A 57671-nucleotide genomic window follows, 5' to 3' on the forward strand; every position below is an offset into this window, starting at 1 on the left:
AGCGGCCGACCCGAAGCGGAAACCCACCACTCCATCGCTGATCGCCTGAACCCCAAATGATGCGCACCCCGACAGCCAGTAGACCGCCACCGCACCAGGCAGACCTCCGCTGTCGCTGATCCGTCTGAAGACCGACTCCCACGCACCTCGACGGCCGGGAAGTCTAGGCCAAGTCGAGCAGGCCAATTCCGTCACGTCCGCGACGACGAACGCCTCAGCACTCGCTCGGAGTCATTCACACGCTCGCTCCGCATCGTCACCATGACCCGCCGACTATCCATAAGCGAACAACGGACAGCTTCCAAGAAGCAGTGGCGCCAAACGGAATCGCCTGGGATCGCGCGGTGACGCGCCTTCATCCACCGTGTCCGAAGTCGCGCCGAATACATTGGGGCCAAAGTTTTTCGCGGCAAGATTCTTGGGACATAAACTTGTCCGCCGTTGCACTATGGAGATGTCCGGTGACTATGGGATTCTGGGTAACTCGACGACGGGTCCCCGGAGTTCAACCTCTCCACCACCGACTTCCAGGCCCTCCTCCACGCCGCCGGATAGCCGCACCCCACCACCGCCCTGAAACCGGTCGTTGCAGACGGCCGGAAATTGCGCCCTGCGTCAGCGGAAGTCAGCGGCGCGGTCGGCGGCCCAATCGGCGAACGTGCGGGGCGGACGGCCGGTGATCGCCTCGATGTCGGCGGCCTCGGCGGCCAGGCGCTCCTCGTTGTCCTGGTCGGAGTTCCACCCGACGATGAAGTCGATCGTCTCCTCGCTCATTCCCATGCCGCGCATGCGGTCCTTGGCCTGGGCCTCGGTCAGCTCCTCGTAGCGGATCGCGCGGTCCAGTTCCCGCGACAGGATCTCCACCTGCTGCGGAACGGTCAGACCCTCCGGGCCGACCAGCAGGTAATCCTTCCCGGCGTGGCCCTGTCCGGTGAGGGCGGCGGCCGCGACCGCGGCGATGTCGGCCTCGTGAATGACGTAGTGAGCGACGTTCGCGAACGGTTCGCGCACTACGCCTTCGCTGCGGATCTCCTCGGCCCAGAACATGGTGTTCGACATGAAGTTGCCCGGCTGGACGATCGTCCAGTCCAGGCCGCTCTGCCTCGCGGCGTCCTCGACCGGGCCATTGAAGCCGTTCTACAGCACCGTCACCCGCTCGACTCCGGCCTTCGCCGCCATTGCCAGCAGCTCCTCGGGCCGCTCCAGGGCATCGAAGGAAGCGCCTTGGGAGGCAAGGAGATGAAGTGCGGTGACGCCGTCGAACGCGGTTCGCAGACTCGCGTGGTCGCTGAGGTCGCCCTTCACGGCTTCGACGCCGTCGGGGAACTCGGCGGCGTTCGGGTCGCGGGTGAGCGCCCGAACGGAGTGGCCGGCCTCGGTGAGTTGCCGGACCAGGTGGCGGCCGACGTTCCCGGTCGCGCCTGTGACCAGAATGGACATTGCATTGCCTCCTGAGCGTTGTGAAGCGTCCTTTCGGTGCAACGGTGCGGGCAACCGCGGCATTCCATGATCGCGGGCGAAGAGTCGGTGTCGTCGGGCCTGGTTCTGCGCTTAGGCTGCTGGCGTGATTGAGTTCGAGGAACTGCGCGGCCTGAATCACCGCGATACCGCCGTCCGGCTGCTGGCCGACGGATGGAACGTCTGCGGGATGGGGGACTGGGCGACCGTCTGGCGCTCGCCCGATGGGACCCGAGTGGCCCGAGTAAGTGCGTTCGAGCCCGCATACGGCGTGTTCGTTCGCTTGTGCCGCAACCTGGACCGGCATCCCATGCTGCCCCGGATCGACTTCGACGCCGAGCTGTTCGGCGGCGGGCGGATCACGGTGATGGAGTTCTTGCGGCCCGCGTCGGCTGCGGAGCGGTCGGCGGTCCTGGCGCGGTGGGACGAGGCGGCCACTGATGATCCCGTCTCCGCCTTGCGGCGCGAGGCGGAGCGGTTGAACGCGGAGGCGGCGGCGACGATCCCGTTCTGGGGCGCGCTGGACCGCAATCCGAGCAATGTCATGAGGCGCCCGACAGGGGACCCGGTGCTCGTCGACCTGTTCTACGCGGACGGCCCGGAGATCTACCGGGTGCTGCTCGAGGACCCCGCGAAGATCTCTTCGGCGTTCCCCGCCGAGCGGCGCGCGTTCATCGATGAGATCGCGGTGATCGCCCGCGAGTCCACACCGGAGGAGATCGCCGCCCTGCGCGCGGCGGCCGCCTCGATCCGCTGAACGAAACCGGGCCCGAGCGCTGATGCGCTTGGGCCCGTTCGACATTGACGCGGACTACGCGACCGGCGGCTGGGCGACCGGTGGCTGTGCGGCCGGCGGTTCGGTGACCTGCGGCTGGGTGGCCTGTGCCTGCTGTTGCTGTTGGACCGCCACGAGCACCTGGGCCAGCCGGCCGACGTCCTCCTTGTTGACGCCGAAGCCGGGGAGCTTGCGCTGCTTGCCGTTCGGCAGTGAACGCATCACCTGGACGCCGTTGAAGTAGACCTGCTCGCCCTTCGGTGAGCCGTACGTCTTATTGAACTTCCCGATCAGCGCGTACATGACCAGGGTCCCGGTGGCGGGATCGTAGGAGTAGTACGGCCTGCTAAAGGAGAGGATGCCGAAGATCAGGAGCAGCGTCCCCGTGAGGAGGTAGAACGAGAGCACGCCTCCGAGGAGCGCCACCACGCCGACGATGAGGAGCACGCTGCTGACCACGGTCATGGTGATGGAGTAGCCGGTGGCGTATCGGACACGGATGATCTGAGGGTGGTCTTGTGGGGTCACACTATTCTCCTGTGGTGCGTGGGCAAGCGGGGCAATGCAGAGATATTAGCGTGCCTCACGACCACTTGCGAGAGTGTATAACCCGGACGACCTGGGGCAAGTCAGTAGTTTCGCCATTCCGATTGGACCTGGTCGAGAATGATCGGTTCCATCAGTGTCGACGGCGGCATGTCCATCTCGGCCCGATCGGGGGCGAAGACCTGCGCCGCCTCGAGTAGCTCGGGAGTCAATGATTTGAATGGTCCCACCGACTCGTCAAGGGACAGTTCGGGTTCGGTGCCGGAGGCCTGGACGAGGTGGAAGCCCCAGTCGCCGAAGGAGGGGACCGAGACCTGGTACGGGGCCGGCTCGTAACCGGCCGCGCGCAGCGTCGAGGCGATGGTCCAGTACGTCTTCGGGGCGAAGTACGGCGAGCCGCCCTGCACGGCCATCCGGCCCGACTCGTTCAGGTGGGACGTGACGATCTCGTAGAACTCCAGCGAGTACAACTTGGCCGTCTCGGTCGCGTCCGGGTCGGGCATGTCGACCACGATCACGTCGTAGGACTCCTGATGCTCGCGCATCCAGTTGAAGGCGTCGTCATTGATCACGTTCATGCGCGGGTCGCGGAACGCGTCGCCATTGAGGTCGACTAGGTCTGGGAAGTCCTTCGCCAGATCGGTGACGGCGGAGTCGAGGTCGACCAGGGTCACCGACTCGACGTCGGGGTAGCGCAGGATCTCGCGCGCGGCGAGCCCGTCGCCGCCGCCGAGGACCAGCACGTTCCGCCTGGGGCCGTCCATGGCCGGGTGCACCAGCGCCTCGTGGTACCGATATTCGTCCACTGAGGAGAATTGAAGGTCGCCATTGAGGTACATGCGCAGGTCCGGTTCGCCGCTCAGTGCGACCGACTCGGTGAGCACGACCTGCTGGTACTGGCTGTCCTCGCTGTAGACGATGGGGGCGGCGTACAGGGCCTGCCGCGCCGAGGTCTCGAACCGGTCGGTGTAGGCGAACGCGGCCGCCAGGAGGAGCGCGGTCCCGGCGGCGCCGACCGTCAAGAGCTGCTTCTGGATCTTCGTCAGGTCGGCGCGGAACAGGATCAGGATCAGGACCACGCCGGCGATGGCGTTGACCGCGCCGACCAGGAGGGCGCCGCGGATCTGCCCGAAGAGCGGGAGCAGCAGGAACGGGAAGGCCAGGCCGCCGAGGAGGCCGCCGAGGTAGTCGGCGGCGTTGAGGTCGGCCACGGCCGCTCCGGCCGCCTGCCTGCGGATGCGCTGCAACAGCTCCATGAGCAGCGGGATCTCGGCGCCGACGAGCAGTCCGATGGCGAACGCGACGATCACCAGCGGTATGGAGTACATCGTCGTCCACGCGAAGGCCGCGTACAGCAGCAGGACGCTGAAGCCCCCGAGGACGGCCAGAGCCAGCTCGATGACCGCGAAGGTCAGGGCCGGGCGCTTCTGGAAGGGCTTGGCGGCCAGGGCGCCGAGGCCCATCGCGAACACCATGACGGACAGGACGATCGCCGCCTGCGTCGCGGTATTGCCGACCAGGTAGGAGCCGAGCGTGATGAGCGCGAGCTCGTAGACGAGCCCGCAGGCGGAGACGGTGAACGCCGCGGCCAGCAGCCCGAAGCGGGCCAGCCGGACGCGGCGGGAAGGGGCGGCCGGGGCCTCCCGAGAGGCCCCGCGGGTGTCCGTCGCCGTCAAGACAGGGCCATCGCGATGACCCCGCCCAGGGCGAGGTGCATCGCCGCGTTGACCCAGACGGCGGGCTGGATCTCCTCGGAGACGACGATCTCGCCGAGCTTGCCCGGGGTCAGCCAGTCCATGACGAGGAAGGCGACGGTCATTGCGGCCAGGCCGATGAGCCCGTAGATCGCGGTGGAGACCACGCCCTCGAGCAGGTCGCCCTCGGAGGCCCAGATGGCGCCGACGACGATGAGGCCGACTCCGATGGTGTTGGAGGCCAGCAGGATCGCCGCGTTGGTATTGCGATCGGACCAGATCTGCTTCCCGAGCTTGCCGGGCGTGAGCCAGTCGACGATGAAGTATCCGAACACCATGAGCGCGATGCCGATGGCGCTGTAGGCGAAGGCGCCGACCGCGCCGGTGACGAGGTCTTCGACCATCATGAAAATTGCCTTTCGGTTGGGCTGGTGGGACCGGGTGCGCTGCCTGGCGGCTACTTGCCGGAGCCGGGGCCGCCGCCCCGGAACGGCCCGGGCGGCGAGGACGGCCATCCCCACAGCAGGAACACGCCCGAGTAGTGGTTGTACCCGCTCTTGTAGTCGTGCAGGAGGATCTTCGAGCCGCCGGACGTGCCGTTCGGCGAGACCGCCACGATGTGCTTGGAGTACTGGAGGTAGTACGTGCCGTTGTCGCTGCGCTCTTCCCGCGGGTCCGCGTCGTCGGCGATCTCCGAGGCGACGGTGGCCGGGCTCGACGCGGACGTGTAGGCGGTGCCGCCGCCCTCGTCCAGGGTCGCCTCGCGGGTGTAGTGCGACTTGATGGTGTCGGTGGGGTCGTTGAAGTCGGTGTTCGCCAGGATCACGCCGCCGCAGCACAGCGCGATGACGACCACGATCGCGGTCCAGTGCTTCCAGTTCAGGCCGCTCAGCGGGGAGGGAGCCGGCTCGTCACCGGAGTCGTAGCGTCGGGGCCGATCGTCGTCGTACATGCGGGCTCGTCCTTCTCAGGATGGGGGATCGGTTCAGCCTACTGCGGTGACCGTGCTGGAAGTGGTCACGATCTGGCCGTACTGCGGGTAGGTGTGGACGGTGCGCCAGGCCAGCGGCGCGGTGCCCGTGACCTCGAGGGCCGTCACCGCGTCGGGCTCGTCGCCGAAGACGCCGAGCAGGAAGTCCGGCTCCTCGGCCCGCTCCCTCAGTTCCCGGACCCGGCTGCGCAGCACTTGAACCGTCACCGACTTGACTTCGCATTCGTAGCGGTGCTGCCAGGCGCCGACCCGCTGACTGAACTGGTCGGGCAGATCGGGCTGGAGCCCGGAGCGGTAGGCGAGGGTTTCGGCGATGAGGCCGCCGGGCGTGGCGACGACGGCCTGGTGGCTGGCGCCGAGGAGTCGCAGCGACAGCCGCAGCGGCCCGGCGTCGCGCTCCATCCGATCGAGCACCGGCATCGAGGGGGCGTCGGGGCGGAAGGTCAAGGACCCTGCCGAGACGTCGATGTACGGGATCTCGAGAGACGTAATCAGCGTTTACTCCGGTTCGGGTGGTGGTGGGCGACGGGCGGGCAATCACGATTCGTTCTGGTGGTAGATCGTGATCTGGTTGCGGTCCAAGGTGAGTCCCTTGGCGACCTCCCACTTGGCGCCGTCGCCGTAGGCCTCGAACGACAGCTTCTGCCCGCCCGGCCCGGCGTAGTCGTGGTAGCGCAGCGACCCGGTCGGGGCCAGCCCGGTGGTGGCCTCGCTGTTGTAGCGGGCGGTACCCTGCTCGTCGGAGCGGTACGAGACGCCCTCGTGGCTCAGCTCCCGCGGGCCCGGCTTGAGGTCGGAGTCGGTGATCTCCTCCCACAGCACCAGCTCCAGGTCGGGATCGGCCTCGACCGACAGCCACCGCTTGACGCCGGTGCCGGTGTCCAGGAAGTGCTCGGCCCAGGCGTAGTCGCCCTCGGTCAGGCGCAGTGTTCCGCGCACGGCGAGGGTCTTGCCGTAGGCCTCGACGAGGTCCCCGGCCTTGACGCGCTTGGGGTCCCCGCGCAGGACATCGGAGTCGGTGTCGGCGAACGGGTCGAACGGCCCGGGCACTTCGGCCTCGGCCTCACGCCGGCGGGTGTTCCGCCGCCACAGCCACCAGATGAGGACGGCAAGCGCGGCGAGCACGAGAATGACGGCGATTTCCATCGATCTGCCTCTGGGTTTGGGGGACTGACTCGTTGATCACTCTACAGTCGTTGCGGACACCTTGTGTAACCCCAGACGGGCCGAAGGCGCCTAGGATCTTAGCCTGTAGGCGGTTCACAATGAAGTGGGCTGAGTCGATTCGACCTGGAGACTGACGACGTGCTGGCGTTCATCGGAGACGAAGAGTTCCGCGAGACCCTCCCAGACCGGGAACAGCTGTTGACCGAGGCCGCGAGCCTCGCCGGTTCGGACGGATCGCTTGCCCGCCTGGTCAATCTGTATTGGAGCCTGGTCGCCGACGATGACATCGTCGGCCGCAGTGCCCAGCAGTTGTTCGAGACCACCGCGCATCACCGCCGCCTCGCCACTCGGCGGGTCCCCGGCGAGGTGTGCATGGAGCTGGACTGCCCCGAGGATTCGGACGGGCCCGACGCGGCCGCCTCGACGCGCGTGGACATCGTCTGCGACGACATGCCGTTCCTCGTGGACTCGCTGACCGGCCTGTTCAACAAGCACGGCATCGACATCACCGTGTTCGTCCACCCCATCGTCCCGGTCGTGCGCGACGAGAGCGGGGAGCTCGTCGAGGCCGCCGTCGAGCGGAGCGCTGTCGAACCGGCCGCCTCGAACGCAAAGCCGGACTCGGTCAGCAGCGAGTCCTGGATGCATATCGAGCTCCAGCGCGTGGCCGACCCCGACTTCCTCTCCGGTCTGGAGGTCGAGATCCGCTCGGTCCTGTCCGACGTGGCCGCCTGCGTCGGCGACTGGCAGGCCATGCGCGCCAAGGCCATCTCCATCGCCGCCGAACTGTCCAGCACCCCGCTCCCGGTGCCCGACAAGGACATCGACGACACCATCGAGCTGCTGCAGTGGCTGGCCGACGACAAGTTCACGTTCCTGGGCTTCCGGCAGTACAAGCTCACCGGCGAAGGCGACGAGCGCGCCCTGACCCCGCTCGCCGAGACCGGCCTGGGCCTGCTGTCGCGCGCCCCCGTCGCGCCGCGGCCGCTGTCGTCTTTCAACGCCGACGCGCTCAATCAGATCAGCGCCAAACGCCTGCTGGTCATCACCAAGTCAAATGCCCGCTCCACGGTCCACCGCACGTCCTTCATGGACTACATCGGCGTCAAGACCTTCGACGCCAGCGGCGAACCGGACGGGGAGCTGCGCTTCCTCGGCCTGTTCACCTCGGCCGCCTACCTGTCCTCGGTCACCGAGCTGCCGGTGGTGCGCCGCAAGGTCGAGGAGGTCCTGGCCCGCTCCAACGTGACCCTGTCCTCCCACTCCGGCAAGGACTTCGTCAACGCCCTGGAGACCTACCCGCGGGACGAGCTGTTCCAGGCCCGCACTGAGGACCTGTACACGACCGCGATGGGCGTGCTGCGCCTGGCCGGGCGGCGCCGGCTGCGCCTGTTCGCGCGCCGGGACGTCTACGGCCGCTTCTACTCCTGCCTGGTCTACCTGCCGCGAGACCGGTACAACACCGAGAACCGGCTGAAGATCCAGCAGATCCTGCGCCGCCGCCTCAACGGCGCCGCCGTCGACTACGACGCGCGCGTCACCGAGTCGGTCCTGGCCCGCCTCCACTTCGTGGTCCGCATCGACCCCTACGCCGAGGTCGGCCCGATCGACTTCGACTCGATCCAGTCCGAACTGGCCGACGCGACCCGCTCCTGGGACGCCGACCTCGCCCTCCAGCTCGACCACCACGTCGGTGAGGGCCAGGCGAGGACCCTGTTCCGCGCCTACGCCGAGGCCTACCCGGCCGCCTACAAGGCCGAGCACACGCCCATCGACGCCGCCAAGGACATCGCGAAGCTGGAGATGCTGCGCGAGCCCGGCGATATGGAACTGCAGCTGTTCCGCCTCGGCGGCGACGACGCCAACATCCACTTCAAGATCTACTCCTTCGAGAGCCCCGTCGGTCTCTCCGAGGCCCTGCCGGTGCTGAGCCACCTGGGCGTCGGCGTCTCCGAGGAGCGGCCGTACCACATCGCCCGCTCCGACGGGAAGATCTACCTCCACGACTTCGGGCTCACGATGCGCGGCAAGGCCGCCGAGCCGGTGCCGCAGATGCGCATCCGATTCGAGAACGCCTTCCGCGCCGTCTGGGCCGGCGAGGCCGAGTCCGACCGGTTCAACGAGCTCATCGTCGCCGCCGGGCTCACCTGGCGGCAGGTCGTCATCCTGCGCGCGCTGGCGAAGTACATGCGCCAGTGCGGGTTCGTGTTCTCGCAGGACTTCATCGCCTCGACCCTGTGCGCCAACCCGGCCATCAGCGCCGGCCTGGTCGCGCTGTTCGAGGCCCGCTTCGATCCGCGCGTCGGCGACGACCGCGACACCGCGGTGGAGCGCATCGACGAGTCCCTGGCCGACGAGCTCGCCAAGGTCCCGAACCTCGACGCCGACCGGATCCTGCGCGCCTTCCTGACGCTCATCCGCGCGACGCTTCGCACGTCCTACTTCCAGAAGGCCGCCGGCGGCAGGCCCAAGGAGTACGTGTCGTTCAAGTTCAACGCCCGCGACATCGGCTTCCTGCCCAGGCCCCGCCCCATGTTCGAGGTGTTCGTGTACTCCCCGAACTTCGAGGGCGTCCACATGCGATACGGGCAGGTCGCGCGCGGCGGGCTGCGCTGGTCCGACCGCCGCGAGGACTTCCGCACCGAGATCCTCGGCCTGGTCAAGGCCCAGGAGGTCAAGAACACCGTCATCACCCCCTCGGGGGCGAAGGGCGGCTTCGTCCTCAAGCGCGTCGGCTTCGCCGACCGCGCCGATTTCCAGGCCGAGGGTGTCAAGCGCTACCGCGAGTTCATCTCCTCGCTGCTGGACATCACCGACAACCGCGACGCCGACAACAATGTCGTGCCGCCGCCGAACGTGGTCCGCCACGACGGCGACGATCCGTACCTGGTCGTCGCCGCCGACAAGGGCACTGCCACGTTCTCCGACATCGCCAACGCGGTGGCCGCGTCCTACGGCTTCTGGCTCGGCGACGCCTTCGCCTCCGGCGGCTCGGTCGGCTACGACCACAAGAAGATGGGCATCACCGCGCGCGGCGCCTGGGAGTCCGTCAAGCGGCACTTCAGAGCGGAGAACGTCGACACGCAGTCGACCGACTTCACCGTCGTCGGCATCGGCGACATGTCCGGCGACGTCTTCGGCAACGGGATGCTCCTGGCGGAGCACATCCGCCTGGTCGCGGCGTTCAACCACATGCACATCTTCATCGATCCCAACCCGGACGCGGCCAGCTCGTTCGCCGAACGGCAGCGCCTGTTCGAGATGCCGCGGTCGTCGTGGGCCGACTACGACCCGGCGCTCATCTCCGCCGGCGGCGGCGTGTGGGACCGGGCGTCGAAGTCCATTCCGATCAGCGCCGAGGTCAGGGCCGCGCTCGGCATCGACCCGGACATCAAGGACCTCACCCCGCCCGAGCTCATACGCGCGATTCTCACCTCGCCGGTCGACCTGCTGTGGAACGGCGGCATCGGCACCTACGTCAAGGCCTCGACCGAGACCGACGCCGACGCGGGGGACAAGGCCAACGACTCCGTCCGCGTCAACGGCGAGAGCCTGCGCTGCCGGGTCGTCGGCGAGGGCGGCAACCTCGGGCTGACCCAGCTGGCCCGTATCGAGTTCGCCCAGCGCGGCGGCCCCGGCTCCGTCGGCGGTCGCTGCAATACCGACTTCATCGACAACTCGGCCGGCGTCGACACCTCCGACCACGAGGTGAACATCAAGATCCTGCTGCGCTCGGCCACGCTGAACGGCCAGATCAACCCCGAGAGCCGCGACCGGCTGTTCATGGGCATGGCGGACACGGTCGCCGACATGGTCCTGGCCGACAACTACGGCCAGAACCTGGCCCTGGCCAACGCCAGGAAGCTCGCCAAACGCCTCTTCCCCGTCCATATCAGACTGATGAAGTCGCTGGAGAAGACCGTCGGGCTCGACCGCGAGATCGAGGGGCTTCCCAGCGACAAGCAGCTCAAGGAGCGCACCGCCGCCGGCCAGGGACTCACCGAGCCCGAGCTGTCCGTCCTGCTCTCCTACGTCAAGATCTGGGCCTCGCGCGCCGTTCTCGACTCGAAGCTGCCCGACGAGGACTGGACCATGCCCGTCCTCCACAGCTATTTCCCCGCGGCGCTGCGCCAGACCTGCGGCGACCACATGGCCGAGCACCCGCTGCGCCGAGAGATCGTCACCACCGCCGTCGTCAACGAGGCCGTCAACCGCTGCGGCACCACGTTCCTGTTCCGCATCGCCGACGAGACCGGCGCTGACGTGGTCGACGTGGTGCGCGCCTACGTCATCATCCGAGACGCCTTCGGGCTGCGCGAACTGTGGCACCGCATCGAAGCGCTGGACAATAAGGTCCCGCAGGACGCCCAGGTCGAAGGCCTGCTGGTGATCCGGCGACTGCTCGACCGCGGCGTCCGCTGGCTCGTCCAGCACCGGCGTGGACCGCTCAACGTGGCCGGCGAGATCGGACGCCTCCGCCCCGGCCTGGCCGTGCTCCAGCCAGAGCTGCCCGAGCTCTTGATCGCCTCCGAGGCCGTCGGCTTCGAGGCCTTCTGCACCCAGCTGGCCGAGAAGGGGATGCCGGCCGCGCTGGCGGTGGACGCGTCCTCGCCGATCTTCGGATTCGGCCTGGTCGACGTGGTCGAGTGCGCACGGCTGCTCGGCTCCGACCTCAAGGCGACCGCGAAGGTCTACTACGGGATCGCCGCGCGGGTGCACCTAGACGACGTGCTGAACCAGATCTCGGCGCTGCCGCGGCGCAACCGCTGGCAGACGCTGGCGCGTTCGGCGCTGCGCTACGACCTGTACGGGGCGATGGCGGCGCTGACGACGAGCGTGCTCCAGGCGCTGCCCGACACCGAGCCGTCCGATGCGGTCGACTTGTGGGCCAAGCGGAACGAGGCCGAGATCGCGCGCATCCACGAGGCACTGGAGGAGGCCGAGCACTCCGACGAGAAGCTCGCGGTGCTGTCGGTGGCGCTGCGCCAGATCCGGGCGCTGGTGGAGACCGAGGTCGACTAGACGGGTGGTCGCAAGCGGCCGACAGGGGCCGGGGGCGAGTAGCGCCCTCGGATCGCTGAGAGGCGGCGCGCGCAAGCGTTAGGGGTGGTGAAGGACCCCCTTACAGCGGGTGAAGTCGAGTGGGCGCCCTGTGGATAATGTGTGCTCGGAGGAGAAACGAATGCCGAAGAGCCACACCCCAGGGGTCCCGAAACTGCTGCGCGTCCTCAACGACCAGGCGGCGCTGAAGCTCCTGCTCGATGACGGGCCGCAGACCCGCGCCCAACTCGCCGAGCGGACTTCGATGTCGAAGGTCACCGCCTCGCAGATGATGGAGCGCCTGCAGACCCGCGGACTGGTCGAGGTCATCGGCTCCAAGTCGGGCGGTCGCGGGCCCAACGCGTCGCTGTACGCCGCGGTCCCGACCTTCACCTATGTGGTAGGCATCGAGGTGGGCCTGACCAGCGCCAAGGGCGCCTGCGCCGATTTCACCGGCCATATCGTCGGCCGCGCCGAGATCCCCGTGGAGGGCTCGACCGACCCGGTGTCGGTGGTGCGGCGGGTCGTCACCGACTCCGTCGCTGACGCCGGCATCGAGATGTCGAAAGTGGAGCGCGTGGTGCTGGGCACACCCGGCGTCATCGACCCCGGCAGCGGCGATATCGGGTTCTCCTGGAACCTTCCGGCCTGGCACCGGGGTCTGCGCACGGCCCTGAACGAGCAGTTCGGCGCCGAGGTCGCGATCGAGAACGACGTCAACCTGGCCACGATCGCCGAGCAGCGCTCGGGCGGGGCAGGGGGAGCGTCGGACTTCGTGTACGCCTGGTACGGCGGCGGTCTGGGCCTGGGCGTCATGCTCAATGGACGTCTGTACCGGGGTGCGACGGGCGCGGCCGGGGAGATCGGCTTCCTGCCGGTGCCCGGCGGCGAGCTGCCGACCGGCGGGGTCGTCACCCGCCTGTCGAAGGGCTCCTACCAGCGCGTCATCGGCGGCGACGCGGTCATTGACATCGGTGCGAAGCACGGTTTCCCGGGCGCCGAACCGGAGGACGTCGTCCGCGCCGCCATCGAGGCGGGGGAGGAGGGCGCGGCCTGCCTCGACGAGATCGGCAAGGCCATGGCCCTGGGCATCGTGGCGGTGTGCGTCCTGCTCGACCCGACCGTGGTGGTCCTGGGCGGACCGGTCGGGTACGCGGGCGGCCTCGTGCTGGCCGGGCGGGTCGCGGCCCACACGACGCAGCTCGCGCCCGTCAATCCCTCGGTCGTCCCCGGCACGGTGATCGAGGAGCCGGTGATGCGCGGGGCGATCCTGCACGGCCTCGACGCGGTGCGCGAGGGCCTCTTCGCCTGAGCTGAAAGCAAGAGGGCCGGACCGATACCGGTCCGGCCCTTACTACTTGCTGTCCTACGTCACGTCGCGCTTGGCGAACGCCCAGGTGGCCAGCACCGCGAATCCGGCGATGACGAGCCCGATCAGGATCCCGGCGTCGGTCGAGGTGATCACCATCGTCTCCTCGCGGCCCGCGGCCGTCCATTGGAAGAGTTCCTTGCGGCCCAGCAGCCAGGCCTCGACCCAGGTGTAGAGCGACAGCCGCTCGGGGAACTCGATCCGGAGCGCGATGCTCGCGAAGCGCACCAGCAGGTCGCCGATGATGAGGTAGCCGGCGATGATGCCGCCCGCGATCGCGGTGTGGCGGCCCAGCATCGCCAGGGACGCCCCGAGCACGCTCATGCCCAGGCCGAGCGCCACGGTCCGGGAGATGATCTCCAGGGAGTCCTCCCACCAGACGGCGTTGAGGTTCCCCACCTCGCCGCGGACGGAGGCGGTCAGATACAGGAGCCCGAACGCCACGATCGCGGTGGCCACCAGGCTGGCGGCGGTGATGGTGAGCGCGGCGCCGAGCTTGGCGCCCCAGACCCGCAGCCGGTTCGGGTGCCACACCAGCAGGTTGGCCATGCCGCCGCTGGTCCACTCGGCACCGATCGCGGAGGCGGACAGGAGCATGGCGAGCAGTCCGACGACCAGGACGGCGCCCATGATGATGTACACGCCCTCGCGGTCGAGGTGGAAGGTGTACGTGTAGATGAAGTCCTCGGCGACCCACTCGGAGCCGGTCGTGAAGAACTCAGCGCACATCTCCTCGTGCGAGTAGTCCTCGTAGTACTCGTCTTCGAGGGCCCACGACCAGTCGGGGCTGTCCTCGAAGAAGTTCTCGTCGGAGGCGCACTCCTCGTACTCGCCGTTCATCTCGTCGGCGATTTCCTGTGCGTCGGCCAGCTGCGCCTCGGTGGGACCGGTGCTGGAGTTGAACCACATGATGACGGTCAGGGCCAGGAGGCCGACCCCGGCCATGATCGCGAAGATCAGGGTCAGGACACGGCGCCGGGTGCGGTGGATTTCGGATTGGTAGAGGTTCACTGCTGTCCGCCTTCGGCGCTGTCGGCGCCGACCGGGGCGGCCACCGGGATCTGGATCCCGGCGGCGTCCGGGTCGGTCGCGGTCTGGATCGGCTGTCCGACCTGGACGGCCTGGCCGTTCTGGGGTGCGGTGCCGGTCAGTTCCAGGAACACCGATTCGAGGTTCTTGGTCTCGGTGATGAGTTCGGAGAGGTAGATCCCGCTGTCGGCGAGGGTCTTGGTGATCCAGGCGGCCTCGGGGGCGCCGGTGACGACCAGGCGGTTCGGCTCGGCGGTCACCGAGACCTGCTCCTCGGCCTTGGTCAGGACGTCCTTCGCCTCGGTGAGCTGGGCCGGGTCGGCGAACTTGACCGACAGCAGCGAGCCGGAGTGGCCGGCGATGATGTCGTCCACCGCGCCGTCCACGATCCGTCGTCCATTGGAGACGATGGTCATGGAGTCGCACAGCTGCTGGACTTCGGACAGCAGGTGGGACGAAACCACGACGGTCACGCCCTGTTCGTGGGCGAGCCACTGGAGCAACGCCCGCATGTGGTGGATGCCGGCCGGGTCGAGGCCGTTGGCCGGCTCGTCCAGGATGAGCAGTTCGGGCTGCTTGAGCAGGGCCTGAGCCACGGCCAGGCGCTGGCGCATGCCCAGCGAGTAGCCCTTGATCTTGCGATTGGCCTGGTCGCGCAGGCCGACCTGCTCCAGTACCTCGTCGGCGCGGGTCTTGGCCAGGCCCGCGCTCTCGGCGAGCAGTTGCAGCGTCAAGCGGCCGGAGAAGTGCTTGAAGAACTGCGGGGACTCCACCACCGCGCCGACCCGCGAGATGACGTGCGGTAGGCGGGCGGGCGCCTCTTCCCCGAAGATCTTCATCGAGCCGCCGTCGGCGCTGATGAGGCCGAGCAGCGCCCGGAGCGTGGTCGTCTTGCCGGAACCGTTGGGGCCCAGGAAGCCGTGGACCTGGCCGGCCGCGACCTCCAGGTCGAGTCCGTCCAGGGCTTGATGGGGCTTGCGCGAACGTTTGCGATACGTCTTGCGCAGCCCCGAGATCTCAATGACGGGGGGCATTGGCTCATTCCAGTTAGGAGGTGATGGGAACTCTGGATTCGTGCGATTTCAGGTTATACGTCGCCGGCGGGCCGGAAGGTTGCAGTAAATACGCAGTATAGTGTCGCGCCACCAGCCGGGCGGGTTGCGGACGTGACGCTTTGAGTCGCCCGTGGTTTCATTGACCCGTGGCACAGTCAGAACGCGTCCTCGACCTGTCCGGCGTCACCGTCAGGCGCGGCGGCAACCAACTCCTTGACGGCATCGACTGGCAAGTCGAATCCGACCAGCGCTGGGTCGTCCTCGGCCCCAACGGAGCCGGCAAGACGACGCTGCTCAACCTAGCCGCGGCCCGCAATCACCCCACCTCGGGTACCGTGCAGGTCCTGGGCGAACGTCTCGGCGCGGTCGACGTGTTCGAACTGCGGCCCCTCATCGGCCTGTCCACCACCGCCGTCGCCGAGTCGATCCCGAACGGCGAGAAGGCATTCGACGTCGTCCGCACCGCCGCCTGGGGCATGATGGGCCGCTGGCGCGAGGAATACGACCCGCTCGACGACGAACGCGCCGCCTCCCTGCTGCGCTGGCTCGGCGTCTCGCAGCTCGCCGACCGCCCCTACGGCACCCTCTCGGAGGGCGAGCGCAAGCGCGTCCTCATCGCCCGCGCCCTCATGACCGACCCCGAGCTGCTGCTGCTCGACGAGCCCGCCGCCGGACTCGACCTCGGCGCCCGCGAAGCCCTCGTCGCCACCCTCTCCGGGCTCGCCCGCGACGCCGCCGCCCCCTCGATGGTCCTGGTCACCCACCACGTCGAAGAGATCCCGCCGGGCTTCACCCACGCCCTGGTCCTCTCCGCCGGCGCCGTGGTCGCCGCCGGACCCATCGAAGAGGCCCTGACCTCCGAAAGCCTGTCCAAGGCCTTCGGACTGCCGCTCACGCTTACCGCGAACGGCAACCGCTATACCGCGATCGCGACTTAACCTTTGTTCCACTCCTGACCTGGTGCCGCACCGATCTCACACCCACAGCGTGCAGCACCACTCGCTCGCCTCGGTTAGGCTGGCCCGGTGAGATTTCGGTGGTGGCGCGCCTCGGCCCTGGCCCTGACCGCGTGCCTTGCCCTCGTCTACCTCGCCGGCGTAACCCGCCTGGGCGAGGCCGAAGCCGGACAGGCCACGGCCGTCCCGGTCCTCGCCGGTGACGCGACCCAAGCGGTGTCCGCGCTCCGGGCGGACGCCCCCATCGCCGCAGCCGACCCCGCCACCGCCCTCGACGCCGCCATCGCCGACCCCGAGCTGGCTACCCAACTCGTCGCCGCCACACCCGACGCGGCCTCCGGCGAACTGCCCGCCGCGCTGGCCACCCTCCAGGCCGCCGAAGGCGATCTCGACCCCCTCGCGGTCAGCGAATTCTTCACCGACCTGGGCGAAGAGAACACCCAGTGGCTGTCGGTGCTCTACCCGTCGGTCATCGCCGAGCTGCCCGGCGCCCCCTTCGACGCCCGCGCCGACGCCAACGAGCTCATCCTCGAAGCCACCGCGATGGCCTCCACCGCCTACGACAGCCCCGAACGGCCCTGGACGACCGATGCCGAGCGTCCCGTCCGCGAAGACCTGGCGAAAATCCAGGGCTCGGGCCGCGAGTTCCTCTACCTCGACCCGTACAACAATGCCGGCAACGGCTCCTGGATCGAGGTCGTCGGCGACCTCGACACCGCCTCGGCGGTCACCGTCCTGGTCCCCGGAGGCTCGGCCGAACTCTCCAACGAGAACTTCGACCTCTACTACAACCGGGCCAAGTCGTTCGTGGACGCCGCCGACGGCGAGCTCGCCATCGTGGTGTGGGCCGGCGCCTCCTGGCCGGCGGGCTGGATCGAGGAATCGTGGGCGTCCTGGTCCCAGGTCGCCGCCCAATCCCTGGCCTCCTTCACCGTCGACCTGCGCAACCAGATCGGTGACGTGCCGCTGACGCTGGCCGGGCACTCTTACGGCGGGGCCGTCATCGGCTACGCCGAGACCTACGAGCTCGAGGCCGACCAGATCATTCACATCGCCTCCGCCGGCATGGGCAACGATGTCTACTCGCCTGAGGACTACACCGAGCCCTGCCGCACCAGGTACTCGATCACCGCGACCGGCGACCCCATCAGCTACGTCCAGGGCATGCCGTACGTCCCGCTGCTCGGTCACGGCGCCGACCCCGACGACTTCCCCGGCAATATCAACTTGACCACCGGCTATCTCACCGACGACCCTGAGGCGCTGGACGACGAGGGCGTCAGCCTCGCCGCGCAGGGCATCCTCGGCAAGGAGATCGAAGGCGTGCACTCGCACTCTGAGGTGTTCTTCCCCGGCGGCGACTCGTGGAACAACATCCTCGACGTCATGCTCTGGCAGGAACCGACCGTCGCCGACGAGCAGCCCGCCGCGATCGAAGGCTGCTGACCCCCACTCGCACGGCGAAGGGGCGGACCGACCGGCCCGCCCCTGCCGAAATCCCCGCTAGTCCTGCTCGAGCAGCAGCGGCAGGTGCTTCTCCACCACCGGCATCGCCTCGGCGACGGTGACCTCGCGGCCCAATTCCTGCGACAGGCTCGTGACGTCGGCGTCGGTGATCGCGCAAGGCGAGATCCGATCCCAGGCGGTCATGTCCGGATTGCAGTTCAGCGCGAATCCGTGCATTGTCGTCGCCCACCGCACCCGCACCCCGATCGCGCAGATCTTGCGCTCGGGACCCTTGTCGTCGGCGGGGAGCCACACGCCGGTCCGGTCCCGTAGCCGCCCGCGAGCCGAGGTCACGCCGAACTCGTGGCACACCGCCGTGATCATGTCCTCGACGCGGCGCACGTAGCCGACCACGTCGACCTTGTTGCGCATCTTCATGATCGGATAGCCCACCAGCTGTCCCGGGCCGTGCCAGGTGATCTGGCCGCCCCGGTCGACCGTGACCACCGGAGTGCCGTCCTGCGGCAGCGCCCACGCCTCGGTGCGCTTGCCCGCCGTGTACACGCTCGGATGCTCCAGCAGCACGACCGTGTCGCCGACCTCGTCATCGATGCGCCGCTGCTGCAACGCCTTCTGATAGTCCCAAGCCTGCTGGTACTCGACCAGTCCCGGCTTCTCGACCGTGATCCCCACGGTGTCGGATGACGCGCTCATGACCTCGACACTAATCCGCTCCGGGCCGGTGTACAACGGCTGCCGTGCAACTCACCTGTGTCCGATTCGAGTCGGACGAGCGACGAAGATAACGGTTCGGCGACTTTGCGGCCTCATCACAGCGTGTATGACGGTCAGTGTGGATCAAGCACCGTAAAGTGCTTTCCAACCCTTGTACCGATTGTGCCCGCTGCCCTGCGGGGCTTGCACGTTTGAATGAACGGAGAACGAGATGCTGAGAAAAGCCGCGCGCTTCATCGCACCACTCGCGATAGGAGCACTGCTGGTCACCGCAGGCTGCAATGCCGGGTCGGAGGATACCTCCGGGGACAACGGTGAAATCGGTGAGCTCTCTGCCATGACCATGGGCACCGGTTCGGTCGGCGGCACCTATTACCCGCTCGGCGGCGCCATCGCCCAAATGTGGAATAACAACATCGAAGGCCTGACGGTATCGACCATCGCCACGGGCGCCTCGGTCGAGAACCTGACGCAGATGGCCGCCGGCGACATCCAGCTCGCGATGTCGGTCAACGGCACCGCCACCCAGGCCGTCAACGGCCAAGGCGACTTCGAGGAGACCGGCGCCCTGGAGGGTGTCACCTTCCTCGGCAACATCTACCCCGAGGTCATGCAGATCGTCGCCACCGACGACTCCGGCATCGAGACCGTGGCCGACCTGGACGGCAAGCGCGTCGCCATCGGTCCCGACGGCTCGGCCACTCAGGGGCTGACCATGGCGATCCTCGAGGCCGCCGGCGTCGAGCCCGCCGAGACCTTCCCCGACGGCTTCGGCGACGCCGCCTCGAAGCTGCGCGACGGCCAGGTCGATGCGGCCTTCGGCATCCTCGCGGTGCCGGATTCCTCGATCTCCGAGGTCGCCCAGAACGCCGACGTGCACTTGGTGACCATCGACGACGAGATCCGCCAGACCCTGGCGGCCGACGACCCGACGCTCGGTGACATGGAGATCCCGGCCGGTTCCTACGAGGGCATCGAAGAGGGCGCCACCACCGTCACCTCCTGGGCGGCGCTGTACGCTCCGGCCGGTCTCGACGAGGACCAGGTCTACGACTTGGTGAAGTTCATGTACGAGAACACCGACGAGGTCGACAACGCGGTGGCCTCGCAGATCTCGATCGAAACCGCCATCGACGGTCTGGTCGACGTCGAGTACCACCCGGGTGCCCAGAAGTACTACGAGGAGCAGGGCCTCCTGTAAGCCGGATCCCGCCCCGTGGGATTCTGAATCCGCACAGCGGCGAGTCGGCCACGCGCCGGCTCGCCGCTCGTGCAGTCCCGTACCGCTGTCACCGATTACCCCCAAGGTAGACACTCGAAAGGCATAAGACGAAGATGAGCGACGAGACCGGCGGCAAGACAACAGCCGTCGCTTACGACGCCGAAGAGGCGGCCAAGGACATCAAGGAGATGACCGAGGCCGAACCCGTCACGGTCGTCGGCCCACTCCGCACCGAACTGCATCCCTTCTGGAAGTGGCTGGTCTGGTCCCTCGGCGTGGGGATGAGCTGCTTCCACCTGTGGACCGCTTGGCAGGGCACCCTGCCGACCATCGAGCAGGGAGCCATCCACCTCGCCTTCGGCTTGGCACTGATCTTCCTGGTCTACCGCCCGACTCGCAATGTCGAGAAGGAGAAGCGCCGCGGCCTGTACTGGACCGTCGGCGGCATCGCCGTCGCCGCGTACCTCTACTACGCGACCGGCATGGAGATGACCATCCTGCTGCCGAGCGTGGCGGTGCTGGTCCTGGTTCAGATCACCCGGTACCTGCCGTTCAATGTCGGTGGCATGCCGGTGGCCGACGTGCTCCTGGCCGCGGGCGGCGCGTGGGCGGCCCTGTGGGCCTTCCAGAACGCCGCCGACTTCTCGCGCTACATCATCCAGGGATTCCCCGCGAGCGGCTACGCCGCCGCCACGATCGGCACCCTGCTGGTACTGGTGGCCGCCACCCGCGCGGTGGGCCTGGCGATCACCATTGTGTGCACCGCCATGCTCGCGTACGCCCTGTTCGGGCGGGACATGCCCGGATTCCTGCTCCACTCGGGCAAGAACCCCGACCAGATCCTCGACTACTCCTTCCTGGGCTCCGAGGGCATCTTCGGCATCCCCTTGCAGGTGTCCTCGACGTTCGTGTTCCTCTACATGGTCTTCGCGGCGCTGCTCCAGCGCACCGGCATGGAGCGGTTCTTCACCAACCTCGCCCTCGGCATCGCGGGCGGGCGCGTCGGCGGTACCGCCAAGGTCGGCGTCATCACCTCGGTCTTCTCCGGAACCATCACCGGCTCCTCGGTCGCCAATACGGTCTCCAACGGTGCCTTCACCATTCCGATGATGAAGAAGGCCGGCTACAACAAGGAGTTCGCCGGGGCCGTCGAGGCGGCCTCGTCCACCGGCGGGCAGATCATGCCGCCGGTCATGGGCTCGGCTGCGTTCATCATGCTGGCGATGGTCGGCCAGGGCGTCACGTACGCGGACATCATGCTGGTGGCGATCGTGCCGGCGGTACTGTTCTTCGTCGCCCAGTACATCGTCGTCCACTTCGTCTCGCGGCGCGAGGGCATCCTGGGCCTGCCCAAGGACAAGCTGCCAAAGCTCATTCCGCTGCTGGTCAGCAAGGGCTACCTGATTCTGCCCCTGATCCTGATCTTCGTGATCCTCTCGCTCGGCTTCACCCCGATGCGGGCGGCCTTCCTCGCCATCCTCGCCACCGTCGGTCTCAACATTGTGGTCCAACTGCTGATCTTGGCCTTCAAGGGTGTCCAGGGCTGGAAGTCGTACGAGGAGAAGCTCACCCCGATGGGCCTGCTCAACGGCCTCGCCGACGCCGCGAAGATGGCGCTGCCGATCGTGGCCGCCACGGCTGCGGCCGGTCTGATCTCGGGGACGATCAACACCACCGCGCTGGGGCTGAAGATCGGCGACGGCCTGATCGACCTCGGCGCGACGCTCTCGCAGTACGTTCCGATCCCGGACTCCCAGTTGTACCTGGTCATGTTCTTCACCATGATCGCCTGCCTCATTCTCGGCATGGGCCTGCCGACCACCGCGAACTACGTGGTCATGGCCGTGGTCGCGGTCCCGGCGTTGCTGCCGCTGGTCGAGACCCGATACGCCGAGTGGGGTCTGGAGCCCTTCCAGCTCGCGCTGATCGTCCACATGTTCGTGTTCTACTTCGGCGTCATGGCCGACATCACTCCGCCGGTCTGCCTGGCATCCTTCGCGGCCGCGGGCATCTCGGGCGGCAGTCCGGTCAAGACGGGCGTCCAGTCGATGCGGATCGCGATCTCCGGCTTCATCGTGCCGTTCGCGTTCGTGATCGCGCCGGGGGTGATGTTGCTGGGCGACAGCTGGGTCACGACTACGACTGCGGTCATCAGCGCCGTGATCGGCGTCTGCTTCCTAGGCGTTGCGGTCGCAGGGTACATGAGCGTCCCACTCAAGTGGTGGGAGCGGATTCTGATGATCCTGGCCGCGCTCATGCTCCTCTACGGCGGAATCACGGTGAGCCTCATCGGCCTGGCCGTGGCCGTGGCCGCGTTCCTGATCCAATACCGGCGGCGCGACGGCGGCGACGCGGACGCGGCTCCGACGGACCGACCGGAGCCGGCGGTCACCGCCGAGTAGCACTTCCGCACTACTAAGGGCCCTATTGCAACACGGTTGCGATGGGGCCCTTGCTGTATGAGAGACGGTCACTTTCCGCTGCTGCTAACCTCAATTGAAATCAACAACCATTTTCAATTGGTGGGGGAACACCGCTATGAAACTCGCCTTCGTCGGCAAGGGCGGTTCGGGCAAGACCACGATGGCGTCGCTGTTCGCGCGCCGCGCGGCCTCGCTCGGTCACGACGTCATGGCCATCGACGCAGATATCAACCAGCACCTCGCCGCGGCTCTCGGGCGCGACGCCGAGGCCGCCGCGATGGGCCCGGTCCTCGGGGAGCGCCTGGCCGACATCAAAGACTTCCTGCGCGGGGACAACCCGCTCATTCGGTCGCCGGAGAAGATGCTCAAGACCACACCGCCGGGGCCGGGCTCGCGCCTGGTGACGGTCGGGGAGTCGAATCCGCTCCTGGACGGGCTGTTCACCGACGCGGACGGCATCCGCTTCGCCGCGACCGGCGGCTTCGTGGACGACGACCTCGGGGTGGCCTGCTACCACTCGAAGGTCGGCGCCGTGGAGCTGCTGCTCAACCACATGATCGACGGGACCGACGAGTTCGTCATCGTGGACATGGTGGCCGGCGCCGAGGCCTTCGCCTCGGGCATGTTCACCCGCTTCGACCACACCTTCCTGGTGTGCGAGCCGACCCTTCGCAGCGTCGGGGTCTACAAGCAGTACGTCGGCTACGCCGAGGACTACGACGTCAATATCGCCGTGATCGGCAACAAGATCGACGACGAGGACGATGTGGACTTCCTGCGCGAGCACGTCGGCGACGCGCTCGCCGGGTGGTGCTCGCGCTCGCGCTACGTCAAGGCGGCCGAGCGGGGCCGGGTCGGCCCGATCGAGGAGCTGGAGGAGTCCAACCTCGCGGTGCTCGACGCCGCACGTGAGCGGGCGGTCGCCGCCGGCAAGGACTGGGCCAAGTTCACGCGCCAGGCCCACGAGTTCCACCGCAAGGCGGCCGAGTCCTGGGGCAATGAGCGCGCCGGGGTCGACCTGGCCGAACAGATCGTCCCGGACTTCGTCCTGGGCGAGCACCTGCTCGAACCCCAAGCGGCATAAGCAGACTCGCGGTACGCGCCCGGCGGCGCGAGCCGCGAGTTCGAGGCATTGCTTCCGGCGGGTGCGCCCTTCGGAAGCGCTGGTGGAGTCCAGACGGCCCGCGGAACTGTCTAGACAGTTTGCACCAGAAACCTGTCTGCGTCGATTATCCGACAGCGGAGTGTCACCGATCCCGAGCACAATGAATTGATTCGAATCGAGAGGAGAATCCGCATGTCCCTTGACGTCTCAGAGGACCTGCTCGCCAAGGCCGAGGCCGGTCCGGTGAGTGATGCCGAGTTCGTCGGCTGCGTGAAAGACTCGCTTCCCTTCGCCTGGGAGCTCATCAGCAAGGTCGTCGGCGACCTGAAGAACGGGGTGGTCTCATCGACCGGCTCGACGCAGTTCGCCGACAACATCACGCCGCCGCCGGACGAGAAGGCGCGCGGTCAGCTGCTGCGCGTCCTGGCGTCGGACTCGATGAGGGGGGCCTTGGAGCGCCACTTCGGCGTGAAGCTGGCCTTCCAGAACTGCCACCGGGTCGCCGCCTTCCCGGCGGCGGAGGTCGACTCCGACACGTACCGGAAGTTCATCTCGCCCCGGGGACAGCTGCTCAACCAGTCGCCTGAACTGCGCGACTGCTGAGGTAGCACAGGCAATTCCCACCAAAGGGCCGGTGAGGCGGTTTTCCGTCTCACCGGCCTCTTGCATTCGGATCAGGGGTTGTCCCCGTAGATGATCCGGGCGACATCGGCATCATGTTCGGCGATCGCCGCGCGGTCATATCGGTACGGCTGGCCCTCCGTCGGGGCGTACCTGGCGAGAGCGGCGGCGTAGGCGGCCTTCTCGATCGCGAGTTTCGCGAGTTCGGAGACCGGAACGTTCGCGCGCTGCGAGGCATCGTCCAGCCACTGATGGGCCACATCTGAGATTCGTACGACAATGGTCTTCACGACATGAATCTCACCATCGTGTGGGCGGAAGCGAAGCCAAGGGCGACGCGTGTCGCCCTATTCGGGCTTCCGGGTGATCAGGAAGTCCCGCACCAGTTCCTCGCCCTGCCTCACCAAGGGCCGCAAGATCTTCAGACGCGACAGCGCCACCACCCGTGCGGCCAGGGGCGCGGTGCGGCGGGCGAGCTCCTTCGACTTCTCCTGACCCTCCGACCCGTCGTAGACCCAGTACAGGACCACCACCATCTGGTGCAGCCACAGCATTTCGGGCAGGATCTCGGCCATGTCCTTGGGAACGCGGGTCTTCGAACCCTCCAGGACCTCCCGGTACAGCGCGATATCGCGCTCGCGGCTCTCGGCGGAGTCCTCCGAGAACGGGCTGAGCGGACTCGACGGGTCGGCCGCATTCCTGAAGAACTGGCCCGCGAAGTCGTGGTACGGCCCGGCGATCTCCAGCCAGGCCAGCAGCGCGGCCTCGATGCGTTCGGCCAGGGTCTCCTTGCCCTCCAGCACCGTCGGTGCCAGTTCGGCGTGCTGCAGGGTGGCCTGTTCGTAGAAGCCCTGGATCAGGTGCTCCTTGGACTTGAAGTAGTAGTAGGCGTTGCCCACGGAGACACCGGCTTCGGCGGCGATGGCCCGCATGGTCGTGCCGTCGTACCCGCGCTCGGCGAACAGTTCGAGGGCGACATCGATGATGCGTTGACGGGTCCGCTCGCCCTTGGTGAGGCGAGAGGACCCGTCGTCCGAAGCAGCAGAGCTCACGCGGCCAAGCCTACTGGGCGGGACGCGGAGGCATCGGCGGCTCCAGGGTGCTGAGCGCCCGGGCGTCGACGTGGCCCCGCTTGCGGAAACCGTTGAGCACGAACACGTTCATGACATGCAGGATGCCGAGCACCAGCAGCACGGCGCCGACCTTCATGGCGACGGTCTCGAAGACGCCGCGGGCGTCGATGATCGGTTCGGCGGTGCGCAGCCACAGCGCCACGAAGCCGAAGTTGAGCAGGTAGAAGCCGACCTGGAGCAGCTTGTTCACCGCTTGGGCGAGCTGCTCGTCGCCGGCGAAGACGTCCTTGATGAAGTGGAAGCCGTTGGCTCCCAGCACGCGAGCGACCCAGATGGTCAGGGGGATCGCGATGACGAGGTAGGCGATGTAGCCGATGACTGCCATGTCCATGACAGTGCTCCGTTCTCTAAGGGGGATTCCTCAGTTGAACATGTTCAACTTTCTGAGCAGAACGCTACTCTAATCTTTTGAACATGTTCAAGTCTGGCCGGGAAATATGGCGAAGACCACGGATGACCTTGCCCTGTAGGCTTGCGGCGTGACTGTTGCGGTGCGTGTGATTCCCTGCCTGGACGTGGATGCCGGGCGGGTTGTCAAGGGTGTGAACTTCGAGAACCTGCGGGACGCGGGCGACCCCGTCGAGCTGGCCGCCGCCTACGACGCGGCCGGGGCCGACGAGCTCACCTTCCTCGACGTCACCGCCTCCTCCGACGGGCGCGCCACCATGTACGACGTGGTCGCCCGCACCGCCGAGCAGGTCTTCATCCCGCTCACCGTCGGCGGCGGCGTCCGCACCCCCGACGACGTCGACAAGCTGCTGCGCGCCGGGGCCGACAAGGTCGGCGTCAATACCGCCGCCATCGCCCGCCCCGAGGTCATCTCCGAGATCGCCGACCGCTTCGGCAACCAGGTTCTCGTGCTCTCCGCCGACGTCGCCTCCGGCTCGGGCACCGACTCGGGCTGGGAGGTCACGACCCACGGCGGACGCAAGCGCACCGGCATCGACGCCGTCGAGTGGTGCGCCCGGGCCGCCGAGCTCGGGGCGGGGGAGATCCTGCTCAACTCGATCGACGCCGACGGCACCAAGGGCGGCTTCGACCTTCCGCTCATCGCCGCCGTCCGTGCCGTCGTGGACATCCCGCTCATCGCCTCCGGCGGCGCCGGCAAGGCCGCCGACTTCCCCCCGGCCGTCGACGCCGGGGCCGACGCCGTACTGGCCGCCTCGATCTTCCACTTCGGGGACGTCAGCATCGGCGAGGTCAAGCAGAGTCTGAAGGAAGCCGGCCACGCCGTCCGATAGGCGATCCGAAGAGCGAGGCCGCCGCATCTCCGGCGCCGGCGCCGGAGCGGCGTTTGCCCAATGGTTTGTCAACTGTCGTACGTGCGAGGCATGATTGCCTGTGGTCGCTAGCCGACCGGCAAGTTCCAGCTTCGACCGACCCAATAACGACAGTGTCTGCACCCACCGCTGCCCGGAGACTTCATGACCAGCCTTGACGGCACCGCGCCCGCCACAGCGAACCTGCTTCGCCAAGGCCTGCGCAATATCGGCGACATGATCCGAATCGAGCCGAAACGCTTCGCCATCGGCGCGTTCGGAGCGATGGTCAACACCGCCACCACCCTGTTCGTCTCATACGTCATCGGCTGGGTCGTCGGCCAGGTCGCCGTCCCCGCCTATGAGAACGGCGAGGTCGCAGTCGGCGCCGTCGCGATCGGCGTCGCCGCCCTCCTCGGCACCTCGGTCCTCCGCTTCGCCTCGATGTGCGCCCGCCGCATCGGCGCCGGCGCCATGATGTTCCAGGTCCAGGCTCACTGGCGCCGCCAGGTCACCCGCCGCTACCTCGCCCTCCCCGTCTCCTGGCACCAGAAGCACCCCACCGGCACCCTGCTGTCCAACGCGAACGCCGACGTCGAGGCCGCCACCCGCCCCCTCGCCCCGCTTCCGTTCGCCGTCGGCACGATCTTCATGATCATCGTCGCCATGGGCGTCTTCGTCACCATCGACTGGGCCATCGCCCTGGTCGCGGTGTGCATGTTCCCGGTCCTGTTCACGCTCAACGCGGTCTTCGCGACCAAGGCCGCTCCGCGCGCCAAGCGGGCCCAGGAACTGCGCGCCGAGGTCTCCGCCGTCGGCCACGAGTCCTTCGACGGCGCCCTCGTCGTCAAGGCCATGGGACGCGAAACCGCCGAGACCGAGCGTTTCACCGCCTCCACCGAGGAACTGCGCGACGCCATGATCGGCGTCGGCCGCCTGCGGGCCGCCTTCGAACCCGCCATCGCCGGACTCCCCGAACTCGGGACACTCCTGGCGCTCCTGGTCGGCCTGGCCCGCTTCGAAACCGGGGCCATGACCCTCGAAGAGCTCGTCATGGTCTCCTTCATGTTCAGCGTGCTGGCCTTCCCCATCCGCGCCATCGGCTGGGTCCTCGGCGACCTCCCCACCTCCGTCGTCGGCCGCCGCCGCATCGACCACGTCCTGGCCGCCGCCGGCGACATGGAATACGGCGAGAACGCACCCGAGCACGACGGCCGGGCCGCCAAGCTCGAATTCGACTCCGTCGCGTACGCCTACCCCGACGGCACCGAGGCCATCCGCGACGTCAGCTTCACCGTGAAAGCGGGCCGGACCGTCGCACTCGTCGGCGCCACCGGCTCCGGCAAGTCCACCCTCGCCTCCCTGTCCGCGCGCCTGACCGACCCCACCGCCGGGGCGGTCCGCATCGACGGCGTCGACGTCCGCGAACTCACCCACCCCCACCTGGCCGCGACCTGCTCACTCGTGCAGCAGATCCCGTTCATCTTCGACGACACCGTCCGCTCCAACCTCGCCCTCAACCGGCCCGGCATCGACGACACCCGCATCTGGGCAGCCCTCGCCGACGCCGGGGCCGACAAGTTCGTCGGCGACCTCGAAGACGGCCTCGACACCGAGGTCGGCGAACGCGGCACCACCCTCTCCGGCGGACAGCGCCAGCGCCTCACCCTCGCGCGCGCCCTCGCCGGGCAGCCCCGCCTGCTCGTCCTGGACGACGCCACCAGTGCCGTCGACCCCAAGGTGGAGTCGCAGATCCTCTCCGGGCTCAAGCACTCCTCCGACGCGGCCAGCGTCCTCGTCGTCGCCTACCGCCGCGCCACCATCGCCCTCGCCGACGAGGTCGTCTTCCTCGACGGCGGCCGCATCACCGCCCGCGGCACCCACGCCGAACTGCTGGCGGGCCACCAGCCCTACGCCGACCTCGTCACCGCCTACGAACAGGCCGAGGCCGAACGCGAATTCGATGAGGAGACCACGGCATGAGCGAGCAGACGAACGCCGAGTCGAATCCGTTCGCGACTCTCAAACGGGGCCTCCAGCTCTCGCCCGAGCTGAAGCGCGGCCTCGGTTTCACGATCTTCCTCGCCGCGGTGACCGCCCTGGGCCGCCTGGTCGTCCCCGTCTCCGCCCAGAAGGTCCTCGACAACGGCCTCTTCGCCGAGGCCGGCCCCAACGCCGCCTACGTCATCACCGTGATCGCCCTCGGCGCCGTCGTTCTCGGGATCACGACCGCCGCGAACTTCCTGATGAACCGGCGCCTGTTCATCGTCTCGGAGACCGCGCTGGCGAATCTGCGCCGCCGCACCTTCCGGCACATCCACGACCTGTCGATGCTGCACCAGCAGTCGGAGCGGCGCGGCGCGCTGACCGCGCGGGTGACGACCGATATCGACCAGGTCAGCCAGTTCCTCCAGCAGGGCGGCATGGTCCTGGTGACCTCCTCGGCCCAGATCGTCGCGGCCACGGTGGTCATGGCGATCTACTCCTGGCAGCTGACGATCGCGGTGTGGATCGTGTTCATCCCGGTGACGTGGCTGATCAAGTGGCTCCAGGGGCACCTGGCGGCGGCCTACACGAACGTGCGGGTGAGCGTCTCGAAGATGCTCTCGGCGGTCTCGGAGTCGGTCGTCGGCGCCGGTGTGGTGCGGGCCTACGGGGTAGGCGCCCGCACCAGCGCCCGGCTGGACGAGTCGATCGAGGAGCATCGGGGTGACCAGCTCAAGGCGATCCGGCGCTCGGCGGTCTCCTTCGGCGCGGGCGAACTGGTGTACTTCGGTGTCAATGCGATCGTGGTCATCCTGGGCGCGTTCCTGGTCGCGGACGGGTCGATGTCGGTCGGCGAGCTGACCGCGTTCCTATTCCTGGTCGTGCTGTTCACGCAGCCGGTGGTCATCGGCACCGAGACGCTGAACGAGGCCCAGAACGCGGTCTCCGGTTGGCGGCGGGTGCTGGACATCCTCGACACCGCCCCGGACGTGGCCGACCCGAAGGACGGCGCCGACCTCCCCGAGGGCCCGGTCGGCGTCCGCTTCGAGGGCGTCCGCTTCGCCTACCCGGGCGGGGAAGAGGTGCTGCACGGCATCGACGTCGACATCGCGCCCAACCGCAAGGTGGCCGTGGTCGGCGAGACCGGTTCGGGCAAGACGACCTTCGCGAAGCTGTTGACGCGCCTGATGGACCCGACCGGCGGCCGGGTCGTCCTCGGCGAGACCCCGCTGACGGACGTCAAGTTCTCCTCGCTGCGATCTCGCGTGACGATGGTGCCGCAGGAGGGCTTCCTGTTCAACGGCACCCTCGCCTACAACGTCCGCTTCGCCAAGCCGGAGCTGACAGACGCCGAGATCTACGTGGCGTTCTCCGAACTGGGCCTGACCGACTGGGTCGAGGCGCTGCCGAACGGACTGGAGACCGAACTGGGCGAGTCCGGCGCGAATGTGAGTGTCGGTGAGCGCCAACTGGTCTCACTGGTGCGTGCCTACGTCTCCGACCCGGACCTGCTGGTCCTGGACGAGGCCACCAGCGCGGTCGACCCGGCCACCGAACTGCGCCTGTCGTCCGCATTGGACGCGGTGACCAGGGGGCGTACCACCGTGATCATCGCCCACCGCCTCTCGACCGCCGAGACCTCCGATGAGGTCCTGGTCTTCGACGCGGGCAACCTGGTCCAGCACGGCCCCCACGCCGACCTGGTCCAAGAGGAGAACTCGATCTACGCGGGCCTCCACAACTCCTGGATCGAGCAGACCCGCTCCAGCTGAGTCCCGCTTTGGTCGGCCCGGTCCGGACTGGCCTGCCGCGCGCCGCGAATCCTATAGGATATATCCTATAGGATTCGCGGTTAGGGTCGCGGTTCGTGGCGCTCGCGCGGATTACGCTGTGGCACTTCGTATTCAGGCGACGGTCAGAACGATCTTGCCGATGGTCCGGCCCGAGGCCAGGGACTCCTGGGCCTTCGCGGCGTCTTCGAGGGCATAGGTCTCGGAGACGGTGGGCGTGAGCTTCCCGGACTCGACCAGTTCGGCGATCGCCTTGAGTCCGTTCAGGTCCGGCTCGACCAGCATGAAGCCGGAGGCGATGCGGGCCTGCTCGGGCTCGGCGAGTTCGGCCGGGCCGGGGAGGGTCACCAGGACACCGCCGTCCCGCAGTACCTTCGCCGAGCGGGCGGTGTAATCGTCGCCCCCGAAAGCGTCGATCACGATGTCGAGGTCGCTCAGCAACTCGCCGAAGTCGGCCGCCGTGTAGTCGATGACCTCGTCGGCGCCGATCGAGCGCAGGAACTCGTGCTTGGCGGCGCTGGCGGTGCCGATCACATAGGCGCCCTTGGCCTTCGCGATCTGAACGGCGAGGTGCCCCACCCCTCCGGCGGCGGCGTGGACGAGGACCTTCTGACCCGGCTCCACCCGGGCGATGTCCACGAGCGCCTGGTGGGCGGTGAGTCCTGCCAGCGGCAGCGCGGCGGCCTCGACGTGACTCAGCGCGGCGGGCTTGGGGGCGAAGTGACGGGTCGGCGCGGTGACGTATTCCGAGTAGCCGCCCGCGAACTGCGGGAAGCGCGGCAGCCCGAACACCTCGTCGCCGACCCGGTAGAGCCGCACCCCGAAGCCGACCGCCTCCACCGTGCCGGAGACATCCCAGCCCACCGTGAACGGAGGCCGGTCGCCCAGCAGCCCGCCGTGGGTCCGGACCTTCCAGTCCACCGGGTTCGTGCCCGCGGCGTGGACCTTCACCAGGATCTCGCCCGCACCGGGTTCGGGCCGCTCCGTCTCGCCGATCTTGAGCACTTCGGGCCCGCCGAGTTCTTCCTGGGTGACGGTTCGCATGGTAGCCATAATTGGATGGTCCTTCCGGTTTCATTGCGGTTCAACGGGACCAATTCTGCGGCCCGGTCGGCGCTCCGCCCAGAGGCCCGAAGGCCATCATGTGAAAGAATCGGGCCATGTCTGTTCCGGTTCCCCACCGCGTCGCGGTCCTCGCCCTCGACCACGTCGTGGCCTTCGAGCTCGGCGTCCCCGACCGCATCTTCTCGGCCGCCGCCTACGACGACCTCCAGCCCCGCTACGAGGTCCGGGTCTGCTCCCTCGACGGCGGACCGGTGCGCACCTCCAGCGGGTTCACCATCGCCGCCGATCACGGCCCGGAGGCGCTGGCCTGGGCCGACACGGTCATTGTCGCAACCATCCAGCCCGAGGGCCCGGTCTGCGACGTGCGCGAGATCCCCGCGGGCCTGGCCGAGGCCTTCGCGACGGTCCGCCCGGAGGCGCGGATCGTCTCCTTCTGCTCCGCCGCGTTCGTGCTTGCCGAACTGGGCCTCCTGGACGGGAAGTCGGCCACGACCCACTGGATCCTGACCGACCGGATGCAGCGCCGGTACCCCAAGATCAAAGTGGACCCCGGTGTGCTGTTCGTGGACGAGGGCCGCATCCTCACCTCCGCCGGAGCCGGCGCGGCCGTCGACCTCTGCCTGCACCTGGTGCGCCTCGACTGGGGCAGCAAGGTCGCCAATGCGGTCGCCCGCCGCTGCGTGGTCCCGCCGTGGCGCGAGGGCGGCCAGGCCCAGTTCATCGAGCGTCCCGTCCCCGACGAGCAGGACGCGAGCACCACCGACGCCCGTGCCTGGGCCCTCGCCAACCTCGACCGGCCGCTGAGCATCGATGACCTGGCGCGCCAAGCGAACATGAGCCGCAGATCGTTCACCAGGAAGTTCCGCGAGGAGGTCGGGCAGAGCCCGACCCAGTGGCTGAACCACCAGCGCATCGAACGCGCCCGCCACCTGCTGGAGGCCACCGACCTGACGGTCGACCAGATCGCCCGACGCGCCGGCCTCGGCACCGGCGTCTCCCTGCGCCAGCACCTGCGGTCGACCGTCGGCGTCTCACCCTCGGCCTACCGTAAGACCTTCCGCCAGAACGCTCTCGCCGGTGCCACTCCCCATGGCCGGGAACGAAGTTGATCCAAGGCCCACCGGTCGTGAGCATCGCGTGCGCCAGGCTTTGCGGCCTCGGATATCCGGTCGACCGGTGCTCGCCGTGCCGGTACCGTCCTGCCAATGAAAGCCAACGCATGGGAGTGGGACGAGACGCTGTTCTCCGGGAGCGCCGCCCATTACGGCATCGGCCGCATGCCCTACCCGTCAAGCCTCGCCGCCACGGTCTGCGACGCTCTCGATCTCGACGGCAGCGGACGGCTGCTGGATGTCGGCTGCGGTCCGGGGTCGCTGACGATGCTGTTGGCGCCCCTCTTCGCCTCCACAGTGGGCGTCGACGCCGACGGCGGCATGATCGCCGAGGCCCAGAGCCGGGCCGACGAGGCGGGGCTGACCGACATCGAATGGCGGCATCTGCGCGGTGAGGATTTGCCGGCCGACCTGGGCACCTTCCGGGTGGCCTCGTTCGCGCAGTCGTTTCACTGGATGGACCAGTCCCTGGTCGCCCGTCGAGTCCGAGGCATGCTCGAGCCGGACGGGGCCTGGGTCCATGTCGGCGGCACCACCCATCGGGGCGCGGACGGAGAGCACCGGCCGGGGCATCCGGGCCCGCCGTGGGACCGGATCGAGGACTTGGTGGCTCGATATCTCGGACCGGTGCGCCGGGCCGGACAGGGCTTCCTGCCGAACGGCACCCGCGGCGGCGAAGCGGCCATCATGCGGCAGGCCGGGTTCAACGACCCCACCCGGATCGCCATCGACGAGGGACGCACCGTCGACCGGGGCCTGGACGAGATCGTCTCCGCGGTGTTCTCCCTGTCAAGCTCGGCACCGCACCTGTTCGGCGACCGGCTCCCCGAGTTCGAAGCCGATCTGCGCCGCCTCCTGCGGGAAGCGGCCCCGAACGGCCGCTTCACCGAACGGACCGACACGATCGAAGTCGTGATCTGGCGCCCATGACACCGCGACATCAGCCGCACGCCATGCTCACCACCGAACGCATGCGACTGCGCCACTTGCGATCAGCGGACCTTGACCTGCTGGACGAGCTGAACCATGATCCCGATGTCATGCGCTACATCGACTGGCAGCCTCCCAGCCGAGAAGCGCTGGCCGCCGAGATCGCCGAACTCCTGGCCGTGTCGGAAAACCACCCCGGGCACGGCCGGTTCATCGCCGAGGACCATAACGGCGTCTTCCTCGGCTGGTTCGGCCTGATCCTGCTCGCCGACGGGCCGTCCGCGCCCTCGCTCGGTTATCGGCTGCGCCCCGCCCACTGGGGCCGAGGACTTGCCTCCGAGGGGGGAAGGGCATTGGTCGACCATGCGTTCAACTCACTGGGCGCCGAGCGCGTCACCGCCGATACCATGTTCGTCAACGCCGCCTCCCGCCGAGTGATGGAGAAATGCGGACTGCGTTACCGGCGCACCTTCCACCAGCGCTTCGACAACCCGCTGCCGGGCACCGAACACGGCGAGGTCTGGTACGAGGTCACCCGCGACGAATGGGCGCGCTCCGATCCGCGGGACGGCTAGCGGGTATTCGGACGGGCCGGGAGTCGTAAGGCTCCCGGCCCGGTGTCATGCCGTCCTAAATCCTGCAAGTCCGCTCAGGGGATGAGCAGGACCTTCCCGGTGGTCTTGCGGCTCTGGAGGTCCTCGTGGGCCTCGGCGGCCTCTTCCAGGCGGAAGGTGTCGCCGACCCTCACGAGCAGATTGTCGTCCTCGATCCACTGGAAGATCTCGCCGGTGCGCCAGAGGTATTCCTCCCTGGTGGCGATGAAATCGTTCAGCTTGGGGCGGGTCAGGATCAGCGAACCGCCGGTGTTGAGGCGCTGGGGGTCGAAGGCGGGGACCGGGCCGCTGGCCTGGCCGAAGAGGGCCATGGTGCCCCGGCGCCGCAGTGCGGTCAGGCCCTCGTCGAAGGTCGTCTCGCCGACGCCGTCGTAGACCGCCGCGACGCCTTCGCCGTCGGTGAGCTCGCGGGCCTTCTCGCCGAAGCCCTCGTAGCGCAGGACGTAGTCGCAGCCGTTCTGGCGCGCCAGTTCGGCCTTGGCGTCGGTGGAGACCGTCCCGATGACCTTGCCGCCCTTGTACTTGACCATCTGGGTCAGCAGCAGGCCCACCCCGCCGGCGGCGGCGTGCACGATGACCGTGTCGCCCTCCTGCACCTCGTACACCGAGGTGCACAGGTAGTGGGCCGTGAGTCCTTGCAGCATCACCGCGGCGGCGGTCTCCAGGGCGACCTTCGCCGGGACCGGCACGAAGTCGGCCTCGGCTCCGACCACCATGTCCGCGTAGGAGCCGGGGACGTTCGTCCAGGCCACCTCGTCGCCGGGTTCGAACTCGGTGACGCCTTCGCCGACGGCCGCGACCCGGCCGCCGCCCTCGAGTCCGGGGGTGAACGGCAGCGGCAGCTTGTAGGCGCCGGAGCGGTGATAGATGTCGATGTAGTTGACGCCGGCCGCGGCGACCCGCACCGAGATCTGGCCGGGCCTGGGGCCGGGGTCGTCGCCTTCGAGCAGACGCATGACGCCGGGCCCGCCCGGCTGTTCGACCACGATCGCCTTCATGAGATTTCCTTCCGCCGCAGAGTCACTGATTAACCTAGCAGCGACCCGAAACGCAGCGAGGCGGCCGTTTCCGACAGTCCTGCGCTCACCGTCGAGGGCGGCAGTAAATCCTATAGGATATATCCTATGGGGTCGGTGAGTGCGCGGCGCTCACTCCTCGTGGTTCGAGCGCCGTCCCGAGCCCATGCCGAATTTTCGCTTGCCGCGGTACCAGCGGTTGTTGCCGTTCTCGGCGTGCGCGCTGACCTCCTCGCCGACCAGGCGCCGGATCGCTTCCCGGAAACCCTTGTGCCGCAGTTGCTGTCGCAGCGGGTTCGCGCCGGGGTCGGTCACCAGCTCCTTCATGAGCGCGACGCACAGCGCCAGCATGACGAACACGAACGGCAGCGCCACGATGATCGTCGCGTTCTTGAGCCCCTGGAGCCCGCCGCTCAGCAGCAGCACCGCCGCCACCGCCCCGATCACCATGCCCCAGAACACCACCAGCGGCTTCTTCGGGTGCAGCGAACCGTGGCTGGAGAGCGAGCCGAGCACCAGCGACGCCGAGTCGGCGCCGGTCACGAAGTAGATGGCCACCAGCAGCATCGAGATCCCGGCCAGCAGGCTGTACAGCGGCAGCGACTGAAGCAGCGCGAACAGCGCGTACTCGGGGCCCTGGGCGACTTCGGCGCTGTAGTCGGCGGCGCCGGTGGACTGGAAGCGGATCGCGGTGCCGCCCAGGATCGTGAACCACAGGGTCGACGCGGTCGAGGGCACCAGCAGCACCCCGACGACGAACTGCCGGATGGAGCGGCCCCGCGAGATCCGCGCGATGAACGTCCCCACGAACGGCGCCCACGACAGCCACCACGCCCAGTAGAAGATCGTCCAGGTCGCCATCCAGTCGGCCCCGCCGAACGCCCCGGTGATGTTGGAGATGTCCACCAGGCTCGACAGGTACGCACCGGTCGTGGCCGGCCAGGCGTCGAGGATCCACAGCGACGGCCCGACCAGGAACACGAACATGACCAGGAACAGCGCCAGCAGCACGTTCGTCGTGGACAGCCACTTGACGCCCCGGTGGACGCCTGAGAACGCCGAGACGACGAACGCGAGCGTCAGCGCGGCGATCACGATGAGCTCCAACCACCTCGTCTCCGGCACCCCGAGCGTGATGTTGAGTCCCACCGCGACCTGGAGCGCGCCGAGACCGAGGCTCGCGGCGGTGCCGAACACGGTCGCGAAGATCGCCAGCAGGTCGATCGCCCGGCCCGCGCCGTGACCCCAGTTCCGGTCGGCGGTCAGCGGCGCGAACGCGTCGGAGAGGTTGTTGCCGCGCCGTTTGCGGAACGTCGAATAGGCCAGCGCCAGCCCGGCCACCGCGTAGATCGCCCACGGGTGCAGTCCCCAGTGGAAGAAGCTGTACAGCAGCGCGCCCTGTTGGAGTTCGTCCTGGTAGTAGGGCGATGTGGGGTCGAGTTGCAGGGGCGGGGGAGCGTCGAAGTAGTGCGAGAGCGGTTCGGCCACGCCGTAGAACATCAGGCCGATGCCCATGCCGGCGGCGAACATCATCGAGATCCACGGCAGGGTCCCGAATTCGGGTTCCTCGTCGGCCGCTCCGAGCCGGATATTGCCGTAGCGGCTGGAGGCGATGTAGACCGCCAGGACCAGGAAGATGTTGCCGGCGATGATGAACAGCCATCCGAAGTTGGCGATCACCCAGTTCAGGGCCGAGGTGGAGGCGGATTCGAAGGCTTCGGGCAGGACCGCGCCCCACAGGATGACGGCGAGGATGACCGCGGCGGCGATCCAGAAGACGGCCCGGTCGACCGGGAGTGTCGGCGGTCTGAGGTCGCCTTGGGCTCGGACGTCCTCAATGGGCAGCAGGCCCGGTTCGGGCAGTTGCTCACCCGGTTCCGGGGTCTCGGCAGTCTCTGTAGTGGTCATCGGCGGCTCCATCCGGTTGCGGCGCTTTGCTCACCTTAAGTGATCGATTGGCCACAAAGAACCGGTTCGGGCAAGCGTCGCTCCGGTGGGCGAACCGGTGTGCGGCAGCGCGACGAGACCGCCGCCCGCTCAGGCCCGCTTGTAGACCAGCAGCGCGATCGCTCCGATGGAGCGCGCCTCCACCAACTCCAGCGGCCGCCGCGGCGACTGCGGGAACGCCGACGGGTACACGAAGGACGCCCCGCCTCGCTCCCCGAGCAGGAACGGCGCCAACGCCAAATGCACCTCGTCCACCAGATCCGACGACAGGAACGCCGTGTGCACCACCCCGCCGCCCTCCACCATCAGCCGCCGCACCCCGCGCCGAGCCAGGTCGCTCAGGGCCGCCAGCAGATCGACCGTGGTCTCCCCGGTCGCCACCACCTCGGCGGCCGGCCCCTCCCCGGCCTCCCGCAGCGACGGCACCGGGCAGGCCCGCGCGCCCTGCGCGCTCGTGTAGATGATCGGCACCGGCTCGCCCGAATTGAACAACCGCGCCTCCGGCTCCAGCTCGCCCGAAGGGGAGAACACCACCCGCAACGGCGACGGCGACTTCCCCGCGGCCACCCGCAGCGCCCGCCGCTCCTCCGAGCGCACCAGCAGCCGGGGGTCGTCGGCGCGGATCGTCCCGGCGCCGACGGCGATCGCATCGACCCCCGCCCGCTCGTCGTCCACCCGGTCGAGATCGGCCGCGTTCGAGAGCGTCAGTCGCTTGTCGGAGTCGTCGTCGAGGTAGCCGTCGAGACTCATCGCGGCCGAAACGATCACATAAGGACGATCCATGCCCATGAGAATCCCACGTTTCGCACCTCACGCGGGCCCGGGTGGCGGTGCCCGGTCCGGGGCGTTCAGAATCAATACACGTGGAGGGCCAACAGACCAGCGATCAGACCAGCGACGACGCCATCGCCGACCTGAAGTACAACGCCGACGGACTCGTTCCCGTCATCGCGCAGCAGCACGACAGCGGCGAGGTGCTCATGCTCGCGTGGATGAACGCCGAGGCGCTGCGCCGCACCATCGCCACCCGCAAGGCCACGTACTGGTCGCGCAGCCGCGGCGAGTACTGGGTCAAGGGGGAGACCTCCGGCCACCACCAGGCCGTGAAGTCGGTGTCGATCGACTGCGACGGCGACACCGTGCTGCTCCAGGTCGAGCAGACCGGCCCGGCCTGCCACACCGGCACCCGGACCTGCTTCACCGGAAGGCAGATCGCATGAGTCCCACACCCGCCGAATCCTCGGGCGACTCGCCCGAGGCGACGTCGCCGGAGCTGGAGCCGGAGCACCGCGGCGGCTCCGAACGGTCCCGGACGGTCCTCGCCGGACTGGCCGCCGTCGGCCTCGCCGCGCTGGCCGTCACCCGCGACTGGACCTCCGAGACCGTCGAGAACGCCGCCGGGCTCACCTCCACCGCCACCGAGGCCGGGACCGAGCTCGCCACCTGGGCGCTGCCGTGCGCGCTGGTGGGCGGCGCCGCCTTCCTGGCCATGCTCGCCACCGGGCGCCGGGCGCGCCGCGTCCTCGGGGCCTTCGCGCTCCTCGCCGGACTCGCCGTCGCCCTCGCCGGAATCCTCCACGCCGCCAAGGGCATCGCCCCGATCGGCCTGGCCGCGGCCGGACTCGGCCTGGCCGCCGCCGGTGCCGCCGCGATGCTGCGCGCCGGCCGGTGGCCCGAGCCCAGCGCCCGATATGAGACCTCGACCACCGAAGCCATAGCAGAGGACCCGGCCCAGCTGTGGAATGCCCTCGACGCCGGCAAAGACCCCTCGTCGCCTAATATCACGGGGGCGGCGCAGGAGAAGGGACGATCTACATGAATGTGCTCGAACAGATCATCACCGGAGTCCGCGTCGATCTCGCACGGCGCGAGACAGCGATTCCTCTGGCTCAGATCCGTGAGGCCGCGGCGCAGGCCCCGGCCCCGCTCGACGGCTACGCCGCCCTCAACGGCGGCGGCGTCAGCGTCATCGCCGAAGTCAAGCGCGCCTCCCCGTCCAAGGGGAACCTCGCCGAGATCCCCGACCCGGCCGTCCTGGCCGCCGAGTACGCCGCCGGCGGCGCCGCGGTCATCTCGGTCCTCACCGAGACCGACTACTTCAAGGGCAGCCTCGACGACCTCGACGCCGTCCGCAAGAAGGTTTCGGTTCCCTTGCTGCGCAAGGACTTCATCGTCTCGCCCTACCAGGTGCTGGAGGCCCGCGCCCACGGCGCCGACCTCTGCCTGCTCATCGTGGCCGCGCTCGACCAGGACACCCTGGTGTCGCTCCTGGAGCGCGTCGAAGGCCTGGGCATGACCGCGCTCGTCGAGGTCCACACGGAACTCGAGGCCGACCGGGCGCTCCGCGCCGGGGCCAAAGTCATTGGCGTCAACGCCCGCGACCTGGCTACTCTGCAGGTGGATCGCTCGGTGTTCGAGCGCATCGCCCCGGGCCTGCCCCGGGACGTCGTCAAGATCGCCGAGTCCGGCGTCCGCGACACCCGCGATCTGATCCGCTACGCCTCCGCCGGAGCCGACGCCGTGCTCGTCGGCGAGGGCGTGGTCAAGCAGAAGAAGCCGCGCGACGCCGTCGCCGAACTGGTCACCGCCGGGTCCCACCCGGCCACGCCGAGACCCAGCTAGTCCAGAACGAGGAGGGCAAAGCCGTGCCGCAACTACCAGATGTGAGTGGACACTGGGGTGAATTCGGGGGCCGGTTCGTCCCCGAGGCCCTGATCGCCGCGCTCGAGGAGCTCGACGCCGCCCACACCAAGGCCATGGAGGACCCCGGCTTCCAGGCCGAGTTCGCCAAGCTGTCGACCGAGTACGGCAACCTCCCCTCGCCGCTGTACTACGCCGAACGGCTATCGGGCGAGGCCGGCGTCGACATCTGGCTCAAGCGCGAGGACCTCAACCACACCGGCGCGCACAAGATCCGCAACGTCCTCGGCCAGGCCCTGCTCACCAAGCGCATGGGCAAGACCCGGGTCATCGCCGAGACCGGCGCCGGACAGCACGGCGTCGCCACCGCGACCGCGGCCGCCTACTTCGGCTTCGAGTGCACCGTCTACATGGGCGAGGAGGACACCCGCCGCCAGGCGCTCAATGTCGCCCGCATGCAGCTCCTCGGCGCCGAGGTCGTCCCGGTGACCACCGGTTCGCGCACCCTCAAGGACGCCATGAACGAGGCGCTCCGCGAATGGGTCGCCACCGTCGACGACACCCACTACCTCATCGGCTCGGTCGGCGGACCCCACCCGTTCCCCAAGCTGGTGCGCGACTACTGCCGCGGCATCGGCGACGAGGCCCGCGCCCAGATCCTGGACCGCACCGGGAAACTCCCCGACATCGTCGCCGCCTGCGTCGGCGGCGGCTCCAACGCGATGGGCGCCTTCACCGCGTTCCTCGAGGACGACGTCAAGCTCTACGGCTTCGAGGCCGGAGGCGACGGCTACGACACCGGCCGCCACGCCGCCACCATCACCGCCGGCGACATCGGCGTCCTCCACGGCGCCCGCACCTACGTCCTCCAGAACGAGGACGGCCAGACCATCGAATCCCACTCGATCTCCGCCGGACTGGACTACCCGGGCGTCGGCCCCGAGCACGCCCACCTCGCCGCCACCGGCCGCGCCGCCTACGAACCGGTGACCGACGCCGAAGCCATGGCCGCCCTGGAAAAGCTCGCCCGCACCGAGGGCATCATTTGCGCCGTCGAATCCGCCCACGCGCTCGCCGGGGCGCTGCGCCTCGCGCCGGGCCTTGAGAGCGGAACGACCGTCCTGGTCAACCTGTCCGGACGCGGCGACAAGGACATGGGCACCGTCGTGGACTACTTCGGCTACGGCAATGCCGAAGGCAAGGGGGACAAGTAAATGCGATCTGCTGAGGCATTCGCCAAATGCAAGGCCGAGGGACGCGCGGCGCTCGTCGGCTACCTCCCCGCCGGCTACCCCACCCTCGCCGACTCCATCAAGGCCATCGACACGATGATCGAGAACGGCGCCGACCTCATCGAGGTCGGACTGCCCTACTCCGACCCGGTCATGGACGGCCCCGCCATCCAGAAGGCCGCCGATCTCGCCCTCCGGGAAGGCTTCCGCACCAAGCAGGTCTTCGAAGTGGTCAAGGCCGTATCGGGGCGTGTCCCGATCCTCGTCATGACCTACTGGAACCTCATCGAGCGCTACGGCGTCGACGCGTTCGCGCGCGACTTCAAGGCCGCCGGGGGAGCCGGGCTCATCACTCCCGACCTCATCCCCGACGAGGCCGACGAGTGGATCGCCGCCTCCGACGAGCACGGCCTCGACCGCGTCTTCCTCGTCGCACCCTCCTCCACCGAGGAGCGCATCATCGCGACCGTCGCCCAGTGCCGCGGCTTCGTCTACGCCCAGTCCGTCATGGGCGTCACCGGCGCCCGCAGCGCCACCTCCGCAGCCGCCCCGGGCCTGGTCGAGCGCACCCGCGCCCACACCGACCTGCCGATCGGCGTCGGCCTCGGCGTCCGCTCCGGCGACCAGGCCGCCGAGATCGCCGCCTACGGTGACGCCGTCATCGTCGGCTCCGCGATCGTGAACTGCTACCTGGACGCACCCGACATCCCCACCGGCCACCAGCGCCTGGCCGAGCTCACCGCCGACCTCGCCGCCGGCGTGCGCCGCTGAAACCGCAACGAGGGCCCGCCCCGATCTTTGGGGCGGGCTTCAGCATGTCCGCCGCCCTTAGATGCGTGATCGCCGATGGGGGAGGAGCATTGCCCGGTCTATTTTCCCGCTCCCGTCGTTGTCGAACGTCCGCTTACCACTTTCGGTAGGCGGACATTCGGCCGCCTTGGGAGCGGAAAAATATCCTCGGGCACTGCGGACCTCCCCCATCGGCGATCACGCATCTAGCGGACCTGCCTCGAACCCCGCCCGTTCAACCGATAGGTTTATTCGTCGTGGACCTCGCTTACATTCCCAGCCCCGGTGAATCCGTCTGGCACCTCGGCCCCATCCCGATTCGCGCGTACGCGCTGTGTCTCATCGCCGGCATCGCCGCCGCGTGCTGGATCGCCGAAGCGCGCATGCGCTCCCGCGGCGCCCCCAAGTGGGCCGTGCTCGACCTTGCCGTGTGGGCGGTGCCCTTCGGCATCATCGGCGCCCGCCTCTACCACGTCTTCTCCAGCCCCGACGCCTATTTCGGACCCGACGGCGATCCGTGGAAGGCCCTCGCGATCTGGGAGGGCGGCCTGGGCATTCCCGGCGCGATCCTCCTCGGCGGCGTTGGCATGTGGCTGGGCTGCCGCCAGCTGAAGCTGCCGTTCACGATGGTCGCCGACGCGTGCATCGTCGGTATCCCCGTCGGCCAGGCGATCGGCCGCCTCGGCAACTGGTTCAACCAGGAGCTCTACGGCAAGCCCCTCGACGCCTGGTGGGCCGTCCAGATCGACGTCGACCACCGCGTCGACGGCTTCGCCGAGTACGCGACCTTCCACCCCACGTTCCTGTACGAACTGCTGTGGAACCTCGGCGTCGCGCTCGTCGTGTGGCTCGCCGACCGCAAGTGGAAGTTCGGGGCCGGCCGCGCCGTCGCCCTCTACGTCGTCCTCTACGGGATCGGCCGCTTCTGGATCGAAGGCCTGCGCATCGACCCGGCCGAGGGCTTCGGCGGCCTGCGCCTCAACCAGTGGATGAGCATCATCGTCGTCGTCGCAGCCGTCGCCTACCTGCTCATCGTTCGCGGACGCCGCCAGGTCATCGCCCTCGAAGACGGCGAGCGCGTCGTGGTCGCATGGGATTCCGAGGCCGCCGAGCGCACCGGCTACGTCAACGGCGGCCTGCCGTTCCACAGCCCCGAGATCGCCCGGATGACCGACCCGCAAGCGACGCAAAGCGAAACCGACGACGAATCTGAATCGCCCGACGAACCCGAATCGCCCGACGAACCCGAATCGCCCGACGAACCCGACGAGAACGCAGGCGACGACACCGAAGCCGATGCGGGCCGCTCCCGCGACGGCAGCTGACCCTTACCGCTTCCCCCGGGCAGGTGCACCTTGCATAACCGTAGAGCCGTGGTCGTCGGCGCCGGCGTAGCCGGACTGGCCAGCGCGATCGTGCTGTCCAAGCTGGGCTGGCGGGTCGCGCTGCTGGAGCGGCGCGAGCGGCTGAAGGGCGACGACCTCGGGATGATCCTGTGGGCCTCGGGCGTCCGCGCGCTCCGCGCCCTCGGCATCGACGCGACCCTCGACGTCGGCGGCATTCCCGTGGATCGATTCGAGATCCGCACCGAGGACCGCATCAGCAGTTCCTTCGGCGGGGCCGTGCTCGGCGCCGACGACGGCACGCCATCGGTGACCGTCCACAATGCGATCCTCTACGAGGCGCTCGTGTCCCGCCTGGGCCCGGATGTGGAGGTCTATCCGGCCACGCAGGTGTCCAGGATCGACCTGGTCGACCTCGCCGCGGGCGACGCCTCGCGCCGCTGGGACGCCGACCTCATCGTCGCGGCCGACGGCATCGACTCGCCCACGCGAAACCTCGTCACCGGCCCCGCTCCCACCATCGACGCGGGGGTGGTGGTGTTCCGCGCCACCATCCCGGCCCATCGCGCCCCCGAACGCAATTCCGACGCCGTCGAGATCTACGGGTCCGACCGCCGCCGCTTCGGATACGCCGATCTCGGGCAGGCCGGGGCCTGCTGGTGGGCGACCGTGCCCGGCGGCATGCGCCCGGAGTCCCCGCAGATCCAGCACGAGCTCATCAACCGCTGGTTCGCCGACTGGTCGGAGCCGGTCGGGAAGTACATCGCGGCGACCCGGCCATCCGAGCTGGTGCAGCAGCCGGTCCGGTTCGTGTGGCCGGTCCCGCCGAAGTTCCACGCCATCACGGACAGCCGCGGAGGTCTGGTCCTGGCCGGGGATGCCGCCCATGCGGTCGCTCCGATCCTCGCCTACGGCGGCAGCCTCGCCCTGGAGGATGCCGTGACCCTCGGGTGGGCGCTGCGGCGCACGCCGGAGTCGATCCCGGACGCGCTGGCCACGTACGACCGGGTCCGGCTGGGCCGGGTGCGGCGCGTTGCGCGGGTGTCGCGGCGGGCCCACTCGATCGCCTCGGGCGGCGGCGGCGTCGCCAAGGGGCTGCTGCGGGCCGTCCCCGACTCGTGGGTGCAGAGCCAGGCCGCTTCTCTGGCGGACTGGCAGCCGCCGCGCTGATCTCGGGGGCCGGGCCGCCCCGTCCGGGTACTGGCATTCGCCGGGCCGCGCCCACTATTCTTCGGGCCATGTTGATCCGTGACGCCGAAGCCGCCGATTGGCCCGCCATGTGGGCCTTCATGCAGCCGATCATCGAGGCCGCGGAGACCTACCCGTGGCCGCCGGACACGTCCGAGACGTGGACGCGGGCGTACTGGATGGAGCGCGAGGCGCCCGCCTGGTCGCCGAGATCGACGGCCGGGTCGCCGGGACCGTCGAGATCCACCCGAACCTCCCGGGGCAGGGTTCGCATGTCGCGAACGCCGGCTTCATGGTCGACCCGGCCTTCCGGGGCCGCGGCGTCGGCCGCGCGCTCGGAGGGGCCGCGATCGAGCGGGCGACGAAGGACGGCTTCCACGCGATGCAGTTCAACGCCGTCGTCGCCACCAATACGCAGGCCGTGAAGCTATGGCACGCTTTGGGTTTCGAGACCCTCACCCTCATCCCCGAGGGCTTCCGCCACCCGTCGCTGGGGTTGGTCGACATGCATTTGATGTATAAAGTGCTCACATGAAGGAAGACACCGTGAGCACGCTTCGTGAATCCGTCCTCTCCCTCGATGTGGGCGACCCCGAGGTCGCCATCGCCGTGCACGCCCTGCTCGGCGACGATCCCGAGCTCCTGTCCCAGGCGAGCGAACCACCCCGGTCCTACGGTTCCCTCGGCCCCTGGGTCAAGGCGAACTTCCTCAGCGCCGACGGACCGTTCTTCGGCCTGGCCGAGCACGCCCCGCAGGCCGCGCTCGGCGACGCCTTCGACGAGCGGGTCGACCGTCTGCTGCGCCTCCTCGTGATCCGCCCGCGCATGGAAGCGGACCTGAAGGCGCTCAGCCGGATCGAGGACGCCGACCTGGAGCCGATCCTCACCGTGCTGACCGAGGCGGGCGTGGTCCGCGCCGACGTCAACCCGCTCGAACCCGACGCGCCGTTCTGGACCCTGGACCACCGTCTGGTGCGGTTCCACTACGCGATGATGACCGAGCACCTCGAACGCTGGCGGCGCGGCTACATCACCGACAAGCTGTGGCGCATGACCAGCGCCCGCTTCAACCGTTACGTGTGCCGCCCCGAGTTCACGAAGCTGGCCCGCGAGTGGGCGCTCGGCGACCCGGCCGCCGCGGAGACGACCCGCATCGTCGTCCCCGACCCCCGTTTCCGGCAGCTGCGCACCCTCGAAGTGGCCGCCTGGAGCGAGAAGGGCGAGCTCGTCGCGCTCGGCACCGTCAGGTGGGGGATCACCATGCGTGAGAAGCAACTCCAGCGGATGCGTCACGTCCGCCGCCTCCTCGACGCAGAGTCCGTGCGCATGTACTGCATCGCCCCCCGGGTCGACCCCGCCATCGCCGCCGACGAGGCGCCCGAACTGTTCAGGGTCGGCCCGGCGCACCTGCTCAGGGCCGTCTGAGACGGTCCTCGGTGCCCGCCCGCGGCGAGACTGAGGCGGGGGCCACAGGCGTCACAGGCCACATTTCCCCGCTGGTGGGACGCGCGGATCGGCGGGTAGGCTGAGGCGCAACTTTCCCCGTACACCTAAGGCATGAGGAGTGGACGATGGCGGCAAGCGTGGACGCGGTAGTGGCGGGAGCCGGCGGATTCATCGGCGGACACCTGGTGAAGAGCCTCCTCGACGAGGGCAAGACCGTGCGCGCCGTCGACATCAAACCGCTCGACGAGTGGTACCAGGTCCACGGCGACACCGAGAACCTCCAGCGGGACCTCTCCGACCTGGCCAACTGCCGTGAAGCCGTCGGCGACGGCGCCGGCGAGGTCTACAACCTGGCCTGCAACATGGGCGGCATGGGCTTCATCGAGAACAACAAGGCCCTGTGCATGCTCTCGGTCCTGCCCTCGACCCACATGCTCATGGCCTCCAAGGACGCCGAGGTCGAGCGCTTCTTCTACTCCTCCTCCGCCTGCGTCTACGCCGGATACAAGCAGACCGAGGCGGACATCGCCCCGCTGAAGGAAGAGGACGCCTACCCCGCCGACGCCGAGGACGGCTACGGCTGGGAGAAGCTGTTCTCCGAGCGCATGTGCCGCCACTTCCGCGAGGACTTCGGGCTCCAGACCCGCATCGCCCGCTACCACAACATCTACGGCCCCGAAGGCACCTGGGACGGCGGCCGCGAGAAGGCCCCCGCCGCGACCTGCCGCAAGATCGCCCTCGCCGCCCTCAACGGCGAGAAGACCGTCGAGATCTGGGGTGACGGCGAGCAGACCCGCTCCTTCACCTACATCGACGACTGCGTCCACGGCACCAAGATGTTCACCCGCGGCGACGTCACCGAGCCGCTCAACCTCGGCTCCTCCGAGATGACGACCATCAACAACCTGTACTACCTGGTCGCCGACATCGCCGGGATCGACATCGAGCTCAAGCACGTCGAAGGCGCGCTGGGTGTGCGCGGACGCAACTCCGACAACACCCTCATCCAGAAGTACTACGGCTGGGAGCCCTCGATCTCGCTGCGCGACGGCATGTCCAAGCTCTACGCGTGGGTGTACGACGAGGTCAAGGCGAAGTACAAGCTCTAATGCCCGATCCGAAACTCCGCCGCGTCGACGTTCTCGGCGTCGGCGTCTCCACGGTCAACCAGTCCATGGCGCTGGCCGAGATCACCCGCTGGGTCGAGGCCAAGGAACGCCAGTACGTGTGCGTCACCGGCGTCCACGGCGTCATGGAGTCCCAGAACGACCCCGAGCTCAAGGCCATCCACAACGCCTCCGGGCTGACCACGCCCGACGGCATGCCGATGGTGTGGGCCGGCCGCAAGGCCGGGGCCGACTGGATGGACCGCGTCTACGGGCCCGACCTGATGCTGAACGTGCTCTCCCGCGCCGCCGAGCGCGGCTGGTCCTCGTTCCTCTACGGAGGCAAGGACGGCGTGCCCGAACTGCTGGCGAAGAAGCTGACCGAGCGCATCCCCGGCGTCAAGATCGCCGGCATGTACTCGCCGCCGTTCCGGCCCCTCACCGAGGCCGAGGACGACGAGATCGTGAAGCGCATCAACGACTCCGGCGCCGAGCTGGTGTGGGTCGGGCTCTCCACGCCCAAACAGGAGCGTTGGATGGCCGCCCACCGCGACAAGCTGGGCGCCCCCGTCCTCTTCGGCGTGGGCGCGGCCTTCGATTTCCATGCCGGGCTCGTGCCGCAGGCACCGAGCTGGATGCAGAGCAACGGACTCGAATGGTTCTACCGGCTCACGAAGGAACCGAAGCGGCTGTGGAAGCGGTACCTGGTGAACAACCCGGCCTACCTCCGAGCCATCCGCAACAATCCTCCTTATCTGCGCGACTGAATCCCGCTGGGTTGAGGCACACGGTCGACATTCCCACTTATCTGCGCGACTGAATCCCGCTAGGCTGAGGCACATGGTCGACATTCCGAAAGAGGCCGCCGAGACGGCCCACCACCCCCGCGACGCCGTCGTGTGGTCGGTCCTGTCGGCCGAGATCGAGCGGTACGCCGCCGGCACCGGCGCCACCATGCGCATCCTCGATGTCGGCGGCGGCTCCGGCGGCTTCGCCGTGCCGCTCGCCGAACTCGGCCACGACGTGACCGTCGTAGAACCCAGCGCCAACGCGCTCGCCTCCCTACGCCAGCGTGCCGCCGACGCGGGCGTGACCGACCGGGTGACGGCCGTCCAGGCCGACGCCGACGAGCTGCCGGACGTGGTCGAGGCCGGCTCGCACGAACTGGTCCTGTGCCACTCCGTGCTCGAAATGGTCGAGTACCCGGACGTCGCCTTGGATGAGCTCTCCCGGGTCTGCGCCCCCGGCGGGGCGGTGAGCCTCCTGGTGTCCAACCGGATCGCCGCCGTCCTCGGCAAGGCCCTCGCTGGACAGTTCGCGACCGCGCTCGACCTCCTGGTCGACGTCGACGGCGTCATCGACGGCAAGGACACCATCAAGCACCGCTTCGAGACCGCGACCCTGACGGCGCTCGTGGCCTCGTCGGGCCTGGTCACCGAGCAGGTCCACGGCGTCGGCGTGGTCGGCGACCTCCTCGGCACCACCGCGGCCGCCGGGGGCGAGACCGGCTCCGGCGAGGCACTGCGCGAGTTCGAACTGGCCACGGCCGCGCGCGTCCCGTTCCGCGACATGGCCACCCACCTGCACCTGCTGGGCCGCCGACCGGTCCGCTGAGACCGCGCTCGCGGCGCTGGGGCCGTCCCCGTACGTCGGGCGACGTAGCAGCGGATACGCCCGCGGATCGAGTCCGACCAGGCGCCCGCGACCTAGGCTTGGTCCCGTGACCACCACCGCACATCGCCAGCGCATCAAGGCCATCGCCTTCGATGTCGGCCTGGCCGTCTTCCTCGGCCTCATGACCTCCGGAATGACCATCGGGGCCGACCCGGACCACTCCCCGCCGTACGCCGCGTTCGGGCTCGTCTGGGTCGCCGCGCTCGCGCTGGCGGTGCGGCGGCGCTGGCCCGAGGTCACGCTCGCGGTCTCCATGGCGGCGTTGGCCACGTACCTGCTGCTGGACTATCCCGAGGGGCCGGTGTACCTGCTCCCGGCGGTGGCGGTGTTCTTCTTCGCCTTCGCGCGTCCGATCAAACTCGTGATCCCGGTCCTGGTCGGGCTGTTCCTGCTCAACGTCCCGTTCCACACATACGCGCTCGGCGAGATCGACGACGTGTGGATCAACGCCACCATCACCCTGGTGTGGCTGGCCGTCCCGGCCGCCTGCGGGCGGTTGGTGTACGAGGCCCGGCGCGCCCGCACCCGCGAGCGCGAGGCCGAGCGGGAACGCCACCGCGCCGACGAACGGGTGGCGATGGCCCGCGAGATCCACGACGTCGTCGGCCACTCCCTGGCCGTGGTCAGCATGAACGCCGGGGTCGCCCTGCATGTGCTGGAGAAGCGCCCCGATGCGCCCGCCGGGGTGGTCGAGAACCTGCGCGCCATCCGCGACACCTCCAGCCGCGCCCTGGACGATCTGCGCTCCACCCTCGCACCGCTGCGCGGCGGGAGCCGGGCCGAACTGCGGCCCACGTTCGTCCTCGCCGACCTGTCCGACCTCATCGAGGACGTCCGCAAGGGAGGCCTGAGGGTCGAATCCGAGATCACCGGCGATATCGAGGCGCTGCCTGCGGGGGTCTCGGGGGCGGCCTACCGGGTGGTCCAGGAGGCGCTCACCAATGTCATCCGGCACGCCCGGGCCACCAGCGCCAGCGTTGTCATCGCAAGCGGCGCAGGGACACTCGTCATCGACGTGAAGGACGACGGGCGCGGCGGCGAGCTCGACCCCGAACGGGCCGGGCAGGGCATCACCGGGATGATGGAACGGGTCCAATCGCACGGAGGCGCCTTCGAGGCCGGCCCCGCACCGGACGGCGGCTTCGCCGTCCACGCCGAACTTCCCTACGGCCGCACCGGAGCATGAACATGATCAATATCGTGATCGCCGACGACCAGAGCCTCATCAGGATGGCCCTGCGCACCCTCATCGCGGACGAGGAGGACCTGCGCCTCGCCGCCGAGGCCACCGACGGCGACCAGGCCTGGGAGCTCATCCGCGAGATCCGGCCGGACGTGGCGCTGCTCGACATTCGCATGCCCGGACTCGACGGCCTCGAGGTGCTGCGGCGCATCAGCCGCGACTCCAACCTGGACGGCACGCGCGTGGTCATGATGACCACCTTCGAGATCGACTCCTACATCTTCGAAGCGCTCTCGAACGGCGCGGCCGGGTTCGTCATGAAGGACACCGACCCGGCCGAGATCCTCAAGGCCGTCCGGCTCGCGGCCGCCGGGGACTCGCTGCTCTCACCGGACGTGACCCGCAAGGTCATCGACGCCTACGCCGAGGGCCGAACCGGCCCGAACCGGCCCCACCCGCGGCTGGGGGAGCTGACCGAGCGGGAGGCCGAGATCCTCCGCTGGGTCGCCACCGGATTGACCAACGACGAGATCGGCGCCCACCTGTTCATCAGCCCGGCCACGGTCCGCACCCATGTGGGCAAGCTCCTGTCAAAACTGGGCGCCAGAGACCGCGCCGGCCTGGTGGCCATCGCCTACCGAAGCGGTCTGGACATCCCCGAGCCGTAGGCCGGATCGTCCACAGCCGCAGCGACTTCGGCGGCCCGTCCAGTCCACCGAGGACGAACGGCCGCGTCTCTGACGTAGTCACTGCGGCGTATCGGGGGATACGCCATCGGGTGGACGCGCATCCGGGCCGGACGGACGAGATTCATGGGGAACGGAAACCCAACCGTCCGAAAGGAAACACCCCATGTCGACCTCCCGCACCCGGGCGGCCCTCGCGTTCGCCGGGACCAGGCGCGGACGCTGGCTCGCCCTCGCCGTCTGGGCCCTCCTCGCCGCCGTCGCCCTCACCCTCGCCCCGAAACTCACCGGGATCCAAGACGACGCCCAGATCAACTGGCTCCCCGCCGACGCCGAATCCACCGAGGCCAAGCGCCTGGCCGAGTCCGAATTCAACCAGCAGGGCCTGACCAGCCTCGTGGTCGTCTACAGCTCCGAAACCGAACTCGACCAGGCGGTCTTCGACGCCGTCGCGGCCGACCGCGACGAACTCCACGCCCGCGCCGCCGCCGGCGAGACCACCGCCGGACCGATCCCCTCCGAGGACGGCCGGGCGCTCATGCTCGTCGTCCCGATCGACGAGACCGTCATCGAAGACGAGGGAGAAGCGGTCTTCGCCGACGCCGACGCCATCGTCGAAGCAGGACTCCCCGCCGGGATCGAGGCCGGCTTCACCGGCGGCGCCGCCGTCTCCCGCGACATGGAGTCCGCGTTCGAACAGCTCGACGGGCCGCTCACCTGGATGACCGTCGCCGTCGTCGCCCTCGTCCTGATCCTCACCTACCGCTCGCCACTGCTGCTGGTGCTCCCGCTGGTGTGCATCGGCATCGGCTCCCAACTCGCCTCCGACCTGTCCTACCTGCTCGGCGAGTACGCCGGGGTCACCATCAACGGCCAGAGCACCGGCATCCTCACCGTCCTCGTCTTCGGCGTCTCCACCGACTACACGCTCCTCCTGGTCGCCCGCTACCGGGAGGAACTGCGCCGCAAGGAGAACCACTTCGCGGCCATGACCGAGGCGCTGCGGCGCACCACGCCCGCCGTGCTCGCCTCCGCCGGGACGGTGATCCTGGCGCTGGCGGTGATGCCGCTCGCGTCCGTCTCCAGCACCGCCGCGCTCGGGCCGGTCCTCATCGCGGGCGTCGTCAGCGCCGTCGCCGCGTCCCTGACGCTCCTCCCGGCCGTGCTCACCCTCTTCGGCCGGGCCGTGTTCTGGCCGGTCGTGCCCCGCTTCGAACCCACGGACGAACACGCCCCGGCCCAGCGCCGCCACCGCTTCTGGGGCGCCGTCGCCCAGGGCGTGTCGGCCCGGCCGCGGCTCGTCGCCACCGCCACGGCCGCCGGCCTGGCACTGCTCGCGCTCGGCTGGACGAGCCTGTCGACCGGCCTGGAACGCTCGGACATGCTCACCACCGAGACCGAGTCCCAGCGCGTCGCCGACACCATGGCCGAGCACTACCCGGCCGGCGCCAGCGAACCGGTCGAGATCTACGTCGACGAGGCCGACACTGCCGCCGCGCTCGCCGTCCTCGAAGCCGACGACGGGGTCGCCGGGGTCGCCGAACCGCAGTACGCCCCCGAATCGGACTGGGTGCGGCTCGACGCGATCCTCCAGGACGATCCGTCCACGACCGCGGCCGAGGAGACGGTCACCGGCCTGCGCGAGGCATTGTCCAGCGCGGGCACGGACGCCCTCGTCAGCGGCCCCACCGCCACCCAGATCGACCTCGCCGACGCCAATGACCGGGACTTGAGGCTGCTCATCCCGCTCATCCTGGCCGTCGTGTTCCTGGTCGTGGTGCTGCTGCTGCGGGCGGTCGTCGCGTCGTTGATGCTCCTGGCCTGCACGGTCCTGTCCTTCGCCGCCGCGATCGGGGCGGCCGCGCTGATCCTCAACCTGCTCGGGCACGGCACCGTCGACGCCGGCTTCTACCTGTTCGGCTTCCTGTTCCTGGTCGCGATGGGGATCGACTACACGATCTTCCTCATGACCCGCGTCCGCGAGGAAGTCCCGCGCTGGGGGCACCGCGTGGGCGTGCTGCGCGCGCTCACGCTGACCGGCGGCGTCATCACCTCCGCCGGCGTCGTCCTCGCCGCGACGTTCACCGTCCTGGCGCTTATGCCGCTGACGATGCTGATGCAGATCGGCGTCGTGGTCAGCGTCGGCGTCCTGGCCGACGCGATCATCGTCCGGTCCCTGCTGGTCCCAGCGCTGGCGCTGTGGATCGGCGAGCGGCTGTGGTGGCCCGGCCGCACCGCGAAGCGCGAGCGGACGGGGCCGCGAGTGAAGGTGGACGCGTCGATGTGAGAGCCGGCTGAGCGATCGGGGCGGCGCGACGCGCCGCCCCGATCTCGTGCGCTGTTCTCTCTGCGGTCGAGCGCTCTGGGGTCGATCCCGCGGCGGCGACCGGATAGCCTCGGAGCATGCCTTCGAGCTCGCATTCGGCGGATTCTCTGAAAACAGAGATGAGCCCCGCCTACGGCACCGGCACGCTCTCTGACGTCATGCCCACCGCCCTGGCGGCCCTGGGAGTCCCCGGAGCCGACGGCGGCCTCCAACCGATACGCGGCGAGCTCGAAGGGGTCAAGCGCGTCGCGGTGCTCCTGCTCGACGGCTTCGGCTACCACCTCCTCGGTCAAGCCGCCCAGGCCAGCGCCACCATCGGCGACATCCAGGGCGGCCACATCGGCACGCTCATCCCGATCACCGCGACCGTGCCGTCCTCCACCCCGATCAGCCTCGCCTCGCTCGCCACCGGCCAGACGCCCGGCCGGCACGGCATCATCGGCTTCACCGTCCGCGTCCCCGACACCGGTGACCTGGTCACCCACATCCGCTGGGACGGCTCGCCCGACCCCGAGACGTGGCAGCCCGTCCCGACCAGCTTCGAGCTCGCGTCCGCCGACGGCGTCGTCTGCACCGTGGTCTCGAACGGCAGCTTCCGCGACACCGGGCTGACCCGGGCGATCTACCGCGGCGCCGACTGGTTCCCCGCCGCCACTCCCGCAGAGGTCGCCGCCGAGACCATCAGCGCGCTCTCACGGGGCGAGCGGACCCTGGTGTACGCGTATCTGCCCGACGTCGACACCGTCGGCCATTTTCACGGGATCGGCTCGACCCAGTGGCTCGACGCGGTCGCGACCGTCGCCGAGACCATCGACGACATCCTCACCGGCCTCCCGCCGGACGCGGCCCTGCTGGTCACCGCCGACCACGGGATGGTGAACACGACCGAGAAACTGCTGGTGGACGAACACCCGGACCTGCACCGGGGAGTGGAGTCGATCGGCGGGGACGGGCGAATGCGCTACCTCTACACCGCGCCCGGCGCGCGCGAGGACGTGGCGGACACGTGGAAGTCGGCGGTCGCCGGGCGCGCCGAGATCCTGCGACGGGAGGAAGCGGTCGAACGCGGGTGGTTCGGACCGGTGGTGACGGAGTCGAACCTGCGACGCATCGGCGATCTGGTGGTGGTCTGCCGCGACACGTTCGCGATCGTGGGAGTCGAGGGCGAGCCCCAGCATTTGAAGCGGCTGATCGGCCAGCACGGTGGATTGACCGCGGCGGAGATGGCGATCCCGTTGTGGGCCTATCGAAACGGCTGAGCGCCCCTGGAATCGATGTAGTACACATCGGCATGGACGCCGGATCACCCCCACCTGCGTGAGGAGCACGAGGCGCCCAGCCGCGTGTACAACGAGTGTCGGACCCGATGGTTACGCTTCGAGTGTGACCAGCGATCTCGACAGGTACATCGGTCCCGATTTGCCCGATGAAGGCTTGAATATTCTTCATGTGGACATGGACGCCTTCTTCGCGTCCGTGGAGATCGCGCGCGACCCCTCGCTCCGCGGCAAGCCCGTCATCGTCGCCGGACTCGGGCCGCGCGGGGTCGTCTCGGCCGCCTCCTACGAGGCCCGCAAGTACGGCGTCCACTCCGCCCTGCCCACCGCCATCGCCCGCCGCCGTTGCCCGGGCGGCGTCTTCATGACGCCCACGACCTCCTACGGCGAGGTCTCGCGCGCGGTCATGGCGATCTTCCGCGAGTACACCCCGCACGTCCAGCCCATCTCCGTCGACGAGGCGTTCCTCGACGTCTCCGGCGCCCGCCGCCTCATCGGCTCACCGGCCGAGATCGGCCACCGGATCCGCCGCCGCGTCCGCGAGGAACACGACATCACCTGCACCGTCGGCATCGCCTCCACCAAGTTCCTCGCCAAGCTCGCCTCCGAGGCCGCCAAACCCGACGGGCTCGGCATCGTCCCGTGCGCGACCGAACTCGAATTCCTCCACCGCCTCCCCATCCGCGCCGTCTGGGGCATCGGCGAGAAGACCGCCCAGAAACTCACCCGCCTCGGCATGCGCACCGTCGGCGACATCGCCCGCCTCGACGTCGACGCGCTGACCGCCTCGGTCGGCACCGCCTCGGCCGAGCACCTGTGGGCGCTGGCGCGCAATATCGACCCGCGCCCGGTCCGCCCGGAACGGGTCGAGAAGTCCATCAGCAATGAGACGACATTCGGCCGCGACGCCCCCGACGGATCCGTGTGGGGACCGACGCTGCTCGAGCTCTCCCGCAAGGTCGCCTCGCGGGCGCGGGCCGCGGGCTGGGCGGGCCGCGGCGTGACCGTCAAGATTCGATTCGGAGACTTCCGCACCATCACCCGCTCCCGGATGCTGTCGGCCCCGACCGATGTCGGCCACGAAATCTACGCCGCCGCAAGGGAACTCGCCGACACCGCCGCGACCGCGCCGGTCCGGCTCATCGGGGTGCGCCTCGATCACCTGGTCGAGGCCGCCGCCGTCGGCCGCCAGGTCGCGCTCGGCGAACCGGAGCACGGGTGGCGGGACATCGAGACGGCCATCGATTCGGCCGCCGCCAAGTTCGGGAAGGGGGCGGTCCGCTCGGCGGGCCGGCTCAAACGGGACGGCGATGCGCGGACTCGCGATTAGACGTCCGCGAAGTGGGAATCCCACCGCGGTGGCGGACCGCGTTACCGGGTGCAGGAGTTGATGAATCCCAGTAGGGTCACTAGGGTCAGATTCAAGGACGAACTGCCTTCCGCCTCGGGCGAAAGCCTCGTAGACTTGAAACAACAGCACCAAGGACCGTCGCCGCGACGACGGCCCCGCCGAGACTAGTGCAGGAGGAGTGTCGTGCCGCTCTCCGACCACGAGCAACGGCTGTTCGAGGAAATCGAACAGTCCTTGTCCGAAGACCCGCAGTTCGCTTCTGCTGTGCGCTCACACGACCCCGCGCACGTCACCCGCCGCCGGCTGATCTTGGCCGGCGTCGTCACCGTCATCGGTATCGGCGTCGTCATCGGCTCCGTCATCGGCGGAGGCTCCATGGCCAAGTGGGGCGCACCGATCGGCGCGGTGCTCATGTTCGGCGGCCTGCTGCTGGGACTGTGGGCGCAACGCCGCGGCGCCAATGGCCCCGGCCAGCTGAAGGCCGTGGATGGCAAGGCCACGCGGACCACCGGCAGCGCCGGTGGCGGCGGGAAAAAGGCCCCCAAGCCCGGCAGCTTCACCTCCCGCATGGAGGAACGTTGGCGCCGCCGCCGCGACAGCGGGGACATGTTCTAGGCCGTAACCCCACAGAAGCAATACAGACGAGAAGAACGGGCCCGCCTTTCGGCGGGCCCGTTCTCGTAGTCTTCGCTGCGGCTCTAGCGGCCCTTGAGCATGGCCCGGCGGGCGCCCTTGCCGGCATTGGCGCTGGTCGGGATCGGGCCCTTCGGGATGGCCATGCCGATGCCGAGCGCGTCGAGGCGCTTGGCGATGTGGTTGGCGTCCTTGGACTCGATGTTCTTGGGCAGCTTCGTCAGCCGCTTGCGGATCTCGGTCACAGAGAAGTCGTCATTGGCCGTCTCGCCCACCATGAAGGTGTAGACCGGCGCCGAGCCGACCACTCGCGAGATGCGCTTCTTCTCCTGGCCGAGGAGCTTGCGGACCTTGCCGCCGCCCTCGCCCAGCAGCACCACGCCGGCCTTGCCGACCGCGCGGTGGACCATCTGGGTCTCCGAGACCGCCGCGACGCCGGGCGTCACGGTCCAGCCGCGCATCCCGTCGATCAGCGCGTACGCCGCGCCCGGCTTGCCGATCGCCTCCTGGTTCACCACCTTGCTCGTGCGCGTATTGAGCACGATCAACACGGCGAGCAGCGCCACGAACAGCGAGCTGACGAACCAGAGCAGGGAGAAGTTGGCAAAGATGACCAAGGCGGTGACGATGATGAACGGCAGGAGGACAGCCGCGGCCGCGAGCGGCAGGAACAACTTGTCCCGCTGCGTCGTGAACTTGAAGGCCATCCCGATCGTTTTCAGGCGTGACCCGAACGTCTCTTTCTCCTGCTGCTTAGCCATGCACTCAAGTCTACGGTGCGACGCGCGACTCTCGGCGTCGGCTGGACCCTTGAAGTCGCGAAGTACGCGTGATCGTTGCTACCTGTGTTCTTATGCGAGTGCGTTCGTACGCGCGTCGATCGCCTGCTGGTACAGGCGGCCCGCGCGGTAGGAGGAGCGGACCAGCGGGCCGCTCATGACGCCGGCGAAGCCGATCTCCTCGGCCTCGGTCGACAGCTCCACGAACTCCTCGGGCTTGACCCACCGCTCGACCGGGTGGTGGCGCTTCGTCGGGCGCAGGTACTGGGTGATGGTGATGAGTTCGCAGCCCGCGGCGTGCAGGTCGACGAGGGCCTGCGAGATCTCCTCGCGGGTCTCGCCCATGCCCAGGATCAGGTTCGACTTGGTCACCAGGCCGTCCTCGCGGGCCTTCGTGATGACCTCCAGCGAGCGCTCGTACTTGAACGCGGGCCGGATGCGCTTGAAGATGCGCGGCACCGTCTCCACGTTGTGCGCCAGCACCTGCGGACGCGAGGAGAAGACCTCGGCCAGCTGCTCGGGCACCGCGTTGAAGTCGGGGATGAGCAGCTCGACGCCGCAGTCGGGGAGCGTGGCGTGGATCTGGCGGACCGTCTCGGCGTACAGCCAGGCGCCGCCGTCGTCCAGGTCGTCGCGGGCGACGCCGGTGATCGTGGCGTACTTCAGGCCCATCTTCTCGACCGACTCGGCCACGCGGCGCGGCTCGTCGCGGTCGAGCGGGTCGGGCTTGCCGGTGTCGATCTGGCAGAAGTCGCAGCGGCGGGTGCACTGGGAACCGCCGATGAGGAAGGTCGCCTCGCGGTCCTCCCAACATTCGAAGATGTTGGGACAGCCCGCCTCCTGGCAGACCGTGTGCAGTCCCTCGGTCTTGACCAGCTTGTGGAGTTCGGTGTACTCGGGGCCGGTCTTGGCCTTGACCTTGATCCAGGAGGGTTTCTTCTCGATCGGGGTTTCGGCGTTTCGCACTTCAAGACGCAGCATCCGGCGTCCCTGAGGCTGTTCGGAAGTCACGGCCCTAGAGTACGCCGCGTCCCGCTGAGACGGCAGGTGTCGCTCCGCACAGCAGACCCGCGAGAAATAGGTCGGATGTTTCGCCCGCTGCTCTAATAGGCTTGACCCATCGACCAGCAGGGGAGCAGCAGTGGAACGCATTCACCAGGGCAAGGTCCGTGACGTCTATGCCGACGGAGACGACCTGATCCTCGTCGCCTCGAATCGGGTCAGCGTCTACGACGTCGTGCTCCCCACCGAGATTCCCGAGAAGGGCGCCCTGCTCACGGCCCTGAGCCTGTGGTGGTTCGACCAGCTGGCCGATCTCGTCCCCAATCACATCATCTCCGCCGATGACGTGCCCGCCGAGTTCGCCGGGCGCGCCGTGAGGGTCCGCCGCCTCGAAATGCTCAAAGTCGAGGCGATCGCCCGCGGCTACCTCACCGGCTCCGGACTCGCCGACTACCGTGCCACCGGCGCCGTCTGCGGCATCGAACTTCCCGAGGGACTGATCGACGGCTCGCAGCTGCCCGAGCCGATCTAC

At 68.8% G+C, this 57671-nt stretch carries 52 protein-coding genes and 1 pseudogene (1 of these 53 running past the window's edge); 34 read left to right on the top strand and 19 right to left on the bottom strand.

The genetic code is table 11. The features are described from left to right. Nucleotides 1-615: 615 nt before the first annotated feature. Nucleotides 616-1503, bottom strand: a pseudogene (locus tag FAB82_RS28200) (SDR family oxidoreductase). A gap of 61 nt (nt 1504-1564) precedes the next feature. On the opposite strand from FAB82_RS28200, the gene FAB82_RS23975 reads away from it, so the two are divergent. Continuing rightward, on the top strand, nt 1565-2215 hold the full coding sequence (locus FAB82_RS23975; RefSeq protein WP_136537093.1) for a hypothetical protein: 651 nt from the start codon (nt 1565-1567) through the stop codon (nt 2213-2215). Between the two features lie 54 nt (nt 2216-2269). Here the strand turns inward: FAB82_RS23975 and FAB82_RS23980 are convergent, their stop codons facing one another. From FAB82_RS23980 to FAB82_RS24005, 6 genes are all read right to left on the bottom strand, one after another. After that, complete coding sequence (locus tag FAB82_RS23980; protein WP_136537094.1) at nt 2270-2761, bottom strand: hypothetical protein; 492 nt, start codon at nt 2759-2761, stop codon at nt 2270-2272. 101 nt (nt 2762-2862) lie between these two features. After that, entirely contained in the window at nt 2863-4455 is a 1593-nt protein-coding gene (locus FAB82_RS23985) for a polyamine aminopropyltransferase (RefSeq protein WP_136537095.1), read from the bottom strand. Continuing rightward, nucleotides 4452-4880 carry a DUF350 domain-containing protein gene (locus tag FAB82_RS23990; RefSeq protein WP_246039801.1) on the bottom strand — a complete coding sequence of 143 codons (429 nt, stop codon included), beginning with the start codon at nt 4878-4880 and terminating at the stop codon, nt 4452-4454. The genes FAB82_RS23985 and FAB82_RS23990 overlap by 4 nt, the downstream gene beginning before the upstream one ends. A gap of 50 nt (nt 4881-4930) precedes the next feature. After that, nucleotides 4931-5425: a DUF4247 domain-containing protein gene (locus FAB82_RS23995; RefSeq protein ID WP_136537096.1), complete on the bottom strand. Its 495-nt coding sequence runs from the start codon at nt 5423-5425 to the stop codon at nt 4931-4933. Between the two features lie 33 nt (nt 5426-5458). Then, on the bottom strand, nt 5459-5959 hold the full coding sequence (locus FAB82_RS24000) for a DUF2617 family protein (RefSeq protein WP_136537097.1): 501 nt from the start codon (nt 5957-5959) through the stop codon (nt 5459-5461). A 42-nt stretch (nt 5960-6001) separates the two neighbouring features. Beyond that, nucleotides 6002-6610 carry a DUF4178 domain-containing protein gene (locus tag FAB82_RS24005; RefSeq protein WP_136537098.1) on the bottom strand — a complete coding sequence of 203 codons (609 nt, stop codon included), beginning with the start codon at nt 6608-6610 and terminating at the stop codon, nt 6002-6004. Nucleotides 6611-6769: 159 nt separating this feature from the next. Here FAB82_RS24005 and FAB82_RS24010 point away from each other — a divergent pair, with 159 nt between their 5' ends. Both FAB82_RS24010 and FAB82_RS24015 read left to right on the top strand, forming a co-directional pair. After that, nucleotides 6770-11653: an NAD-glutamate dehydrogenase gene (locus FAB82_RS24010; protein WP_136537099.1), complete on the top strand. Its 4884-nt coding sequence runs from the start codon at nt 6770-6772 to the stop codon at nt 11651-11653. A gap of 160 nt (nt 11654-11813) precedes the next feature. Beyond that, nucleotides 11814-12983, top strand: a complete 1170-nt coding sequence (locus FAB82_RS24015) for an ROK family transcriptional regulator (RefSeq protein WP_136537100.1) — start codon at nt 11814-11816, stop codon at nt 12981-12983. Nucleotides 12984-13037: 54 nt separating this feature from the next. Here FAB82_RS24015 and FAB82_RS24020 read toward each other — a convergent pair whose 3' ends face one another. Together FAB82_RS24020 and FAB82_RS24025 are read right to left on the bottom strand one after the other, a co-directional pair. Further along, nucleotides 13038-14051, bottom strand: a complete 1014-nt coding sequence (locus tag FAB82_RS24020) for an ABC transporter permease subunit (protein ID WP_136537101.1) — start codon at nt 14049-14051, stop codon at nt 13038-13040. Continuing rightward, the gene (locus FAB82_RS24025) at nt 14048-15103 is read right to left on the bottom strand and encodes an ABC transporter ATP-binding protein (RefSeq protein ID WP_136537102.1); all 1056 of its coding nucleotides are present in this window, start codon (nt 15101-15103) and stop codon (nt 14048-14050) included. Before FAB82_RS24025 ends, FAB82_RS24020 begins: the two co-directional genes overlap by 4 nt. A 167-nt stretch (nt 15104-15270) precedes the next feature. Here FAB82_RS24025 and FAB82_RS24030 point away from each other — a divergent pair, with 167 nt between their 5' ends. Both FAB82_RS24030 and FAB82_RS24035 read left to right on the top strand, forming a co-directional pair. Further along, on the top strand, nt 15271-16062 hold the full coding sequence (locus FAB82_RS24030; RefSeq protein WP_136537103.1) for an ABC transporter ATP-binding protein: 792 nt from the start codon (nt 15271-15273) through the stop codon (nt 16060-16062). A gap of 87 nt (nt 16063-16149) precedes the next feature. Further along, entirely contained in the window at nt 16150-17526 is a 1377-nt protein-coding gene (locus FAB82_RS24035) for an alpha/beta hydrolase (RefSeq protein WP_136537104.1), read from the top strand. 57 nt (nt 17527-17583) lie between these two features. Here FAB82_RS24035 and lipB read toward each other — a convergent pair whose 3' ends face one another. Further along, nucleotides 17584-18240: a lipoyl(octanoyl) transferase LipB gene (lipB, locus tag FAB82_RS24040; protein ID WP_136537105.1), complete on the bottom strand. Its 657-nt coding sequence runs from the start codon at nt 18238-18240 to the stop codon at nt 17584-17586. Between the two features lie 232 nt (nt 18241-18472). Between lipB and FAB82_RS24045 the strand changes: the two genes are divergently transcribed. The 4 genes from FAB82_RS24045 to FAB82_RS24060 all read left to right on the top strand — a co-directional run bounded on the left by FAB82_RS24045 (nt 18473) and on the right by FAB82_RS24060 (nt 23614). Continuing rightward, on the top strand, nt 18473-19462 hold the full coding sequence (locus tag FAB82_RS24045; protein ID WP_136537106.1) for a TAXI family TRAP transporter solute-binding subunit: 990 nt from the start codon (nt 18473-18475) through the stop codon (nt 19460-19462). A 134-nt stretch (nt 19463-19596) separates the two neighbouring features. Further along, nucleotides 19597-21885, top strand: a complete 2289-nt coding sequence (locus tag FAB82_RS24050; RefSeq protein WP_136537107.1) for a TRAP transporter permease — start codon at nt 19597-19599, stop codon at nt 21883-21885. Nucleotides 21886-22021: 136 nt separating this feature from the next. Beyond that, complete coding sequence (locus FAB82_RS24055; protein WP_136537108.1) at nt 22022-22990, top strand: ATP-binding protein; 969 nt, start codon at nt 22022-22024, stop codon at nt 22988-22990. Between the two features lie 213 nt (nt 22991-23203). Continuing rightward, nucleotides 23204-23614 carry an SCO5389 family protein gene (locus tag FAB82_RS24060; protein ID WP_136537109.1) on the top strand — a complete coding sequence of 137 codons (411 nt, stop codon included), beginning with the start codon at nt 23204-23206 and terminating at the stop codon, nt 23612-23614. Nucleotides 23615-23685: 71 nt separating this feature from the next. Here the strand turns inward: FAB82_RS24060 and FAB82_RS24065 are convergent, their stop codons facing one another. The 3 genes from FAB82_RS24065 to FAB82_RS24075 are packed head-to-tail and all read right to left on the bottom strand — an operon-like array spanning nt 23686 to nt 25096. Further along, the gene (locus FAB82_RS24065; RefSeq protein WP_136537110.1) at nt 23686-23922 is read right to left on the bottom strand and encodes a hypothetical protein; all 237 of its coding nucleotides are present in this window, start codon (nt 23920-23922) and stop codon (nt 23686-23688) included. Between the two features lie 57 nt (nt 23923-23979). Beyond that, nucleotides 23980-24684 (bottom strand): TetR/AcrR family transcriptional regulator, encoded by a 705-nt coding sequence (locus FAB82_RS24070; protein WP_136537111.1) that lies wholly within the window; start codon nt 24682-24684, stop codon nt 23980-23982. Between the two features lie 10 nt (nt 24685-24694). Beyond that, on the bottom strand, nt 24695-25096 hold the full coding sequence (locus FAB82_RS24075) for a hypothetical protein (protein WP_136537112.1): 402 nt from the start codon (nt 25094-25096) through the stop codon (nt 24695-24697). Nucleotides 25097-25244: 148 nt separating this feature from the next. Between FAB82_RS24075 and hisF the strand changes: the two genes are divergently transcribed. From hisF to FAB82_RS24090, 3 genes are all read left to right on the top strand, one after another. Continuing rightward, on the top strand, nt 25245-26006 hold the full coding sequence (hisF, locus tag FAB82_RS24080; RefSeq protein WP_136537113.1) for an imidazole glycerol phosphate synthase subunit HisF: 762 nt from the start codon (nt 25245-25247) through the stop codon (nt 26004-26006). A gap of 183 nt (nt 26007-26189) precedes the next feature. Beyond that, on the top strand, nt 26190-28007 hold the full coding sequence (locus tag FAB82_RS24085; protein ID WP_136537114.1) for an ABC transporter ATP-binding protein: 1818 nt from the start codon (nt 26190-26192) through the stop codon (nt 28005-28007). Then, nucleotides 28004-29782: an ABC transporter ATP-binding protein gene (locus FAB82_RS24090; RefSeq protein WP_136537115.1), complete on the top strand. Its 1779-nt coding sequence runs from the start codon at nt 28004-28006 to the stop codon at nt 29780-29782. Before FAB82_RS24085 ends, FAB82_RS24090 begins: the two co-directional genes overlap by 4 nt. Before the next feature lie 132 nt (nt 29783-29914). On the opposite strand, the gene FAB82_RS24095 is transcribed toward FAB82_RS24090, so the two are convergent. Next, nucleotides 29915-30844 (bottom strand): NADP-dependent oxidoreductase, encoded by a 930-nt coding sequence (locus FAB82_RS24095; protein WP_136537144.1) that lies wholly within the window; start codon nt 30842-30844, stop codon nt 29915-29917. Between the two features lie 116 nt (nt 30845-30960). Here FAB82_RS24095 and FAB82_RS24100 point away from each other — a divergent pair, with 116 nt between their 5' ends. The 3 genes from FAB82_RS24100 (at nt 30961) to FAB82_RS24110 (ending at nt 33482) form a co-directional block, all read left to right on the top strand. Beyond that, entirely contained in the window at nt 30961-31974 is a 1014-nt protein-coding gene (locus FAB82_RS24100; protein WP_136537116.1) for a GlxA family transcriptional regulator, read from the top strand. Nucleotides 31975-32070: 96 nt separating this feature from the next. Next, nucleotides 32071-32907, top strand: coding sequence for a class I SAM-dependent methyltransferase (locus FAB82_RS24105; protein WP_136537117.1), 837 nt, complete (start codon nt 32071-32073; stop codon nt 32905-32907). Further along, a complete protein-coding gene (locus FAB82_RS24110; protein ID WP_246039804.1) occupies nt 32904-33482 on the top strand; it encodes a GNAT family N-acetyltransferase in 579 nt (192 codons plus the stop codon). The genes FAB82_RS24105 and FAB82_RS24110 overlap by 4 nt, the downstream gene beginning before the upstream one ends. A gap of 74 nt (nt 33483-33556) precedes the next feature. On the opposite strand, the gene FAB82_RS24115 is transcribed toward FAB82_RS24110, so the two are convergent. The 3 genes from FAB82_RS24115 to FAB82_RS24125 form a co-directional block, all read right to left on the bottom strand. Further along, entirely contained in the window at nt 33557-34519 is a 963-nt protein-coding gene (locus FAB82_RS24115) for a quinone oxidoreductase family protein (protein ID WP_136537118.1), read from the bottom strand. Nucleotides 34520-34669: 150 nt separating this feature from the next. Continuing rightward, nucleotides 34670-36445 carry a BCCT family transporter gene (locus tag FAB82_RS24120; protein ID WP_136537119.1) on the bottom strand — a complete coding sequence of 592 codons (1776 nt, stop codon included), beginning with the start codon at nt 36443-36445 and terminating at the stop codon, nt 34670-34672. Nucleotides 36446-36574: 129 nt separating this feature from the next. Then, nucleotides 36575-37267 (bottom strand): RibD family protein, encoded by a 693-nt coding sequence (locus FAB82_RS24125; protein WP_136537120.1) that lies wholly within the window; start codon nt 37265-37267, stop codon nt 36575-36577. 74 nt (nt 37268-37341) lie between these two features. Between FAB82_RS24125 and hisI the strand changes: the two genes are divergently transcribed. From hisI to FAB82_RS24215, 18 genes are all read left to right on the top strand, one after another. Then, nucleotides 37342-37704 (top strand): phosphoribosyl-AMP cyclohydrolase, encoded by a 363-nt coding sequence (gene hisI / locus FAB82_RS24130; protein WP_425461601.1) that lies wholly within the window; start codon nt 37342-37344, stop codon nt 37702-37704. Beyond that, on the top strand, nt 37701-38303 hold the full coding sequence (locus tag FAB82_RS24135) for a Trp biosynthesis-associated membrane protein (protein WP_136537122.1): 603 nt from the start codon (nt 37701-37703) through the stop codon (nt 38301-38303). The genes hisI and FAB82_RS24135 overlap by 4 nt, the downstream gene beginning before the upstream one ends. Then, entirely contained in the window at nt 38300-39106 is an 807-nt protein-coding gene (trpC, locus tag FAB82_RS24140) for an indole-3-glycerol phosphate synthase TrpC (RefSeq protein WP_211116826.1), read from the top strand. The genes FAB82_RS24135 and trpC overlap by 4 nt, the downstream gene beginning before the upstream one ends. Before the next feature lie 23 nt (nt 39107-39129). Then, on the top strand, nt 39130-40338 hold the full coding sequence (gene trpB / locus FAB82_RS24145) for a tryptophan synthase subunit beta (protein WP_136537123.1): 1209 nt from the start codon (nt 39130-39132) through the stop codon (nt 40336-40338). Next, nucleotides 40339-41127 (top strand): tryptophan synthase subunit alpha, encoded by a 789-nt coding sequence (trpA, locus tag FAB82_RS24150; protein ID WP_136537124.1) that lies wholly within the window; start codon nt 40339-40341, stop codon nt 41125-41127. Nucleotides 41128-41402: 275 nt separating this feature from the next. Continuing rightward, nucleotides 41403-42470 carry a prolipoprotein diacylglyceryl transferase gene (gene lgt, locus FAB82_RS24155; protein ID WP_136537125.1) on the top strand — a complete coding sequence of 356 codons (1068 nt, stop codon included), beginning with the start codon at nt 41403-41405 and terminating at the stop codon, nt 42468-42470. Between the two features lie 30 nt (nt 42471-42500). Then, complete coding sequence (locus FAB82_RS24160) at nt 42501-43658, top strand: FAD-dependent oxidoreductase (RefSeq protein ID WP_136537126.1); 1158 nt, start codon at nt 42501-42503, stop codon at nt 43656-43658. A gap of 154 nt (nt 43659-43812) precedes the next feature. Beyond that, nucleotides 43813-44211, top strand: a complete 399-nt coding sequence (locus FAB82_RS24165; RefSeq protein ID WP_211116827.1) for a GNAT family N-acetyltransferase — start codon at nt 43813-43815, stop codon at nt 44209-44211. 11 nt (nt 44212-44222) lie between these two features. Then, nucleotides 44223-45101, top strand: coding sequence for a hypothetical protein (locus tag FAB82_RS24170; protein ID WP_136537127.1), 879 nt, complete (start codon nt 44223-44225; stop codon nt 45099-45101). Between the two features lie 146 nt (nt 45102-45247). After that, nucleotides 45248-46231: an NAD-dependent epimerase/dehydratase family protein gene (locus tag FAB82_RS24175; protein ID WP_136537128.1), complete on the top strand. Its 984-nt coding sequence runs from the start codon at nt 45248-45250 to the stop codon at nt 46229-46231. Then, the gene (locus FAB82_RS24180) at nt 46231-46995 is read left to right on the top strand and encodes a WecB/TagA/CpsF family glycosyltransferase (protein WP_136537129.1); all 765 of its coding nucleotides are present in this window, start codon (nt 46231-46233) and stop codon (nt 46993-46995) included. The genes FAB82_RS24175 and FAB82_RS24180 overlap by 1 nt, the downstream gene beginning before the upstream one ends. A gap of 73 nt (nt 46996-47068) precedes the next feature. Beyond that, on the top strand, nt 47069-47842 hold the full coding sequence (locus tag FAB82_RS24185) for a class I SAM-dependent methyltransferase (RefSeq protein WP_136537130.1): 774 nt from the start codon (nt 47069-47071) through the stop codon (nt 47840-47842). A 106-nt stretch (nt 47843-47948) separates the two neighbouring features. Then, nucleotides 47949-49088: a sensor histidine kinase gene (locus FAB82_RS24190; protein WP_136537131.1), complete on the top strand. Its 1140-nt coding sequence runs from the start codon at nt 47949-47951 to the stop codon at nt 49086-49088. 2 nt (nt 49089-49090) lie between these two features. Then, nucleotides 49091-49753: a response regulator gene (locus FAB82_RS24195; RefSeq protein WP_136537132.1), complete on the top strand. Its 663-nt coding sequence runs from the start codon at nt 49091-49093 to the stop codon at nt 49751-49753. A gap of 184 nt (nt 49754-49937) precedes the next feature. Then, the gene (locus FAB82_RS24200; protein WP_136537133.1) at nt 49938-52058 is read left to right on the top strand and encodes an MMPL family transporter; all 2121 of its coding nucleotides are present in this window, start codon (nt 49938-49940) and stop codon (nt 52056-52058) included. Nucleotides 52059-52216: 158 nt separating this feature from the next. Beyond that, entirely contained in the window at nt 52217-53356 is a 1140-nt protein-coding gene (locus FAB82_RS24205; protein ID WP_168801749.1) for an alkaline phosphatase family protein, read from the top strand. A gap of 58 nt (nt 53357-53414) precedes the next feature. Further along, nucleotides 53415-54704, top strand: coding sequence for a DNA polymerase IV (gene dinB / locus FAB82_RS24210; RefSeq protein ID WP_425461600.1), 1290 nt, complete (start codon nt 53415-53417; stop codon nt 54702-54704). 204 nt (nt 54705-54908) lie between these two features. Next, entirely contained in the window at nt 54909-55340 is a 432-nt protein-coding gene (locus tag FAB82_RS24215; RefSeq protein ID WP_136537136.1) for a DUF3040 domain-containing protein, read from the top strand. 83 nt (nt 55341-55423) lie between these two features. Here the strand turns inward: FAB82_RS24215 and FAB82_RS24220 are convergent, their stop codons facing one another. Continuing rightward, nucleotides 55424-56119: a DUF4191 family protein gene (locus tag FAB82_RS24220; RefSeq protein WP_136537137.1), complete on the bottom strand. Its 696-nt coding sequence runs from the start codon at nt 56117-56119 to the stop codon at nt 55424-55426. 90 nt (nt 56120-56209) lie between these two features. After that, nucleotides 56210-57118 (bottom strand): lipoyl synthase, encoded by a 909-nt coding sequence (gene lipA, locus FAB82_RS24225; RefSeq protein ID WP_211116830.1) that lies wholly within the window; start codon nt 57116-57118, stop codon nt 56210-56212. A gap of 160 nt (nt 57119-57278) precedes the next feature. Between lipA and FAB82_RS24230 the strand changes: the two genes are divergently transcribed. Further along, on the top strand, nt 57279-57671 hold the beginning of the coding sequence (locus FAB82_RS24230) for a phosphoribosylaminoimidazolesuccinocarboxamide synthase (RefSeq protein WP_136537139.1). 441 nt of this gene lie beyond the right edge of the window; the window shows 393 of its 834 coding nt (coding positions 1-393); the start codon lies at nt 57279-57281; its stop codon lies off the right edge, out of view.

It is taken from the genome of Glycomyces buryatensis, assembly GCF_004912275.1.
Taxonomy (GTDB): domain Bacteria; phylum Actinomycetota; class Actinomycetes; order Mycobacteriales; family Micromonosporaceae; genus Glycomyces; species Glycomyces buryatensis.

Excerpts from the sequence above, each read along its gene's own strand:
- FAB82_RS24185 (WP_136537130.1), top strand. The coding sequence starts at position 47,069 with ATGGTCGACATTCCGAAAGAGGCCGCCGAGACGGCCCACCACCCCCGC.
- FAB82_RS23990 (WP_246039801.1), bottom strand. The coding sequence starts at position 4,880 with ATGATGGTCGAAGACCTCGTCACCGGCGCGGTCGGCGCCTTCGCCTAC.
- FAB82_RS24095 (WP_136537144.1), bottom strand. The coding sequence starts at position 30,844 with ATGCGAACCGTCACCCAGGAAGAACTCGGCGGGCCCGAAGTGCTCAAG.
- trpA (WP_136537124.1), top strand. The coding sequence starts at position 40,339 with ATGCGATCTGCTGAGGCATTCGCCAAATGCAAGGCCGAGGGACGCGCG.
- FAB82_RS24135 (WP_136537122.1), top strand. The coding sequence starts at position 37,701 with ATGAGTCCCACACCCGCCGAATCCTCGGGCGACTCGCCCGAGGCGACG.
- FAB82_RS24050 (WP_136537107.1), top strand. The coding sequence starts at position 19,597 with ATGAGCGACGAGACCGGCGGCAAGACAACAGCCGTCGCTTACGACGCC.
- FAB82_RS24180 (WP_136537129.1), top strand. The coding sequence starts at position 46,231 with ATGCCCGATCCGAAACTCCGCCGCGTCGACGTTCTCGGCGTCGGCGTC.
- FAB82_RS24075 (WP_136537112.1), bottom strand. The coding sequence starts at position 25,096 with ATGGACATGGCAGTCATCGGCTACATCGCCTACCTCGTCATCGCGATC.
- FAB82_RS24005 (WP_136537098.1), bottom strand. The coding sequence starts at position 6,610 with ATGGAAATCGCCGTCATTCTCGTGCTCGCCGCGCTTGCCGTCCTCATC.
- FAB82_RS24055 (WP_136537108.1), top strand. The coding sequence starts at position 22,022 with ATGAAACTCGCCTTCGTCGGCAAGGGCGGTTCGGGCAAGACCACGATG.
- FAB82_RS23995 (WP_136537096.1), bottom strand. The coding sequence starts at position 5,425 with ATGTACGACGACGATCGGCCCCGACGCTACGACTCCGGTGACGAGCCG.
- lipA (WP_211116830.1), bottom strand. The coding sequence starts at position 57,118 with ATGCTGCGTCTTGAAGTGCGAAACGCCGAAACCCCGATCGAGAAGAAA.
- FAB82_RS24015 (WP_136537100.1), top strand. The coding sequence starts at position 11,814 with ATGCCGAAGAGCCACACCCCAGGGGTCCCGAAACTGCTGCGCGTCCTC.
- FAB82_RS24205 (WP_168801749.1), top strand. The coding sequence starts at position 52,217 with ATGAGCCCCGCCTACGGCACCGGCACGCTCTCTGACGTCATGCCCACC.
- FAB82_RS24085 (WP_136537114.1), top strand. The coding sequence starts at position 26,190 with ATGACCAGCCTTGACGGCACCGCGCCCGCCACAGCGAACCTGCTTCGC.
- FAB82_RS24175 (WP_136537128.1), top strand. The coding sequence starts at position 45,248 with ATGGCGGCAAGCGTGGACGCGGTAGTGGCGGGAGCCGGCGGATTCATC.
- FAB82_RS24110 (WP_246039804.1), top strand. The coding sequence starts at position 32,904 with ATGACACCGCGACATCAGCCGCACGCCATGCTCACCACCGAACGCATG.
- FAB82_RS24045 (WP_136537106.1), top strand. The coding sequence starts at position 18,473 with ATGCTGAGAAAAGCCGCGCGCTTCATCGCACCACTCGCGATAGGAGCA.
- FAB82_RS24125 (WP_136537120.1), bottom strand. The coding sequence starts at position 37,267 with ATGGATCGTCCTTATGTGATCGTTTCGGCCGCGATGAGTCTCGACGGC.
- FAB82_RS24025 (WP_136537102.1), bottom strand. The coding sequence starts at position 15,103 with ATGCCCCCCGTCATTGAGATCTCGGGGCTGCGCAAGACGTATCGCAAA.
- FAB82_RS24220 (WP_136537137.1), bottom strand. The coding sequence starts at position 56,119 with ATGGCTAAGCAGCAGGAGAAAGAGACGTTCGGGTCACGCCTGAAAACG.
- FAB82_RS24105 (WP_136537117.1), top strand. The coding sequence starts at position 32,071 with ATGAAAGCCAACGCATGGGAGTGGGACGAGACGCTGTTCTCCGGGAGC.
- FAB82_RS24060 (WP_136537109.1), top strand. The coding sequence starts at position 23,204 with ATGTCCCTTGACGTCTCAGAGGACCTGCTCGCCAAGGCCGAGGCCGGT.
- FAB82_RS24120 (WP_136537119.1), bottom strand. The coding sequence starts at position 36,445 with ATGACCACTACAGAGACTGCCGAGACCCCGGAACCGGGTGAGCAACTG.
- FAB82_RS24100 (WP_136537116.1), top strand. The coding sequence starts at position 30,961 with ATGTCTGTTCCGGTTCCCCACCGCGTCGCGGTCCTCGCCCTCGACCAC.
- FAB82_RS24195 (WP_136537132.1), top strand. The coding sequence starts at position 49,091 with ATGATCAATATCGTGATCGCCGACGACCAGAGCCTCATCAGGATGGCC.
- FAB82_RS24200 (WP_136537133.1), top strand. The coding sequence starts at position 49,938 with ATGTCGACCTCCCGCACCCGGGCGGCCCTCGCGTTCGCCGGGACCAGG.
- trpC (WP_211116826.1), top strand. The coding sequence starts at position 38,300 with ATGAATGTGCTCGAACAGATCATCACCGGAGTCCGCGTCGATCTCGCA.
- FAB82_RS24115 (WP_136537118.1), bottom strand. The coding sequence starts at position 34,519 with ATGAAGGCGATCGTGGTCGAACAGCCGGGCGGGCCCGGCGTCATGCGT.
- lipB (WP_136537105.1), bottom strand. The coding sequence starts at position 18,240 with ATGAGCGCGTCATCCGACACCGTGGGGATCACGGTCGAGAAGCCGGGA.
- FAB82_RS24090 (WP_136537115.1), top strand. The coding sequence starts at position 28,004 with ATGAGCGAGCAGACGAACGCCGAGTCGAATCCGTTCGCGACTCTCAAA.